Origin of the sequence: Streptomyces sp. WAC 06738 (genome assembly GCF_003945505.1) — a bacterium.
Taxonomy (GTDB): Bacteria; Actinomycetota; Actinomycetes; order Streptomycetales; family Streptomycetaceae; genus Streptomyces.
The window spans coordinates 6,945,060-7,002,730 of the sequence record NZ_CP029618.1 but is presented as its reverse complement, the minus strand read 5'-3'; the positions used below and the strand labels follow the sequence as shown (position 1 = coordinate 7,002,730).

Below are 57,671 nucleotides of genomic sequence, written 5' to 3'. Positions count from 1 at the left end.
CCCGCCTGCCGTCGAGGACCGTGGTCGCCACCCACGCCCGTCCGCCGCGCTCGACGCGCTGCTGGAGCGCGCGCTGCACCGCGTCCCGCGTCGCGGCCGGCGCGTCCCGTACGGCCGCGGGCAGATAGCGCACGCAGCACACGGCGGTCTGTACGTCGCCCGCGGGCTCGAAGCCGTCCGCGGCGGCCAGCCCGGCGGCGAGGTACCGGGTGAGGTCCAACTGCCGTTCCACGATCCGCCGGTAGCCGTCCCGGCCGAGGCCGGCGAGGGCGGCCCACAGCTTGAGCGCGTTGGCGCGCCGGGTGCCGAGCGGGCCCAGGCGGAAGAAGTCGAGAGGCCCGTCGTCCGGGGGGCCGTCCGGGGTGCCGTCCGCCGGCTCGCGGTCCCCGCCCCGCCGGTCGTCCAGGTACGCCGGATCGGTGTCGAAGGCGTCGCGCAGCACCCGCGCGCCGTCGCGGGTCAGCAGCGCGCCGCAGGAGAACGGCACGAACATCCACTTGTGCGGGTCCAGGGTCGCGGAGTCCGCCCGCGCCACGCCCCGCAGCAGTCCGCCGTGCCGCGCGGAGAACGCCAGCGCCCCGCCGTACGCCGCGTCGACGTGGAACCAGAGACCGTACTCCGCGGCCACGTCCGCGAGTTCGTCCAGCGGGTCGACGGCGCCGGAGGAGGTGGTGCCGGCCACGCCGACGACGCAGGCGGGCCGCAGCCCGGCGGCGAGGTCCCGCTCGACGGCGGCGCGCAGCTCGCCGACGCGGACGCGGAAGCGCGCGTCGGTGCCGACGCGGCGCAGGTTGTCCCGGCCGATCCCCAGCATGTCCACGCCCTTGACCAGCGAGAAGTGGGCCTGCTCCGAGGCGTACACGCGAAGCGGCGCGCCGCCGAGCCCGGCCGCGGCCGTGGTGCCGGCGGCCGCGTCCCGGGCGCACTTCAGCCCGATGAGGTTCGCCTCGGACCCGCCGCTGGTGAGCGTGCCGAACGCGCCGTCGCCGTAGCCGAGCAGGTCGCACAGCCAGCGCAGGACGCGCTCCTCCAGCGCGGTCGCGGTCGGCGACTGCCGCCACGCGGCGGCGTTCTGGTTGAGCGCGGAGCACACCGCGTCGGTCCAGACGGCGACGGGCAGCGGCGCGGGGTTGAAGAGGCCGAAGTAGCGCGGGCTGGAGATGTGCGTGGCGTCGGCGACGACGTCGCGGGCGAGCGCGTCGAGCAGTTCCAGCGCGTCCGTGCCCCGCTCGGGCAGCGGCCCGGCGAAGCGCTCGCGCAGGTGCGCCGCGGTGGCGCCGGAGCAGACGGGGAGGCCGTCCAGCGCCGCGGCGTACTCGGCGACCAGCCGCGTCGCGGCGGTGCCCAGGCGCCGGTGCTCGGCGGCGAGCGCCGCCGGGGTGAGGTCGTCGTCGTGCAGGGATACGTCCATGCAGCCGATCTTCACCTCGGACCCCACGACAGGGAAGGGGCGTCTTTCCGATGAGAAGACATAGGGTTTTCCTATGGCGCTCTCCCTGGAGGATCTGCGGGTGTTCCGGTCGGTGGCCACGGCGGGCAGCTTCGGCCGGGGCGCCGCGCGGCTGCGGCTGAGTCAGCCCGCCGTCAGCGAGCGGATGGCCCGCCTCGAACGCGACCTGGGCCGCCCGCTGTTCCTCCGCGGCGGCCGGGGCGTGCGGCTCACCCCGGCCGGGGAGCGGCTGCTGCCCTACGCCGAGCGGTGTCTCGCGCTCGCGGAGGAGGCGGTCGCGGTCGTACGGGCCGAGCCCGGCCGCCCGCGGGTGCGGGTCGCCCTGCACGCGACGTTCGCGCCGAGCGTGGTGCCGCGGGTGCTCGACGCGCTCGCGCCGCTGGACGTCGAGGTCGTGTGCACGGACGCGCACAGCGAGGAGGTGGTGCGCGGCCTGGCCGACCACACCGTGGACATCGGGTTCGTGGTGCCGGGACCGTACCCGCACACCCTGACCGTGGAGCCGTTCCTCACCGACCCGGTCGTCTGCGTCGCCCGCCCCGGGCACCCCCTGGACACCGGAGGACCGCTGCGGATCCGGGACCTGGCCGCGTATCCGGTGGCCTGTACGGCGTGGGGCGACGGGGCGGCGCGCTTCCTCGACCTGCTGCGCGCGGCCCCCGTGCCGGCCACCGGACTCCACCCCGTCTCCCCCGCCGAGACCGTCGCGGGCCTGGCCCGCCGCGGCAGCCACGCCGGGGTGCTGACCCGCTCCACGGTGGGTCCCGACCTGGCCGCCGGGTCGCTCGTCGAGCTGCCCGTCACCGACCTGCCGCGCTGGGAGCTGACCCTCGCCCTGGCCCACCGCGCGCAGGACGCCGCTACCGCCCCCGTACAGGCGCTGCGCGCGGCGCTGCTCGGCGGCTGAGGCCGAGGGGCGCCCGCGTCATCTGCGGCGCTGGAGCATCCACCCCACGATCATGCCGATCACCGCCACCGCCAGCAGCGCCAGCCACAGCGGCGTGGTGACCTCCCAGAACAGCAGTTGGATGCGGGTGCGGCGGGTGTTCTGGAAGATGAACGCCAGGCCGAGGGCGGCCAGCACGAGCGCGGCCACCCGGCGGGCCGTGAGCGCCTGCCGGGGGCCGCCGGTCCGTACCGAGGTGTGAGCCATGAGCCCAGCGTGCTCCCCGCATGCGGGATCGCGCCCGGCGGCCGGGCCCGTTCGGGCGAACGCCGGCGGCGGCTCAGGCGAGCCCCGGGGCGTCGAGGGTGAGGGTGCCCGCGTCCGCGTCGAGGACGGCGGGGAGGCCGAGCGGGACGGTGAGGGCGGGGACGCCGTGGCCGAAGTCCAGGCCCTCCAGCACCGGCACGCCGAGGTCGCCGAGCCGGTCGGCGAGCACGGCGCGGACGGCCTCGTACGGGCCGGAGTCCTCCCAGGTGCCGCAGACGACACCGGCGACGCCCGTCAGCCAGCCGCTGCGGCGGAGCTGGGTGAGGATGCGGTCGAGCCGGTAGTCCTCCTCCTCGACGTCCTCGATGAGCAGGATGCCGCCGGCGGCGCCGGCCCGGGCGCCGGGGGTGCCGAGACCGGCGGCGAGCAGGCTGACGCAGCCGCCGAGGGTGACGCCGCGGGCCCGGCCCGGGACGAGGGCGCGGGCGCCGGGGCTGGTCAGGCGCTGCACGGCGGCCGGCTCGAAGAGGGTGCGGCGCAGGTGCTCGCGGGTGGTGTCGTCCGCCGCGAACGGCGCCCAGGCGGGCATCGGCCCGTGCAGGGTGGCCACGCCGAGGTGTGTCGCGATCGCCTCGTGCAGGGCGGTGGCGTCGCTGAAGCCGACGTAGACCTTCGGTCCCGCGGCGCGCAGGGCGGCCCAGTCGACGTGGTCGAGCATGCGGTGGGCGCCGTAGCCGCCCCGGCCGGAGAAGACCGCGGCGACCTCCGGGTCGCACCAGGCGCGCTCGAAGTCGCGGGCGCGGGCGGCGTCGTCGGCGGCCAGGTAGGACAGCGTGTCGTGCTCGCCGTACGCGGTGGGGTGGACGACGACGTCCAGGCCCCAGCCGCGCAGCACCTCGACGCCGGCGTCCAGCTCCTTGCGCGGGAACCCGCCGCTGGGGGCGACGACCGCGACCCGGTCGCCGGTCCGCAGCCGGCGGGGGCGGACGAGCGCGGCGGCGGACCCGGTGCCCGGGGCGGCCGGGCGGGCGGTCGCGGCGGCGGGGGGCACGGGCGCGCCCAGGTCCACGGCCGGCACGTCCGGCGCCGCGAAGCCGAACGTCTGCGCGTACAGCGACAGCTCGGCCTCCAGCGCCCGGATCAGGGTGTCGGCGCGGCGGAAGCCGTGGCCCTCGCCGTCGAAGGTCAGGTACGCGTGCGGCACGCCCCGGCCGGCGAGCGCCGCCAGGAACCGCTCGGACTGCACCGGCGGGCAGATCACGTCGTCCAGCCCCTGGAGCAGCAGGAACGGCGCGGTGATCCGGTCGGCGTGGTGGACCGGGGAACGGTCGCGGTACCGCTCGGGCACCTCGGCGAGCGGGCCGACCAGCGACTCCAGATAGCGCGATTCGAAGTCGTGGGTCTCGTCGGTGGCCCAGCCGGCGAGATCGAGGATGGGGTAGACGATCGTGCCGCACGCGTACAGCCCCTCGGCCAGCGGCGAGGTGAGGGACGCGGCGGTGGTCCAGCCGCCCGCGCTGCCGCCGCGGATCGCCAGCCGGGCCGGGTCGGCGGTGCCCTCGTCGGCCAGCGCGCGGGCGACGGCGGCGCAGTCCTCGACGTCCACCACGCCCCACTGCTCGCGCAGCCGCTCGCGGTAGGCGCGGCCGTAGCCGGTGGAGCCGCCGTAGTTCACCTCGGCGACGCCGATGCCGCGCGAGGTGAAGTAGGCGATCTCCAGGTCGAGCACCAGCGGTACGTGCCCGGTGGGGCCGCCGTGCGCCCAGATCACGTACGGCGGCAGCTCGTCCTCGGGGCCGGTCAGCTCCGGGTGGTGCGGCGGGTAGACGTGGGCGTGCACCTCGCGGCCCCCGGGGCCCGCGAAGGTGCGGGACACGGGCCGCGGCAGGAAGTCCGGGCCGACGGCGTCGCGGTGGGCGTTGCCCGCGACGCGGGCGTAGCCGGTGGCGGTGTCCAGCTCCACGACCTCGTACCCGGTGACGGGGCTCGCGGCCAGGCCGAAGACCCGCTCCCCGGCGACGGCGAGGGCCGCGGCCCAGTTCGACCAGGGTCCCGGCACGTCGGCCAGCTCGCCGGTGGCGGGGTCGAGGACGCCGAGGCGGGTGCCGCCGGTGCCGTGCAGGGTGGCGACGAGGCCGCTGCCGAGGACGGCGAACCAGCGCAGCCCGACCTTCCAGAGCGCGTCGGCGAACTCCTCGGGCAGCGGGCAGAGTTCGGTGGTCACCGCGGTGGCGGGGTCGACCCGGTGCAGGTTCCACCAGCCGCTGCGGTCGGTGGCGGCCACCAGCGTGCCGTCCGGCAGCCACTCGGCCTGCGCGACGGACTCCGCCTCGGAGCCGGTCTGGGCGCCGAGGACCGTGGTGACCCCGGCCAGCCGGCCCTCCCCGGTGACGTCGGCGACGCGCAGCTCCGTGCCGTCCCACGGCATCTGCGGGTGGTCCCAGGCGATCCAGGCGGCCTGCCGGCCGTCCGGGGAGAGGCGGGGGCCGGTGACGAAGCGGTGCCGGTCGTCGGTGAGCTCGCGTACGGCCGACCGGTCGGCCGCCGCGGAGCCGTCCAGCGGCACGGCGGCGAGCACGCGGCGGACGTCGGTGGGCGCCTGGCCGGTGAACTCCTCCAGCACGCACCACACCTCGCCGCGCTCCGGCAGCACGACCGCGTCGCACCAGCGCAGCCCGCCGCCGACGGCGGAGACGGGGGTGAGCGGGCGCGGCTCGCCGCCGCCGTCCGGCTCGTACGCGTACAGCCGCTGGTCGGCGAAGTGGGTGAAGACGATCAGCGGGCCGCCGGTGGCGCGCGGAACGCCGGCCCAGGGCCGGCCGCCGTACTCGATGACCCGGTTGCGCACGTTCCACGGCGGGGGCAGCACCGACTCCTCGGTGCCGTCCGGGCGCAGCCGCACCAGCGCCCGCCGCCCGCCCTCGCGCGGCCGCGGGGCGGTCCACCACACCTCGTCGCCGACGGCGTCCAGATACTCCGGGCGGCCGTCGTGGGTCGCGGCGAGGGCGGCGGTCAGGGGGGAGGGCCAGGAGCCGTACGGGGCGGTGGTCACGGGCGGCGTCGTCTCTTTCCGCTGGTGGTCGAGGCGCCGCCGCTCGCGGCGGGCGCGCTCGCTGGTCGTGGGCCGCGTTCCCGCGCGGCCGCCGGGGGGAGGTGTGCCGTCAGGCCGATCTGAGGAAGTCGTCCAGCACCCGCACGCCGAAGTGCAGCGCGTCCACCGGCACCCGCTCGTCCACGCCGTGGAACAGCTCCTGGTAGTCGAATCCGGCGGGGAGCTTCAGCGGCGAGAAGCCGTAGCCGGTGATGCCCAGACGGGAGAACTGCTTGGCGTCGGTGCCGCCCGACATGCAGTAGGGCACGACGTGCGCGCCGGGGTCGAAGCGCTCCAGGGAGGCGCGCATCGCGGCGTAGAGGGGCGCGTCGACGGGGGCGGTGAGCGGGACCTCGCGGTGGCTGAACTCCCAGTCCACGTGCGGTCCGGTCAGCTCGTCGAGCGTGCGCGCGAACTCCTCCTCGCCGCCGGCCACCATCCGGCCGTCGATCTGGGCGGTGGCGCTGCCGGGGATGACGTTCACCTTGTAGCCGGCTTCGAGGACGGTGGGGTTGGAGCTGTTCCGCACGGTGGGGGCGACGAGGGCGGCGGCGGGGCCGAGCTTGCCGAGCAGCGCGTCCACGTCGAAGGCGGGGTCGTCCAGCTCCCCGGGGGCGACCTCGACGCCGTAGGCCGCGGCCGTCTCGACGAGCGCGGCGCGGACGGTGGGGGTGAGCCGGACGGGCCAGCGGTGCTCGCCGATGCGGCCGACGGCGGCGGCCAGCCGGGAGACGGCGTTGTCCGCGTTGACCTTCGAGCCGTGTCCCGCGCGGCCGCGGGCGGTGAGCCGCAGCCAGGCCGTGCCGCGCTCGCCGGCGGCGACGGGGTAGAGGCGCAGGCCGTTGCCGGCGTGGAAGGTGAAGGCGCCGGACTCGCTGATGCCCTCGGTGCAGCCGTCGAAGAGGGCGGCGTGCTCCTCGGCGAGATAGCCGGAGCCGTACTCGGCGCTGGCCTCCTCGTCGGCGGTGAAGGCGAGCACGATGTCGCGGCGGGGGCGGACGCCGGCGCGGGCCCAGGCCCGTACGACCGCGAGGACCATCGCGTCCATGTTCTTCATGTCGATGGCGCCGCGGCCCCAGACCACGCCGTCGCGGATCTCGCCGGAGAAGGGGTGGACGCTCCAGTCGGCGGGCTCGGCGGGCACCACGTCGAGATGGCCGTGGACGAGCAGCGCGTCGGCACCGGGGTCCGTGCCCTCGATGCGGGCCACGACGTTCGTCCGGTCGGGGGCCTTCTCCAGCAGGGCGGGCTCGATGCCCGCGCCGGCGAGGCGCTCCGCGACGTACTCCGCGGCCTGGCGCTCCACGCCGTCGCCGCCGCCGTGGTTCGTGGTGTCGATGCGGATGAGGTCGGAGGTGAAGCCCACGACCTCGTCCAGCGCCGCGGCGTCCGGGCCCGGGTGCGGGGCGGCGGGGGCATGCGGGGTCGCGTCAGCCATACTGCTCCTCCACCGCGGCCGAGACGAGCGTGGTGACCGCCTTGAAGCAGCGGATGCCCTCGTACATGGTCTCCGTCGTATACGCCACGCGCCGCTCGCCGGTCGGCGCCACGCCCGGCACCACCGTGGCCGCGCCGGCCAGATGCTCCGCGTCGAACTCCAGCTCCACCGTGAACGGGCCGCCGCGCACCGGCTCCGCCCGCACCGCGAGCGCCGCGCCCTCGGTGGCCGCGGCCCGGATGTCCGCCGCGGTACGCGCCGGGGTGCGGCAGACCGCGGCGTACCGCGAGACGTAGTCCTTGACGGCGACGCCGGGGGCCGCGGGCGCGTACCCCTTGGCGTCCTCGATCGTCTTGTCGTCGCCGGTGACGAGCACGACGGGGACGCCGAACTCGGCGACCACGTGCGCGTTCAGCAGGCCCTCGCTGGCCCGCACGCCGTTGAGCCAGACGCCCGTGATGGAGTTGGCCAGGTAGGTGTGCGCGAGGACCCCTTCGGCGCCCGCGCCCGTGTGATAGCCCACGAAGGCGATGCCGTCGACGTCGCCGTGCTGGACGCCCTCGACCATGGACAGCGACTTGTGCCGCCCGGTGAGCATCTGGGCGCGGTCGTCGATGCGCTCCAGCAGCAGATTGCGCATCGTCCAATGCGCCTCGTTGACCAGCACCTCGTCGGCGCCGCCGGCGAAGAAGCCCTCGATGGCGGCGTTGACGTCGGATGTGAACATGGGCCGGCAGCGCTCCCACTGCGGGCCGCCGGGAAGCACGTCGGCGGGCCACGTGACGCCGGTGGCCCCCTCCATGTCGGCGCTGATCAAGACCTTCATGCCGAGCCACGGTACGCGGTCGGACGAAGCGGTGAAACCCCTGTGGATACGTACAGAGGTCTAGACCGCCTCAACTCCCCCGGAACGCCCCGCGACCAGCCACTTCGACAACCGTCGCGGCCCTCCGCCAGCCGGAGGATGCACGCTCGCGACGACCGGCGCCGCACCCCGGCGCACGCGTCCCGGCGCGGGTCCTCCGCCCGGCCGGAGCGGCGGCTAGTCGCCGTGGCCGAGCTGGAGGTCGCGTTCCGTGCGGCCGCCGCCCTCCACGCGCAGCACCGTGGCCACCGGCGGGTACCCCGCGGCGATGACGGTGTACTCGCCCGCCGACAGGTCGACGAAGCGGAACGCGCCGTCCGGCCCCGTGGTGCCGGTGTCGACGACGTTGCCCGCGGCGTCCAGGAGCGTCACCCTGGCGTCCTCCACCGGCCGGCCGCCGTACGCCCGCACGGTGCCGCGGAGCACCGCGCCGCCGGCCAGCTCGACGTCCTGCCGGGTCTCCCGCGCCGCCTGCACCGAGACCGGCAGCGCCGCGGGCCGGAAGCCCGGCGCGGTGGCCGCCAGGGTGTACTCGCCCGCGACCAGTTCGCCGATCGCGTACGAGCCGTCGTGGCTGCTGCGCGCCGAGGCGACGACCTCCCCGCGCGCGTCGGTGAGCGTCACGACGACGTTTCCCAGCGGTGTGCCGTCGGCCGCCGCGACGGTGCCGCAGATGCGGCCCGCACCGCCGAGCACCAGGTCCAGTTCGACCGGCCGGTCCCCGACGGTGACCGTGACGGCCTGCGGCTGGTGTCCGCCGGCCGCGGCCACCAGGACGTACGAGCCGGCCCCCGGGGTCGGCAGCACGTACCGGCCGTCGTCGCGGCTGGCGTCGCGGCCCACCTGGCGGCCGGCGCCGTCGATGAGGGTGAGCGCCGCGCGCGGCACGGTGGTGCCGTCCTGGTGCTGCACGCTGCCGCACACCGGCACGCCGGCGCCCGCCGGGACGGTGCCGCGGGCCGCGGGCACGGTGGTGTCGACCCCCGGGTACTCGTCCGTGACGGGGCCGGGCCCCGAGTGGTTCTGGGACACCAGTGGTCTCTCCTTCAGCAGGAACGCGAACACCACGCCGAGGACGAGCACGGGCACCAGGTACAGGAAGATGCCCGGCATGGCCTCGGCGTAGGCGCGGATGTAGCCGTCGCGCAGCTCGGCGTCGAGCGCGTGGACAGCCTCGGGGGTGATCGACTCCGCCTCCGGCAGCGTGGCGCCAGGGGGCGGCGGGGGCAGGGTGCCGGCCAGTTCGTCGGCCAGGCGGTCGAAGAAGAGGGTGCCGAAGACGGCCGTGCCGACCGAGCCGCCGATCTGCCGGAAGTAGTTGTGCGCGCTGGTCGCGACGCCCAGGTCGGCGGGGCGCACCGCGTTCTGCACGGCGAGGATGAGCACGGGCAGGACGAGCCCGAGGCCGATGCCGAGGACGGCCATCCAGATGCTGTACGAGAGCTGCGAGGTGTCCTCGTCCAGCCGGGAGAGCAGCCACATGCCGACGGCGGCGACGGCGCAGCCGGCCACCGGGTAGGGGCGGTAGCGGCCGGTGCGGGTGATGAGCTGCCCGGAGGTGATGGAGGCGGCGACGGTGCCGATCATCATCGGCAGCATCAGCATTCCCGACTCGGTGGCGCTGGCGCCGTCGACCATCTGCAGGAAGGTCGGCAGGTAGCTGGCGGCGCCGAACATCGCCACCCCGGTCACCACCCCGACCAGGGAGGTGACGTTGAAGATGCTGTCGCGGAAGAGCCGCAGGGGCATGACGGGCTCGACGGCGAAGTGCTCGACGACGAGCAGCAGGACGGTGGCGGCGACGGCGCCCGCGCCGAGGCCGAGGATGACGTCGGAGGTCCAGTCGTACTCCAGGCCGCCCCAACTGGTGAGCAGCACCAGGCAGGTGGAGGCGGCGGCGAGGAAGAGCCCGCCCAGGACGTCGAGCCGGGGCCGGGCCGCCGGCTTGGGCAGCTTCAGCACCAGTCCGGTCACCACCAGGGTGACCAGGCCGAAGGGCACGTTGAAGTAGAAGCACCAGCGCCAGGAGAGCTCGTCGGTGAAGAACCCGCCGAGCAGCGGTCCCGCGACCGAGGCGAGCCCGAAGGAGGCGCCGATCAGGCCCATGTACCGGCCGCGTTCGCGGGACGGGACGATGTCCGCGATGATCGCCTGCACGCCGATCATGAGACCGCCGGCGCCCAGTCCCTGGACGGCGCGGAACGCGATGAGCTGGTCCATGCTGCGCGAGGCCCCGGCGAGGCCGGAGCCGACGACGAACACCACGATCGCGAACTGGAAGACGCCCTTGCGGCCGAAGAGGTCGCCGAGCTTGCCGTAGATCGGCAGGCTGATGGTGGACGTGAGCAGATAGGCGGTGATCGCCCAGGACATCTGGTCCAGGCCGTGCAGTTCGCCGACGATCTTCGGCAGCGCGGTGGCGACGATCATCTGCTCCAGCGCGGCGAGGAGCAGCGCGAGCATCAGGGCCGGGAACACCAGCCGGACGCGCCAGGGGCTCAGCTCGTCGCCGTCGCCGGCGCCGGGCGCGGCGCCGCTCCCGGCCGGCGGTCCGCCCTTTCCGGTACGTCCCGGCCGTTGCGCCGGCTCCGCCGTGCCCATCGCCGGGCCGGCCGCGGGCACGGTGACCGGCTCGTCGTTCACCAGGGTCGTCCCCACGTGCCAGCTCCCCATCGTCCGCCTGCGCCGGACCATTTTTCGCACCGTCCAAGATCCGGGGGCAAACGCGATTCACTCCCCCGTACGGCCCGGCGGAGCCGTGCCAACTCCGGTGCGCGGGGCGCCGGTCGGGCGCTCATCAGCGGCTTTCGCGAACGGGCCCGCGGAGCGGGGGGCGTACGGGCGCGCGGCGGGAATCCACCCGAACCGGCGAGCCGCCCGGCGGCCCTGGCGGAGCGGTGTTGACCGGGGTCACCCGATCGAGGACTCGACGCGAAGGGAACGTGTGTTCTATTCTCGGCGGCAGATCAACGGGAGGTGCCGATGCGCTGGGAGAATCTGACCGACGAGGCCGCCGACGGCGGCGCGGCCACGGGGGCCGGACCGCCCGCCCTCTTCGGCACGGCGGCCGTCGTGACCCGCACCTTCGACACCCCGGAGTTCCGCGGCATCACGTTCCACGAGGTGCGGGCCCGCTCGATCGTCAACAGGGTGCCGGGCGCGTCGCGGATGGCCTTCGACTGGACCGTGAACCCCTACCGGGGCTGCAGCCACGCCTGCGTCTACTGCTTCGCCAGGAAGACCCACGGCTACCTGGACCTCGACACCGGCCGCGGCTTCGACTCGCAGATCGTGGTGAAGATCAACGCCCCGGAGCTGCTCCGCCGCGAGCTGGCGAGCCGCCGGTGGCACGGCGAGCACATCGCCATGGGCACGAACGTCGACTGCTACCAGCGGGCCGAGGGGCGGTACCGGCTGATGCCCGGCATCCTCGCGGCGCTGCGGGACTTCGCCAATCCGTACTCGATCCTCACCAAGGGCACGCTGATCCTCCGCGACCTGCCGCTGCTCAAGCAGTCGGCCGAGGTCACGCAGGTCGGGGTCGCGGTCTCGGTGGGATTTCTGGACGAGGAGCTGTGGCGGACCGTGGAGCCGGGCACGCCCGCGCCGCAGCGCCGGCTCGACGTGGTGCGCACGCTCGCGGAGCACGGCATCGGCTGCGGGGTGCTGATGGCGCCGGTGATCCCGTTCCTCAGCGACTCCCCCCGGCAACTGCGCGCCACGGTGCGGGCGGTGGCGGAGGCGGGTGCCACGTCGGTGACGCCGCTGGTGCTGCATCTGCGGCCGGGCGCGCGGGAGTGGTTCATGGCCTGGCTGGAGCACCACCACCCGCATCTGGTCCGGCGCTACCGCACGATGTACGCGGGCGGGTCGTATGCGCCGAAGTGGTATCAGCGCCAGATCACCCGCCAGGTCCACGAGTACGCGGCGGAGCTGGGCATAGGCCCGTCGGCCCCGGGCATCGCGCGCCGCATCGAGCCCCAGGAGGGTCCCGGCGCGCCGCCGGAGGGCCCGGAGACCACGCAGTTGACGCTCCTCTGACGCCGCCCCGCGCCGCTACGCCGGCGGCCCGGCCGCTCCGGGCGCGCGCCGCCTTCACTGCGACGGGGTGCGCGGGCCTATGCGGGTGATCGCCGCCGTCGCCGCGCGCCACAACTGCGGGAAGCCGAGCGCCTCGGAGAGCGCCGGGATCGCGCGCGGGTCGCCCAGCTCGCCCAGCCCCTCCACGCAGGCGGTGGCGATCGGCCAGTGGTGCTGCGGCTCGCGCACCAGCCGCTGGAGCGTGCTGATCAGCGCGGGCGCCGACTCCGGCGCGCGCAGCCTGACCAGCAGCCGGATGGCGTGCAGCGCGTACGCGGTGCGCAGCGGGTTCGTCGCCAGGGCCGCCGCCGCCCGCGCGGTGCGCGGGTCGCCGAGCCGGGCCAGCGCGCACGCCGCGCTCTCCGCCCGTACCGGATCGCGGTAGTTGAGCAGCAGCACCAGCGTCTCGAACGCCCGCCGGTCCCCCGCCGTGCCCAGCGCGAAGGCCGCCAGCTCCCGGGCCCAGAGCGGCTCGCCCGGCTGTTCCAGCACGCGCGCCAGCTCCTCGTGGGCGGTGGTCGTGCGCTGCCGCGCGAGCGCGGTCATGTGCTCGAACCGCGCCCGCGCCGGCGGGTCCTCCAGCCTGCCGCGGATCCGTTCGGTGAGCGCCAGATACTCCTGGTCCATGCCTCGGCCCCCTGCCTCGCCGGCACTCAGGGTACGTACCCGCCACCGGTCGGTGACGGGCTGGTCGATCGGGGTTCACTCCATGTGTGCCCCGGCTGACGGGTACATTCCCTGATTCGCCCTCTGGCGCCCATGGTTACTCACGAGTTAAGCTCGGGGGACGAGCAGCACCCCTGCTCGGGCGGTCTGGTGACGCAGCCGCCGAGAGCTGAAGTCGGTTCGGCAACTGACAGCACGCGCGACGGGCGCCCCGGTGCCCGTGGCGAGGACGCCCGGCCCCGGGACAGGGCAGGCCGCGGATCTCGCCCCGCGCGCCCCGCCGCCCCGCGCGGTTCTAGCCGCGGGCTCCCGCGCCCCGGCCCGGACGCCGCGCGCGTGCGGCCCCGGACCCTCATCTCCCGCGTCACGACTGGAGTCCCGCGATGGACCGCAGCCCTGTCCCCGAGTCCCCCGAGTTCCCCCCGGTTCCCTTCCCCACCGTGGCCGTCGTCGGTCTCGGCACGATGGGCACCGGCCTCTGCGAGGTGCTGGCCCGCGCCGGCCGCGAGGTCGTCGGCATCGACGTGAGCCCGGCCGCCGCCCGCGGCTGCGTCGCCGCGCTGGAGCGCGCCACCGAGCGCGCCGTGGCCCGCGGCCGGCTCGCCGAGGGCGATCGCGCCGGCGTCCTGGCCCGGCTGCGCACGTTCCCCGACCTGCGCGCGGCCGCGGACGCGGACCTGGTCATCGAGGTGGTGCCCGAGTCGTACGAGATCAAGCAGCAGGTCATCGCGGAACTGGACGGCATCGTCCGCCCCGGCACCGTGCTCGCCACCGGCACCAACGCGCTCTCCGTCACCCGCCTCGCCGCCTCCTCCGCCCGCCCCGAGCGCGTCCTCGGCCTGCACTTCTTCACCCCGGTCCAGGCGATGCGGCTGGTGGAGGTGGTCTCCTCGGTGCTCACCGAGCCGGCCGCGGTGGCGCAGGTCACCGCGCTGGTGCGGGAGTTGGGCAAGGAGCCCGTCGCGGTCGGGGACCGGCCCGGGTTCATCGCCGACGGGCTGCTCTTCGGCTATCTCAACCAGGCCGCGGCGATGTACGAGTCGCGGTACGCCACCCGCGAGGACATCGACGCGGCGATGAAGCTCGGCTGCGGCCTGCCCATGGGCCCGCTGGAGCTGCTCGACCTCATCGGCGTCGACACCGCGCGTACGGTGCTGGAGGCCATGTACGCCGCGTCGCAGGACCGGCTGCACGCCCCCGCGCCCGTCCTCGGCCAGTTGACCGCCGCCGGGTTCACCGGCCGCAAGGCGGGCCGCGGCTTCTACGCCTACGACGCCCCCGGCAGCGGCACCGTCGTGCCGGACGCCGTGCCCGGGGCCGCGGCGCCGGGCGCGCCGCCGCGGCCCGTCGAGGAGATCGGTGTGGCCGGCTCGGGCACGATGGCGAGCGGCATCGCGGAGGTCTGCGCCCGGGCCGGGTACGCGGTCACCCTCGCCGCCCGCAACGCGGACAAGGCGGCGGCGGCCAGGGCCCGGGTCGCCGCGTCGCTGGACCGCTCCGTGGCCAGGGGCCGCCTCGACGCCGCCGGCCGCGACGCCGCGCTGGCCCGGATCTCCCCCGCCGGCGCCCTGGACGCGCTGGCCGGCGCCGGCCTGGTGGTGGAGGCCGTCGCCGAGGACCTGGCGGTCAAGCGGCAGGTGTTCGCCGCCCTGGACGAGGTGGCACGGCCCGGCGCCGTGCTGGCGACCACCACCTCCTCCCTGCCCGTCATCGCCTGCGCCGCCGCCACCTCGCGCCCCGAGGACGTGGTCGGCATGCACTTCTTCAACCCGGCGCAGGTGATGAAGCTCGTCGAGGTGGTGCGCACGGTCCGTACCGCGGACGACGCGCACGCCACCGTCCGCGCGGTCTGCGCCAGGCTGGGCAAGCACGCGGTGGACTGCGGCGACCGGGCCGGGTTCATCGTCAACGCGCTGCTCTTCCCGTATCTCAACAACGCGGTGAAGATGGTCCAGGAGCACTACGCCTCGCCCGACGACATCGACGCCGCGATGAAGCTCGGCGGCGGCTACCCCATGGGCCCCTTCGAGCTGCTGGACGTCGTCGGCCTGGACGTCTCGCTGGCCATCGAGCGCGTGCTGCACCGCGAGTTCCGCGACCCCGGCCTGGCGCCCGCACCGCTGCTGGAGCAGCTGGTCGCCGCCGGCTGCCTCGGCCGCAAGACGGGCCGCGGCTTCCGCGAGTACGCCGCCGCCCGGCGCTGACGGCGCCCAGGCAGGACGCCGCCGCCCGTCCCCGGATTGACGGAGATCCGGGGGCCACGCATGGAGTACGTTCCTTACATGTCCCAGCCTGCGAAGCCCAGCCGTTCGAACTCCAGCACCCAGCGCCTGAAGATGCGCCGCGACATCGCGGCCGCCGCCATGGAGCTGTTCGCGACCAAGGGCTACGAGGCGACGACAGTGGACGAGATCGCCGCCGCGGCGGGCGTGGCCCGGCGCACCTTCTTCCGCCACTTCCGCTCCAAAGAGGAGGCGATCTTCCCCGACCACGACGACACGCTCGAGCGCGTGAAGGCCGTCCTGGACGCCGCGCCGCCGCACGAGTACCCGCTGGACACCGTCTGCCGCGGCATCCGGGAGGTCATGCGGATGTACGCGGCCCAGCCCGCGGTCTCCGTCGAGCGCTACCGCCTGACCCGTGAGGTGCCCACGCTGCGCGAGCGGGAGATCGCCTCGGTCTCCCGCTACGAGCGGCTCTTCACCCGCTACCTGCTGGGCCACTTCGACGAGGGCGCCCACCAGGACGGCGACGACGGCCCGCTGCTCGCCGAGGTCGCCGCCTCCGCGGTGGTCACCGCGCACAACCACGTGCTGCGCCGCTGGCTGCGCGCGGGCGCGGAGGGCGACGTGGAGGGCCAGCTCGACCGCGCCTTCGCGGTGGTGCGGGCCAGGTTCACCGGCGTCGGCCAGCCGCACGGCCCCGCGCCCCTGGGCGGCGCGGAGGCGGGCGCGGCGGGCGCCCCGGCGGTCGTCGCGGGGGGCGGTGACAGCTCGGACGTGCTGGTCGCGGTGGCCCGTACGGACGCGCCGCTGAGCGAGGTCATGCGCACCATCGAGAAGGCGCTGAAGAAGAGCTGAAGATGAGCTGACCGGGGGGTTCACCCCCGCCCCCGGCTCCCCGGCCGCTTCCGGCCGGGGAGCCTTCGCATGCTCATCCGTGCACCGCCGCGAACACTTGAGAAAGATTTTTGGCACCGAGTGTCTTGCAGCTTGGCACGCCGTGCCATACGGTACGGGATATCCGGGTGACCGGCGTACGCGACCGCTGCGCGCGCCGGCTGTCCCCGCGAGCCCCCGGCTCGCGCACCCGGCCCGCGCCTCGTCACGGGCGCGGGGGCGCCACCGCGCCCGTACCGCGCACACCGGCACCGCCGGAGCCGAACCGCCTCGCGAACGCCGCACAGCTCTCACCCCCGACGTCCCTCAAGCGTCCCCGACACGCTTCGCCGGAGGCAGCACCATGAACGAGATACTCGCCGCGATTCAGGCACCCGACAGCACGGCCGCCGACTTCGCCTCCCTGCCCCTGCCCGAGTCCTACCGGGCCGTGACGGTGCACAAGGACGAGACGGAGATGTTCGCCGGGCTCACCACCCGCCAGAAGGACCCGCGCAAGTCGCTCCACCTGGACGAGGTGCCGGTGCCGGAACTCGGCCCCGGCGAGGCCCTGGTGGCGGTCATGGCCAGCTCCGTGAACTACAACTCGGTCTGGACGTCGATCTTCGAGCCGCTCTCCACCTTCGCCTTCCTGGAGCGCTACGGCCGCCTCTCCCCCCTCGCCAGGCGCCACGACCTGCCGTACCACGTCATCGGCTCCGACCTCGCCGGCGTGGTGCTGCGCACCGGACCCGGCGTCGTCGCCTGGCGTCCCGGCGACGAGGTGGTGGCGCACTGCCTGTCGGTGGAGCTGGAGAGCGCCGACGGCCACGACGACACGATGCTCGACCCCGAGCAGCGCATCTGGGGCTTCGAGACCAACTTCGGCGGCCTGGCGGAGATCGCGCTGGTGAAGTCCAACCAGCTCATGCCCAAGCCGGACCACCTGTCCTGGGAGGAGGCCGCCGCCCCCGGGCTGGTCAACTCCACCGCGTACCGCCAGCTCGTCTCCCGCAACGGCGCCGCCATGAAGCAGGGCGACAACGTGCTCATCTGGGGCGCGAGCGGCGGACTCGGCTCGTACGCCACGCAGTTCGCGCTCGCCGGCGGCGCCACGCCCATCTGCGTGGTCTCCAGCCCCGAGAAGGCGGAGATCTGCCGCCGGATGGGCGCCGAGGCGATCATCGACCGGCGCGGCGAGGACTACCGCTTCTGGCGCGACGAGCACGAGCAGGACCCGCGCGAGTGGAAGCGCTTCGGCGCGCGCATCCGCGAGCTGACCGGCGGCGAGGACGTCGACATCGTCTTCGAGCACCCCGGCAGGGAGACCTTCGGTGCCTCCGTCTACGTCACCCGCCGCGGCGGCACCATCGTCACCTGCGCGTCGACCTCCGGCTTCGTGCACGAGTACGACAACCGCTACCTGTGGATGTCGCTGAAGCGGATCATCGGCTCGCACTTCGCCAACTACCGCGAGGCGTGGGAGGCCAACCGCCTCGTCGACAAGGGCCGGATCCACCCCACCCTGTCGAGGACCTACCCGCTGGCCGAGACCGGCCAGGCGGCGTACGACGTCCACCGCAACCTGCACCAGGGCAAGGTCGGCGTGCTCTGCCTCGCCCCCGCCGAGGGCCTGGGCGTACGGGACGAGGAGAAGCGCGCCGCGCACATCGACGCGATCAACCTCTTCCGCGGCGACCCCCCGCCGGACAGGCGACCGGCCGCGGCACCCGGCCGCCCGGGTGTGCAGGAGCGGGCCGTCGAGCACGCCGGGAACGTGTGATGGCGGCCAAGGACCGGCCCTGGCTGATGCGCACCTACGCGGGCCACTCCACCGCCGAGGCGTCCAACGAGTTGTACCGGCGCAACCTCGCCAAGGGCCAGACCGGCCTGTCCGTCGCCTTCGACCTGCCGACCCAGACCGGCTACGACCCCGACCACGTGCTCGCCCGCGGCGAGGTCGGCCGCGTCGGCGTGCCCGTCTCGCACCTGGGCGACATGCGCCGCCTCTTCGCGGGCATCCCGCTGGAGCGCACGAACACCTCCATGACCATCAACGCCACCGCGATGTGGCTGCTGGCGCTCTACCTGGTGGTCGCGGAGGAGCAGGGCCTGGACGAGGCGGGCATCGCGAAGCTCGCGGGCACCACCCAGAACGACATCGTCAAGGAGTACCTCTCCCGCGGCACGTACGTCTTCCCGCCCGGCCCCTCGCTGCGGCTGACCACCGACACCATCGCGTACACCGTCGGGAAGATGCCGAAGTGGAACCCCATCAACATCTGCAGTTACCACCTCCAGGAGGCGGGCGCGACGCCCGTGCAGGAGATCGCGTACGCGTTGGCCACCGCGACCGCCGTCCTGGACGCCGTCCGCGACTCCGGCCAGGTGCCGCCGGAGAAGCTGGGCGACGTCGTGGGCCGGATCTCCTTCTTCGTCAACGCGGGGGTCCGCTTCGTCGAGGAGATGTGCAAGATGCGGGCGTTCACCCGCATCTGGGACACCCTCACCCGCGAGCGCTACGGCATCGAGGACCCCCGGCAGCGCCGCTTCCGCTACGGCGTGCAGGTCAACTCCCTCGGCCTGACCGAGGCGCAGCCGGAGAACAACGTGCAGCGCATCGTGCTGGAGATGCTGGCCGTGACGCTGTCGAAGGACGCCCGCGCCCGCGCCGTGCAGTTGCCCGCCTGGAACGAGGCGCTGGGCCTGCCGCGCCCGTGGGACCAGCAGTGGAGCCTGCGCATCCAGCAGGTGCTGGCGTACGAGAGCGACCTGCTGGAACACCCCGACCTCTTCGACGGCAGCCACGTGGTGGAGGCGCGGGTGGCCGAACTGGTCGAGGGCGCGACCGCCGAGATGGCGCACATCGAGCGGCTGGGCGGTGCCGTCGCGGCGGTGGAGTCCGGCTATCTCAAGGCGCGGCTCGTGGCCTCGCACGCCGAGCGGCGGGCCCGGATCGAGTCGGGCGAGGAGAAGATCGTCGGCGTCAACTGCCATACGGAGACCGAGCCCAGCCCGCTCACCGCGGACCTGGACGCCGCGATCATGACCGTCGACCCGGACGTGGAGGCGCGGGTCGTCGCCGCGATGCACGAGTGGCGGCTCTCCCGCGACGAGCCGCGCGTGCAGCGCGCGCTGACGGCGCTGAAGGCCGCCGCGGCGGGTACGGCCAACCTGATGCCCGCCTCCCTGGAGTGCGCCCGCGCCGGCGCCACCACCGGCGAGTGGGCCTGGGCGCTGCGCGACGTCTTCGGCGAGTTCCGCGCCCCCACGGGCGTCGGCGGCGCGCCGGTCGCCGTCCCGGCGGCGGAGACGGGCGGCGAGGCCGCGCTCACCGCCGTACGGGACCGGGCCGCGGCCACCGCGGCGGAGCTGGGCAGCGGCCGGCTGCGGCTGCTGGTCGGCAAGCCGGGCCTCGACGGGCACAGCAACGGCGCCGAGCAGATCGCCGTACGTGCGAGGGACGCCGGCTTCGAGGTCGTCTACCAGGGCATCCGGCTGACGCCGGAGCAGATCGCGGCCGCCGCGGTCGCCGAGGACGTGCACTGCGTCGGCCTGTCCATCCTCTCCGGCTCGCACGCGGCACTCGTCCCCGACGTCCTGGACCTGCTGCGCCGGGCGGGCGCGGGCGACGTGCCCGTGGTCGTCGGCGGCATCATCCCGGCCGCGGACGCCGAGGCGCTGCGCGCCGCGGGGGTGGCGGCCGTGTTCACCCCGAAGGACTTCGGAATCACCCAGATCATCGGCCGTATCGTCGACGAGATCAGACTGGCGAACAAGCTGGACCAGGAGGTCCCCGCATGAGCCCCGCCCCCACCCCGTCCGACCGGCTGCGGCCGCGGCGTTCCTGCCTCGCCGTTCCGGGGTCCAGCCCCCGGTTCCTGGAGAAGGCCCAGGGGCTCCCCGTCGACCAGGTCTTCCTGGACCTGGAGGACGCCTGCGCGCCGCTCGCGAAGCCCGACGCGCGGCACACCATCGTGAAGTTCCTCAACGAGGGCGACTGGAGCGGCAAGACACGGGTGGTGCGGGTCAACGACTGGACCACGCACTGGACGTACCGCGACGTCATCACCGTCGTCGAGGGCGCCGGGCCGAACCTGGACTGCCTCATGCTGCCGAAGGTCCAGGACGCCGAGCAGATCACCGCGCTCGACCTGCTGCTCACCCAGATCGAGAAGACGATGGGCTTCGAGGTCGGCCGCATCGGCATCGAGGCGCAGATCGAGAACGCCAGGGGGCTGGTGAACGTCGACGCCATCGCCGCCGCCTCGCCCCGGCTGGAGACCATCGTCTTCGGGCCCGCCGACTTCATGGCGTCGATCAACATGAAGTCCCTGGTCGTCGGCCGGCAGCCGCCCGGCTACCCGGCCGACGCCTACCACTACATCCTCATGCGCATCCTCATGGCCGCCCGCAGCCACGACCTCCAGGCCATCGACGGCCCGTACCTCCAGATCCGCGACCTCGACGGCTTCCGCGAGGTCGCGGGACGCGCCGCCGCGCTCGGCTTCGACGGCAAGTGGGTGCTGCACCCGGGCCAGGTCGAGGCCGCCAACGAGGTCTTCTCGCCGTCCCAGGAGGACTACGACCACGCCGAGCTGATCCTCGACGCGTACGAGTACCACACCTCGGACGAGGGCGGCAGGAAGGGCTCCGCGATGCTCGGCGACGAGATGATCGACGAGGCGAGCCGCAAGATGGCCCTCGTCATCTCGGGCAAGGGCCGCGCCGCCGGCATGACCCGCACCACCGCCTTCACCCCGCCGGAGGGCTGACATGCAGTTCGGACGGACCTACGAGGAGTTCGAGCCGGGCGCGGTGTACAAGCACTGGCCGGGCAAGACCGTCACCGAGTACGACGACCACCTCTTCTGCCTGCTGACCATGAACCACCACCCGCTGCACCTCGACGCGCACTACGCGGGCGAGGCCACCGACTTCGGCCGCAACGTCGTCGTCGGCAACTACGTGTACTCGCTGCTGCTCGGCATGTCCGTGCCGGACGTCTCCGGCAAGGCGATCGCCAACCTGGAGGTCGAGTCGCTCAAGCACGTGGCGCCCACCTTCCACGGGGACACGGTCTACGGCGAGACGACCGTGCTGGACAAGTGGCCGTCGAAGTCGAAGGACGACCGCGGCATCGTGCACGTCGAGACCCGCGGGCACAACCAGGACGGCACCCTGGTCTGCGTCTTCCGGCGCAAGGTGATGGTGCCCACGGAGGCGTACGTCCGGGAGCGCGGCGGCGAGCAGCCGGGCCGCCCGGAGCCGGCTGGGCGCGGCGGGGAGCGGTGATGGGACGGCTGGCGCAGACGGAGGGGCTGACGGAGGTCCAGCGCGAGATCGTCGCCACGGTCCGCGGCTTCGTCGACAAGGAGATCCTGCCGGTGGCCACCGGCCTGGAGCACCGCGACGAGTATCCCGCGCAGATCGTCGAGGGCCTGAAGGAACTGGGCATTTTCGGCCTCATGATCCCGGAGGAGTACGGCGGTCTCGGCGAGTCGCTCCTCACCTACGCGCTGTGCGTGGAGGAGATCGCCCGCGGCTGGATGAGCGTGTCGGGGATCATCAACACGCACTTCATCGTGGCCTACATGATCAAGCAGCACGGCACCCGGGAGCAGCGGGAGCACTTCCTGCCGCTGATGGCGGCCGGTGAGGTACGCGGCGCGTTCTCGATGTCGGAGCCCGGGCTCGGCTCCGACGTCGCGGCGATCGCGTCCAAGGGCGTACGGGACGGGGAAAGCGGTGACTACCTGCTCACAGGACAGAAGATGTGGCTCACCAACGGCGGCACGTCGTCGCTGGTCGCGGTCCTCTGCCGGACGGACGAGGGGCTGGGTCCCGAGGCACCCGCGCACCGGTCGATGACGACGTTCCTGGTGGAGAAGGAGCCGGGGTTCGGCACCGTGAAGCCGGGGCTGACCATCCCCGGCAAGATCGACAAGATGGGCTACAAGGGCGTCGACACCACCGAACTGATCATGGACGGGCTGCGCGTCCCCGCCGACCGGGTGCTCGGCGGCCCCGAGGGGGCGGGCCGGGGCTTCTACCAGATGATGGACGGGGTGGAGGTGGGCCGCGTGAACGTCGCGGCGCGCGGCTGCGGCGTCGCGCAGCGCGCCTTCGAGCTCGGCGTCGGCTACGCACAGCAGCGGCATGCCTTCGGCCGGCAGATCGCCCGCCACCAGGCGATCCAGTTCAAACTGGCCGAGATGGCTACCAAGGTCGAGGCGGCGCATGCGATGATGGTGCGAGCGGCACGCAAAAAGGACACCGGAGAACGTAACGACCTAGAGGCGGGAATGGCCAAATATCTCGCTTCCGAGTACTGCAAGGAAGTCGTGGAAGACGCGTTCCGCATCCACGGCGGCTACGGCTTCTCCAAGGAGTACGAGATCGAGCGCCTCTACCGGGAGGCGCCGATGCTTCTCATTGGCGAAGGCACCGCCGAGATCCAGAAAATGATCATTGGACGGCGACTGCTCGAGGAGTACGGGTCCCAGGGTTGAAGGATTGCTTCCGGGGCAGGCGGCAGGGATGACGTGGCAGCCGGTCACGGGCCCCCCGCGGGCGAAAGCTCGCTTCGGCTTGCCGAGTTGCCGGTGCCAACCGATAGCATCCCCGACAAGCCGCCGTCCCCCATCACCGCGGCCCCCTCCCGCTACGAAGGTCAAACATGCCCCACAGCCCAGATAACGTTCCGCGCCGCCGGATCCGCCTGGCGCGCGGCGCATCGCCGTGGCTCCTGCCGACCTTGGCCACCGCCGCCGTCACCGCCGTCCGCGCCCGCCGCAGCGGCCGCTGGCCCGACCGGCTGGCCGCCGTGCCCCCCGCCGCGCTGGCGGCGGGCATGCTGTGGTTCTTCCGCGACCCCGACCGCGAGATCGCCGAGGGCCGGGTCATCTCCCCCGCGGACGGCGTGGTGCAGAGCATCATGCCGTGGCCCGACGGCCGCACCCGGGTCGCGATCTTCATGAGCCCGCTGAACGTGCACGTGAACCGCGCGCCGCTGGCCGGCACCGTCCGCTCCGTGGAGCACGTCCCGGGCGGCTACGTCCCGGCGTTCAACAAGGAGAGCGAGAACAACGAGCGCGTCGTGTGGCACCTGGACACCGAACTCGGCGACGTCGAGATGGTCCAGATCGCCGGCGCGGTCGCCCGCCGCATCGTGCCGTACGTGACCGGCGGCACCAAGGTCGAGCAGGGCGAGCGGGTCGGGCTGATCCGCTTCGGCTCCCGCGTCGACGTGTACCTGCCGCAGGGCATCGCCCCCGGCGTGGACGTCGGCCAGGCCACCACGGCGGGGGTGACGCGCCTTGACCGTGATTGATCCGGAGACGAAGGCCGGCTGGGTCCCCGAGGTCGACGAGGACGACGACGACATGCCGCTGTCCACGCGGCTGTCGATCGCCGACACCCTCACCCTGGCCAACGCGACCTGCGGCTTCCTCGCCGTCTACTTCACCACCACCGGTGTGCTGGTCCCGCACCTGGCGGGCGAGGACGCCGGCGGCATCGCCCGGCACAGCGCCGCCACCGCCGTGATCCTCATGCTGCTCGCCTCGGTCTTCGACCTCTTCGACGGCCTGGTGGCACGCAAGCTGCGCAGCTCGGCGATGGGCGCGGAGCTGGACAACCTCTCCGACCTGATCAGCTTCGGGCTGGCGCCCGCGTACTTCGTGCTGGTCTACGGCATGGTCGCCGACGACGCGCACCAGCGGGTCTCCACGGTGGCCGCGGTCGCGGTGGTGCTGGCGGTGGTGCTGCGGCTTGCCCGGTTCTCCTGCGTCACCGTGCGGGACGGCGTCTTCCAGGGCATGCCGAGCCCCTTCGGGGCGCTGACGGTGATCTCGGTGGTGCTGCTGGAGCTGCCGTTCGTGCCGACCCTGCTGGCGATCGTCGGGGTGGCCTGGCTGATGGTGAGCCGCGTGGAGTATCCCAAGCCGCGCGGCCGGCTCGCGGTGGCCACGCTCGTGTGGATCTTCATCAGCATGACCTGCCTGGGCGCGTGGGCGTTCGACGCGCCGAACGGGCAGTTGCTGCTCCAGACCGGCTGCGCGCTGCAGATCGTGACGGCCGCGACCATCCCGCTCTTCGCCACCGCCCGCCGGGTGAACACCTTCCGCGTCGGCCGCCGCGAGGCGCGCGCCGCCGCGCAGGGCTGAGCAGGGCCGCACAGGGCGCGCCCGCGGGCCGCGGGCGCCCGTAGCGTACGAGAACGACCGCACCGCCGCGCCCGGGGGAATCGCTCCCCCGGGCGCGGCGGCTTTCCGGCCTGCCCGCCCTGGATCGGGGTCAGACGGGCTGCCAGAGCGCGGGGACGTTCGGCGGCTCCCAGCCGGGCAGGGCCGTGTGGGCCTGGAGGCAGCGGTAGCCACGGCCGCCGTACGTGACCGTGTCGCCGGCCCGGTAGGAGGTGCCGGCCGCCCAGGTGCCGGGTCCCGGGTCGGAGCCGACGGTCAGGGTGTACGTCACCGTGTGGGTGGTGCTGCCGGTGCCGGTCACCGTGATCGGGTACGTGCCGTCGGCGGTCCCGGCGGCGACGTCGAGCGTGAGCGTCGCGGAGTTGCCCGAGGTCACCGTCGCCGGGGAGAGGGACGCCGTGACGCCGGCGGGCGCGCCCGAGGCGGTGAGCGCGACGCTCTGCGGGTCGCCGCCGGTCGTCGTGGTGCTCACGGTGGCGGTGGCGGAGCCGCCGGCCTCGGTGCCGCCGGAGTCCGGCGACAGCGCGAGGGAGAAGTCCGGCGTCTGGCTGCCGCCGCAGTCGGCCTCGCCGGCCGCCGCGGGTACGGCGATCGCGCTCCAGGCGGCCTTGACGGCGTTGCACTCGGTGGCGCCGTAGGTGGCCTTGGCCGCGGTGATGGTCGCGGCGCGGGCGGCGCGGTGGTTCCAGCCGGAGGTCTTCAGCAGCAGCCCGCCCATGAAGATCTTCGCGGCCTTCTGCACGCCGACGCCGGTGACGGAGGAGGGGCCGCCGGCGCAGATCGGGCTGTTCGGCTTGGAGCCGCCGGGGCTGGAGCCCTCGGCGAGGAGGTAGAACCAGTGGTTCTGCGGGCCGGCCGCGGCGTGCACCTCGGTGCCGGAGCCGAGCTGGGTGTAGCAGTTGGGGTCGTTGTTCACCAGCGACGGGTTGTACATGTTGCGGATGGGGCGGGTGTCGCCGTAGAAGCGGGCCTTCTCGCCGACGGTGTAGTCGGGCGGATCGGCGGGGCTGTTGACGTACGCCTCGGTGATGGCGCCGAAGATGTCGCCGGTGGACTCGTTCATGCCGCCGTTCTCGCTGCCCGAGCCGCTCGATCCGGGGGTGCGGTCGAAGATCTCGTGCCCGTACTCGTGCGCGACGACGTCGATGGAGGTGAGCTGGTTGGTGCCGGTCTGGTTGCGGCCGTAGGTGGTCTTGGAGCCGTCGTAATAGGCGTTGACGACGCTCAGTCCGGCACGGGCGGGGACGAGGCCGCCGCGGCCGTTCTGGCCGTTGTAGCCCGTCCACTCCTTGAGCATGTCGAACTCCTGCTGGGCCGCGTACATGATGTCGACGCAGGCGGTCTCCAGGTCGTTCGCGCCGCCGTTGCCCCAGGGCGGGGTGGTGTACGGGGCGCCGTTCTGGCCGCCGCACTGGAAGCCGGTGCGCAGCGGGTCGGTCATGGAGGTCGCGGCGGTGTCGATCTCGACGGTGCCGTAGTGGTAGCCCTGCCCGGAGGCGTCGCGGACCCGCTCGCGGGTCTCGACGACCTTGCCGGTACGGGCGTCGACGTAGACCTCGCGCACGCTGGGGGCGCCCGCGGCGGTGGTGCCGGTGACGGTGGACTGCCAGGTCAGCACAGCTCTGCCGTCGTTGCCGCCCTTGAGCAGCACGCCGAGTTCGGGCGCCGTGGCCTTCTCCGGGTGCGCGACCCGCGCGGTGGCGGTCCGCTCGGCGGCGGCCGCGGAGACCCGGGCGCGCGGGGAGAGCGACAGCTCGGGCGCGGGCGCGGCGGCCACGTCCAGGACGCGGCCGCGGCTGTCGGCGAGCACGACGGCGTCGCCGCCGGTGACCGGCAGCCCGAGGTAGGTGCGTTCGTAGGCGGCGTAGTAGAGCCCGCCGTCCCAGGGGGTCACCGTGGTGCGGACGAGTTCCTCGCCGGGGCTGTGGCGCAGCCCGTCGAGCCCGCTCTCCGCGGCGCGGTCGGCGGCGGCGAGGGCGCGGGCCTTGCCGCCCTGCCGCTCGGGCGGCGGCGGTGCGGCGCCGGTGGTGCCGGTGAAGGCACCGGTCAGGCCGGCGGTCAAGGCGAGTGCCGCCACGACCGCGCCAAGTCTTGTGGACTTCACGTCTGTTGCTCCCCTCTAGGGAAACCGGTGACGCGAGTATCGGCATGGACATGGCCGTTCGGGGATATCCCACCCGCCCCCATACCCGGGTTATACGCTGCCGGAATGGAGCTGGAGTTACGGCACCTGCAGGCTGTCTGCCGGATCGCCGAGACCGGCAGCCTCGCGGGCGCCGCCCGCCTCCTCGGCGTCTCCCAGCCGGCGCTGTCGGCCCAGCTCCGCCGCATCGAGCGGGTGGCGGGCGGCGAGCTGTTCACGCGCACCCCGCGGGGCGTCCTGCCCACGCCGCTGGGCGAGTTCGTACTCTCCAAGGCGCACCGGGTGCTCGGCGAGATGGAAGCGCTCGCGGCCGGCGCCCGCGCCGCGGCGGCGGGGCCGCTGCGGCTGGGGAGCATCGTGCTGGTGATGCTCGGCGCGCTGGTCGCGGAGCTGGACGAGCTGCTGCCGGGGCGGCAGACGACGGTCGACAGCGAGGACTCGGTCACGGCGCTGATCCGGCTGCTGGGCTCCGGCCACTACGACGCGATCCTCTACGGCGAGGTCAACGACCACCGCACGCCGCTCCCGCCGGGCGTCACGGCCCGCACGCTGGTCGCGGGCGAGCCGTTCTGGATCGCCCTGTCGGCGCGGCACCGGCTCGCGGAGCGGGAGCGGGTGGAGCTGGGCGACCTGGCGGGCGAGCAGTGGATGGCGATGACGAGCCAGGACGACGGCGGTCCGGAAGCCCTCCACGCGGCCTGTACGACGGCGGGCTTCACGCCGTCGCTGCGCTACCGCATCGGCGACACGGCCCTCAACCGCCGCCTGATAGCGGCGGGCCGCGCGGTGGCGGTCTTCCAGCCCACGGCCCCGGCGACGGCGGGGGTGGTCCTGCGCCCCCTGACGGGAGACCCGATCAGGGGGCGCCTGACCCTGGCCTGGCAACGCCGCGCCGTCCCGGCGGAAGAGGCGGGGGCGCTCTACCGGGCGGCGGCGCGGGCGTATGTGGCGGGCCTGCCGAACAACCCGCGCTACGGGGCGTGGTGGCAGGAGCACCCGGAGGTCCACCCGGAGCGGACGTGAGGGGCGGGCGGCGGCGCGGGCCGGTACCGGGCTACGTCATCGCCCGGGTGCCGGCAACCGCGAGCAGGCTCAGCTTGTCCGCGGCGTCGGTGCCCGGGGCGGCGGTGTGGATGACGACATGGAGGTCGCTGCCGGGCGCGTCGAGGACGTCGCAGTCGAGGACGAGCGGGCCGACATCGGGGTGGTGGACGGTCTTGGTGTCCATGGTGTGAGCGCCCACCGCTTGGGAGTCCCAGAGCCGGGCGAAGCGGTCGCCGGCGCGGCGGAGGTCGGCTATGAGGGTGCGCAGGGGCCGGTCGGCGGGGTAACGGGCGGCCGCGGAGCGGAGGTCGGCGACCGCGGCGGTTTCGAAGCGGGCTTGTTGTTCGCGGGTGTGGGTCACGCGGTCGCCGCGTCCCGTGAAGTGGCGCCAGAGGACGTTGCGCTCGCGCTCCGTGCACCCGGAGGGGTCGCCGTGCAGCGCGGCGTACATCCGGTTCCAGGCGGTGAGGGTCCACGCCGCGTCGTACACCCCGACGGGGGTGGCCCGCATCCGGTCGAGCATCCGCTGGACGCCGGGGGTGAGGTGGGACGGGACGCGGTCGGTGGCGGGGGCGGGCCGGCCCGCGAGAAGGAACAGGTGGCGGCGTTCCGGTTCCGACAGCCGCAGGGCCCGGGCGAGGGCGGTGAGGATCTGGGGGGACGGGGAGCTGGCGCGGCCTTGCTCGAGACGGATGACGTAGTCGACGGACATCCCGGCGAGCTGGGCCAGTTCCTGGCGCCGCAGCCCCGGCGCGCGGCGCACGCGGCCGGCCGGCAGGCCGGCCGTCGCCGGGTCCAGCCGGTCGCGCCAGCGGCGCAGCGCGCCGGCGAGGTCGACGGTCGCGTCGTCGCCGGGGTAGCCGTCGTTCCCGTCTTCCTTCCCCGTGTCACGCATGGGTTCAGTATCCGGCCGGGGCGGCCGGCCTCGCGCGCCCAGCCTGGTACCGCTTTTACCAGGAAGAGCTTTGTACTCCCTCTTTCCCCGCGCGGCGCCGACACTGACCGCATGCGCACGACACTCGTCACCGGTGCGACCAGGGGGCTCGGCCTGGAGACGGCCCGGCGGCTGGCCGGGGCCGGGCACACCGTCTATCTCGGGGCGCGGGACGCCCGGCGGGGTGAGGAGGCCGCGCGGCGGATCGGGGCCCGCCCGCTGCGGCTCGACGTGACCAGTGAGGATTCGGTACGGGCCGCCGCGAAGCTCGTCCAGGAGGAGGCGGGCCGGCTCGACGTGCTGGTCAACAACGCCGGAATCAGCGGCCCTGCCACCTCCGCCGCGGCCACCACCGCCGACGACCTGCTGACGGTCTACGACACCAATGTCTTCGGCGCCGTACGGGTCACCCACGCCTTCTTGCCGCTGCTCGAGGCGGGCGAGGCGCCCGTCGTCGTGAACGTCAGCAGCGGGCTGGGGTCACTGGCCGTCGCCGCGGACCCGCCCGCCCACGCCTCGTCCGTACCCGTGTGGCTCCCTGCGCTGTCGTACGGCTCCTCCAAGGCCGCGCTGAACATGGTCACCGTGCAGTACGCCCGTGCCCTCCCGCACCTCCGGATCAACGCCGTCGACCCCGGCCTGACCGCGACCGACTTCAACGGCCACGCCGGAAACCGGACGGTCGCCGAGGGCGCCGAGATCATCGTGCGCATGGCCACCGCCGGACCCGGCGGCCCCACCGGCGGCTACTTCTCGGCCGCCGGCCCGCTCCCCTGGTGACCGACCCGAAAGGACCGGCAATGCCCAGCCGAGTACACCGCGCCGAGATCGCTCTGGACCTTGCCTGCGTCCGTTGCTACCTCGGCTTCACCCGCCTCACCCGGGCCGCCCGCCACCATCGCGCCCGCGGCGACGGCGGGGTCGACATCGTCATTCGTCCCTTCCAGGCCGAGCCCGGGGCGCCCTCCGCAGGTGAGCCGCTCTTCGAGGTGTGGAGACGGACCCGGGGCGAGGCGTTCGTGCGGCAGGTCGCGTCGGACACCTCGTTCGGCGTGGCGGACGGCCTGGATCTCCGCTTCTCCCGTGCCCTGTTCACCAACACCTTCGAGGCGCACCGGCTGGTCGCCCGCGCGGCCGGGCAGGGGCGCGGCGAGCGGATGGCGGAGCGGCTGTTCCGGGCGTACTTCACCGACGGGCTGCTGATCTCCGACCCCACCACCTTGGCCCGGCTCTCCGCCGAGGCCGGCGTGGTGGCGGCCGCCGGCACCGACGGCACCGCCGACGCCGACGAGTTGCGCGCGGAACTCGGCCGTGTCCGCGCGCTCGGCGTCCATGTCGACTCTCTGCCCCATGTCCGCTTCGGGGACGGGACGGTCCTCGAAGGCGCGCAGCCGGAGGATGCCTACCGCGCGGCGCTGGCCGCGCTCACGCCGGCCGGATGACGTTCCGGGGGGCGCAGCCCCGGGTCCGGGAAGGGGCGGGTGCGGGGAGTCACCCCGCTTCCACGTAGTCGCGGGCCAGGGTCTCCGCCACCGACTCCAGCAGCGGGCCCGCGTTGCGCATCGAGCGGTCCACGTCCGGTTCCACCGCCGAGAGCGCGTACGCCCGCTCGATCCCCGCCCCCCGCAGCGCCGCATCGTCGATCGACAGGCCCCCGCAGACCGCCACCACCCGCTTCCCCGCCGCGCGCGCCGCCGCCGCCACGCCCGCCGGGGCCTTGCCGTGCAGCGTCTGGCGGTCCAGCGAGCCCTCCCCCGTGATCACGAGGTCCGCCCGCGCGAGCGCCGCCTCGAAGCCCAGGACGTCGAGCAGCACCTCGATCCCGGGCCGGAAGACCGCGCCGAGGCCGATCAGCGCCCCGTACCCGATGCCTCCCGCCGCCCCCGCGCCCGGCTCCCGCGCCAGCGCGGCGGCCCGCGGCCCCGCGGCCTCCTCCAGCACCCGCACGTAGTGCGTCAGCGCCGCGTCCAGTGCTTCGACGTCCGCCGCGCTCGCGCCCTTCTGCGGGCCGTAGACCGCCGGTGCGCCGGTCGGGCCGGTGAGCGGGTTGTCGACGTCGCTGGCGAGGATCAGCTCCACGGACGCGAACCGCGGGTCGATCCCGCTCAGGTCCGCCCGGGCGAGATCCGCCAGCGGCCCGCCCCCGGGGGCCACCGGCTTCCCCTCCGCGTCGAGGAAGACCCCGCCCAGCGCTGCGAGCATGCCCGCGCCGCCGTCCGTGGTCGCGCTGCCGCCGACGCCGAAGACGATGCTCCGCGCCCCGGCGTCGAGCGCCGCGCGGAGGAGTTCGCCGCTGCCGTACGTGGTGGCGGTGCGCGGCGCGAAGTGGCCGGGCGGCAGCAGTTGCAGCCCGGACGCCTCGGCCATCTCGACCACGGCGGTGCCGTCGCGCAGCGCGTACGCCGCGGTGACGGGTTCGCCGAGCGGTCCGGTGACCCGCGCCTCGCGGCGCTCGAAGCCGGCCGCCAGCGCCGCGGCCACGGTGCCGTCGCCGCCGTCCGCGACGGGCAGGGCCTCGACGGCGAGGCCGGGCGCGACCTTCCGCAGTCCCGCGGTCACCCGCTGGGCGACTTCTTCCGCGGTGAGGGAGCCCTTGAACTTGTCGGCCGCGATCAGCACCCGGGTCACCGATCCGTGCGTCACTTGCCACCCCTCGCTCTGGTCCTGGTCACGCCGGTGCGACCCTATCCGCAAGCCCCCCGGGTTGCCCATCGGGCCCGGGGCCGGCGACAGCGCCGGCCCCGGGCCCGTACGGCAACGGCCGCGTCCGCGGCGGCAGGGGTCTCAGCCCTCCCGCCGCTCCAGCGCAAGCAACTGCTTCTTGCGGTCGATCCCGCCGCCGTATCCGGTGAGGCTGCCGTTGGCGCCGACGACGCGGTGGCAGGGGACGATGATCCCGACCGGGTTGCGCCCGTTGGCCATGCCGACGGCGCGGGAGGCGGCGGGGTTGCCGACGCGCTCGGCGAGTTCGCCGTAGGAGATCGTCTCGCCGTACGGGATCTGCCGCAGTTGCTCCCACACCCGCTGCTGGAACGGCGTGCCGGCCAGGTGCAACGGCAGGTCGAAGTCGGTGCGCTCGCCCGCGAAGTACGCCGTGAGCTGCGCGGCCGCCGCCGCGAACGGCGGGTCGCCGGGGTCGGCGGGGGTGCCGAAGGTCTCCTCGGCGGGGCGGTGGCGCTGGTCGGTCATGTAGAGCCCGGTGAGGCTGTCGTCCTCGGCGACGAGGGTGAGGGGTCCTACGGGGCTGTCGAGGGTGGTGTGGGTTCGCATGTCCTTCACTCCGTGGGCATCAGGTTGATCGGGTGGTCGCCGGCGGGCGGCGCCGCCCAGAGGTACTGCACGGCGTACGCCCGCCAGGGCCGCCAGGCGGCCGAGTGCCGGACGAGGGCCGCGGGGCTGCCGGGCAGGCCGAGTCCCGCGGCGGCCTTGCGGACGCCGAGGTCGGTGGCCGGGAAGGCGTCGGGGTCGCCGAGGGCCCGCATGGCGACGACCTCGACGGTCCAGGGGCCGATGCCGGGCAGCTCGGCGAGCCGGTGGCGGGCCTGCTCCCAGTCGCTGCCGCCGCCGAGGTCGAGATCGCCGGCGGCCAGGGCGGCGACGAGCGCGGTGAGGGTGGTGCGCCGGGACCGCGGCATGGCCAGGGCGGCCGGGTCGAGTCCCGCGAGGGCGCCGGGCTCGGGGAAGAGGTGGGTGAGGCCGCCTTCCGCGTCCTCGATCTCCGTCCCGTACGCGGTGACCAGCCGGCCCGCGTGGGTGCGGGCGGCGGCGGTGGAGACCTGCTGGCCGAGGACGGCCCGTACCGCGAACTCGGCGCCGTCCGTGGTGCGCGGCACGCGCCGTCCGGGCGCCTTGGCGATCAGCTCGGCGAGCTGGGGGTCGCGGGCGAGCTGCTCGTCGACGGCGACGGGGTCGGCGTCGAGGTCGAGTAGCCGGCGGCAGCGGCTGATGGCGATGGCCAGGTCGCGCTGGTCGGTGAGGGCGAGGCGCGCGGCGATGTGGTCGGGCCCGGGCGTGAGCGAGGAGATGCCGTGCCCGTACGGGAGCCGCAGCGTGCGCCGGTACGCGCCGCCGCGCCACTCCTCCACGCCGGGGACGGCGGTGGCGACGAGGTGGCCGAAGAGGTTGTCGGGGGTGAGCGGCTGCCGGAAGGGCAGCCGGAGGCTGATGACGCCGGGGGCGCTGCCGCCGGTGCCGTTCGTGCCGGCTGTGCCGCCCGTGCCGGCGCGGCTGCGGGCGGCGCGGCGGCGCAGCTCGGTGGGGGCGAGGGCGAAGACCTCCTGGACGGTGTCGTTGAAGGTGCGGATGGAGGAGAAGCCCGCGGCGAAGGCGATGTCGCCCATGGGCAGCGGGGAGGTCTCGATGAGGACGCGGGCGGTCTGGGCGCGCTGGGCGCGGGCGAGCGCGAGCGGTCCCGCGCCCAGCTCGGCGCGGAGCTGGCGCTCGATCTGCCGGGCGCTGTAGCCCAGCCGGGCGGCGAGCCCCTCGACGCCGTCGCGGTCGACGACGCCGTCGGCGATGAGCCGCATGGCGCGGGCGGTGAGGTCGGCCCGGTGGTTCCACTCGGGGGAGCCGGGGCTGGTGTCGGGGCGGCACCGCTTGCAGGCGCGGAAGCCGGCCTGCTGGGCGGCGGCGGCGCTGGGGTAGAACCGCATGTTCTGCGGCTTGGGCGGCACGACGGGGCAACTGGGCCGGCAGTAGATGCCGGTGGTCAGCACCCCGGTGAAGAACCAGCCGTCGAAGCGGGCGTCCTTGGACTGGACGGCCCGTACACAGCGCTCCGTATCGGTGAACATGTCTCCAGCGTCGTCCACCGCGAGGGCGAAAGCTAGCGAGAATCCGACATGACGGTGCGGTGCCGGTACGGCCCCGCCGGCCCGGGAGCGCCGCCCGTCAGCGGGACCGCGTCAGCGTGCGGAAGACCGCGCGGGCCGCGTTGTGGCCGCCCATCCCGTGCACGCCGGGCCCCGGGTACGTGGACGAGGAGCACAGGAAGACGCGGGGGTGGACCGTCGCCCACGGCACCCGGGCGAGCCGCGGGCGCATGAGGGTCTGCATGCCGGAGAACGCGCCGGAGGCGATGTCGCCGCCGACGTAGTTGGCGTTGCGCGCGGCCAGTTGCGGCGGTCCCGCGGTGGCGCGGGCCAGCACCAGGTCGCGGAAGCCGGGCGCGAAGCGCTCCAACTGCCGCTCGATGGCCTCGGTGGCGTCGCCCTCCCAGCCGTTGGGCACGTGCCCGTAGACCCAGAAGGTGTGCTTGCCCTCGGGCGCCCGGGTGGGGTCGGCGATGGTGGGCTGGCAGGTGATGAGGAAGGGCACGGCGGGCGCGACGCCGTTCACGGCGGCGTCGAGGGCCGCGCCGATCTCGCCCTCGGTGGGTCCGACGTGCACCGTCGTGGCGCGCCGCGCCTCCTCGGAGGTCCACGGCATCGGCCCGTCCAGGGCGTAGTCGATCTTGAACACGGACGGTCCGTAGCGGAAGCCGTCGTACGCGCCGCCGAGCCCGGCGATGCGTGCCAGCGCGGTCGGCGAGGTGTCGAAGACGTACGCGCGCGCCGGCGGCAGCTCGTCCAGCCGCTTCACCTCGATCCCGGTGTGGATCTCGCCGCCCAGCTCGCGCAGGTACGCCGCGAGCGCGTCGGAGATGGCCTGTGAGCCGCCGCGGGCCACCGGCCAGCCGACGGCGTGCCCGGCGAGCGCGAAGGTCAGCGCCATGGCCGCGGTGATCGGCGTGTTCAGGGGCGCGATCGCGTGCGCGGCGAGGCCGGCGATCATGCCGCGGGCGTGCGCGCCCTGGAAGCGGCGGTTCAGCAGCGAGGCGGGCATGGCGAGCTGGCCGAGCCGCAGCAGGGTGACCGGGTCGCGGGGCACGGAGCGCAGCGAGGCGGTGAAGAAGTCCCACGACAGGGTGGACCACTTGCCGAGGAACGGCTCGACCAGCCGCCGGTAGACACCGGCGTCGCGGGTGCCGAGCGACATCGCCGTCTCGCCCACGGAGCGGGAGAGCACGGCCGCGGAGCCGTCGGGGAACGGGTGCGCCATGGCCAGGTCACTGTGCACCCACGCCAGGCCGTGCTCTGCCAGCGGCAGTTCGCCGAAGACGGGCGAGCCGATGCCGAAGGGGTGGGCGGCGGAGCAGGGGTCGTGCCGGAAGCCCGGCAGGGTGAGCTCGGCGGTGCTCGCCCCGCCGCCGATGGTGTCGCGGGCCTCGAAGACCTCGACCGTGAAGCCGCGTCGGGCGAGTTCGACGGCGGCGGTCAGCCCGTTGGGCCCCGCGCCTACGACCACCACGTCGACCAGCGTCGTCATCCGCCTCGCCACTCCCGTCGTCGCTGACTGGGGTCAGGGCTCTTCCCGTGGAACGAACCCGGGCCGTGCCGCCCCGTGCCGGCCTGGTCCGGCAGCAGGACCCTAGGGCGCCGCCCCCGGCACGCCTCGCCCGGGTCCGGCCAGCAGGGCCAGGATATGACGTGCCGTTTCCGCGTCCCGCGCCGCGGTGAACGGAAGCGCGTTGCCGCCGGCCACGCGGAACGGCTCCCCCGCGACCGTACCGCTGGCACCGCCCGCCTCGGCGACGAGCAGCAGGCCCGCGGCGTGGTCCCAGGGCTTCTCCCAGGAGAACGCCACGGCGTCGATCTCGCCGCGGGCCACGGACAGGTAGTCGTGGCCGGCGGAGCCGCAGGGCCTGGCCCGTACCCCGGGAACGTCGAGGCGGGCGAGCGCCCGCTTCTCGGCGTCGGTGGTGAAGTCGTGGTGCGAGACCGCGACGTACAGCTCCTGCCCGGGCTCGGGCACACCGGAGCGCAGTTCCCCGCCACCGACGAGGTGCGCGCCGCCGCCGCGGCGGGCGACGGCCATGAGGTCCTTCGCCGGCAGGTACGTCCAGGAGGCCAGCACCTCGCCGCGGTGGGCGAGGGCGACGAGCATGCAGAAGCCGGGCTCGCCGCGGACGAACTGCCGGGTGCCGTCGACCGGATCCACGATCCACACCGGCGCGTCCTCGCGCAGCGCGGCGAGCCGCCCGGGGTCGGCGTGCGTCCCCTCCTCCCCGACGAGCACGGACCCGGGCAGCAGGGCGGTGAGGCTGCGCTCCAGGTGCAGCTCGGCGTTCCGGTCGGCGACGGTGACCAGGTCGTGGGGCCCGTCCTTCTGCACGATCTCGTCGGCGCGGAGCTGCCGGAAGCGGGGCATGACCTCCTCGGCCGCCGCCTTGCGCAGGGCGTCCTCGACGCGGTCTAGGGCGTCGGCGGAGGCCAGGAAGTCATCGATCATATGTCCATCGAACCATGCGGTGGACCCGGACACGGAATGGGGAGAGGGTGCGTGATTCCGTAGATTCCTGGAGAATCTTGCTGAAAAGGGCCGGAGCCACCCTCACCGGCCGGGGGCCCGCCCGGGCGGGGATGAGGGACAGCGTCCCGTTCGGGCGGTCATCGAGCCCGAATCGGGCCGGGGCGGCTTCGCGAACGAGGAAAAGCCGTGGCGCGACCGGGGGCGGGCGCCCCTACCCTGTCCGCATGTCTGCGACGACGGAGAGCACGGGGCGGCGCCCCCTGGTGGCGATCCTCAGCGGCGCCGGCATCTCCACGGACTCCGGCATCCCCGACTACCGCGGCCCGAACGGGGTCTGGCGCCGGGACCCGGAGGCGCAGAAGCTCGTCACGTACGACTACTACATGGCGGACCCGGAGATCCGGCGGCGCTCCTGGCAGATGCGGCGCGCCAACCGCACGCTCCTCGCCGAGCCCAACGCGGCGCATCTGGCGATCGCGGATCTGGAGCGCGCCGGTGTGCCGGTGCGGGTCCTCACGCAGAACGTGGACGGACTGCACCAGCGCGCCGGGATGCCGGACCGCAAGGTCCTGGAACTGCACGGCTCCGCCCGGAGCTTCGTGTGCACGAACTGCGCCGCCCGCGGGCCGATGGCGGACGCCCTGGCCCGCGTCGAGGCCGGCGAGGCCGACCCGCCGTGCCTGGAGTGCGGCGGCATCCTCAAGTCCGCCACCGTGATGTTCGGCGAACGGCTCGACCCCGCCGTCCTGGGCGAGGCCGCGGCCATCGCCGAGGCGTGCGAGGTCTTCCTCGCCGTCGGCACCAGCCTCCAGGTCCAGCCCGCCGCCGGCCTGGCCGGACTCGCCGCCGACCACGGCGCCCGCCTGATCGTCGTCAACGCCGAGCCGACCCCGTACGACACCCGCGCGGCGGAGGTCGTCCGCGAGCCGATCAGCGAGGCCCTGCCACCCCTGCTGGCGCGGCTGACGGCGGAGAGCGCGTAGGGGCCCGCCCGGTTCGGCCGAGGGCGGGCCGCCACGGGGCGGCTTGGCTAGGTTGAGCGCATGACGAGCCTCACGCATCCGCGGCTGTCCGGACTGGGCCGGAATCCGGCGGCCCCGCAGGACGTTCTGGTGCGCCTGGCCGCACACTCGGCGGGCCGGCACGGGATAAGACTGCGCCGCGGAATGCTGGCGGACGCCGTCGTCGAAGCACTGCTGACGTACGGCGACGAGAACAGCGCCGTGGGCCTGCACGGGGACCGGGTCTCTCCGGCGATGCGCCGGAGGATTGCGGAGCATCCCGATCCGGCGATCCGGGATGCGTACGTGAACTTCGTCCGCGACATGGTGGATCGCGGGGTGGCGCTCGGCATCGACGATCTCGAAGAGGCTTACGGCAGGCCGCGGACCGCACTTGCCGGCGCGCCGGACGCAAGGCTACGCGCCGTGGTGGCGGAGGCGTGGCACGACCGGCCGCTCGCCGTACAGGTGAGGCTGCTCGCCGACCCGGATCCGGCGGTCCGCGCCGCCGCCACCCTGCGGGAGCGGCCGGGCGTACCGCCGGAATGGCGGGACCGCTGCCTCGCCGACCCCGCCGTGCGCGTCAACGCGGCGCGCCACGTCCCGCTCACGCCGGACTGGTTCGCGCGGCTCATGCGGAGCGGGGACGAGGAGGTCTTCGCGGCTGTCGCCAAGAACCCGCATCTCTCGGCGGAGATGGTTGCGCAACTCCTGGAGGTCGACGACCTGCACGTGCGGGTCGCGGTGACCCGGAGCCGTCACGTCGACGAGGAAACCCGGGCCCGGATCTACGCGCTCGTGGAAGCCAAGGACCTGAAGGGAAGCATCGAGGTCCGCATGATGCTGGACTGGGGCCTCGCCGACCCGGACTGGCTGCGGGAAGCACCCGTCGGCGAACGGATGCGCTACCTGGAAAGCCCGCACACCCCGTTCCGGCGCGTCCTGGCGTCCTGCCGTGACCTCCCCGCCGAGGCATGGCAGCGGCTGGACAACGACCCGGACCTCTCGGTCCGTCGCGCTGCCGCCCGGCGACCGGATACACCGCCGGAGGTGCTGGAACGGCTCGTCCGCACCGACGGTGACCCCTTCCACCTCCGGCCGTTACACGTCGACCACCCCAACTACCCCCGTCGCACACTGCGGTCGCTCGCCGACGAAGAGAACCCGCACGTCCGTTGCGTGGCCTTGCAGGACCCCGAGTTGCCCGTGGCACCCCTTCGACGACTCGCCTCGGCCGACGAGTCCTTCCTGCGCCGTGGTGTCGCCGCTCACCCCAACGTCCCAGACGTGCTGCTGGCGCAACTGCTCTCCGACCCGGAAGCCGGGGTCGCCGAGGAAGCCGCTGCCAATCCCGTGCTCCGGGTGTCCCGGATGAGCCGGATTCTCGCGGCTGCCGGTCTGTGAGCGTGGAGGGTCAGCGCGGGGCGGCTGTCGCCGGTGGTGCGGCGACCGGCTTTTCGCGGGTGCGCGCCATCAGCAGGGTGTAGAGGACCAGCGACGCGCCCAGGCCCACCGCCCAGCCGTAGTCCGCCAGGGGTTTCAGGAAGGGGATCAGGCCGTCCTCCGGGTACGGGCCCGAGGCGCCCGCGTCGGTGTGGGAGCCGCCTACCGCCAGGAGGGCGCCGACCGCGAAGGCCAGGAGGCCGCGCCAGTTCCAGCCGCCCCTGTACCAGTACGCGCCGTCGCGGCGGTACAGGTCCGGGAGGGCGAGGACGGTGCGGCGGACCAGCCAGTAGTCGGCGATCAGGACGCCGGCGACCGCGCCCAGGAGGCCGCCGTAGGTGCCGAGCCAGACGAAGATGTAGATGTCCGGGTTGGCGATCAGCTCCCAGGGGAACATCAGCATGCCCGCCGCGCACGCGATCAGCGAGCCGGTGCGGAAGCTGATCGCCTTCGGCGCCAGGTTGGACAGGTCGTACGCCGGACTGACCAGGTTGGCCGCGACGTTCGTCGTCAGGGTGGCGAGGAGGATGACGAACAGGGCGAAGGCGATGCCCAGTTTGGTGTCCATCCGGGCGGCCAGCTCCGCCGGCTCCCAGATCGGCTTGCCGTAGACCGCCTGCGAGCCCGACGTGACCAGCACGGACAGCAGCGCGAACGCGGCCATCGTGGTGGGCAGTCCGAGCGACTGGCCCCAGATCTGCGCGCGCTGTCCCGCGCCGAAGCGGGTGAAGTCCGGGATGTTCAGGGACAGCGTCGACCAGAAGCCGATCATGCCCATGAGCGCGGGGAAGAACACTTTCCAGAACTCGGTGCCCCAGCCCAGCTCCGACGGCTCGTCGAGCAGCGGGCCGAAGCCGCCGGCCTGGTCGGCTATCCATATCAGCAGCGCGGCCGCGCCCGCGAGCATCAGCGGCGCGGCCCAGTTCTCCAGCTTCTTCACCCCCTCCATGCCGAAGAGGATGATGCCGATCTCGATGAACCAGAAGAGCACGAAGCAGAGCCACTGCGGCCACGGATAGCCGCCCCACGAGCCGGCCTCGACCCACCAGCTCCCGGCCCCGATGATCTTCCCGGCCAGGAAGTAGATCGCCTGGCCGCCGATCCACGTCTGGATGCCGAACCAGGCGCAGGCGACGACGCCGCGCAGGAGCGCCGGCAGGTTGGCGCCGACGACGCCGAACGACGAGCGGGCCAGGACCGGGAAGGGGATGCCGTACTTGGGGCCCGCGTGGCCGGTCAGCAGCATCGGCAGCAGCACGATGACGTTCGCCAGGGCGATGGTGAGGACCGCCTGCTTCCAGTCCATGCCCAGCGCGATGAGGCCCGCGGCCAGCGTCCAGGTCGGTACGTTGACCGCCATGCCGACCCACAGCGCGGCGAAGTTGTACGTGGTCCAGGTGCGCTGCTCGGCGGGGACGGGCAGCAGATCGGCGTTGGCGTAGCGGCTGCCGGCGAGGTCGTCGGCGGGGGCCGCCAGGCCGTCGGCCGGCGGCTGCGGGTAGGACGGTGACGCGGCGTCCGCGGTCATGGCGCCCCCTCAGGCCAGCGCCGGGATGACGTACTTCCCGTACGCGTCGATGGTGGACTCCTTCGCGTCGTGCATCGCGTAGATCGCGAACTGGTGCACGCCCAGCTCCCGCAGCCGGCGGAGCTTCTCCAGGTGCGCCTCGACGGGGCCGAGGACGCAGAAGCGGTCCACGATGTCGTCCGGGACGAAGTCGGTGGAGGGGTTACCGGCGCGGCCGTGGTGGGAGTAGTCGTAGCCCTGGCGCTGCTTGACGTACGCCGTGAGCGCCTCGGGGACGACGTCGGAGTGCTCGCCGTAGCGGTCGACGAGGTCGGCGACGTGGTTGCCGACCATGCCGCCGAACCAGCGGCACTGCTCGCGCGCGTGCGCCAGCGCCTCGGGGGTGCCGTCCGTGACGTACGCGGGGGCGGCGACGCAGATCGTCAGGTCGTCCGGGTCGCGGCCCGCCTGGGCGGCGGCGGTGCGGACGGCCTTGACCATGAACTCGGTGAGGTAGACGTCCGAGAGCTGGAGGATGAAGCCGTCCGCGACCTGCCCGGCGAGCGCCAGCGCCTTCGGCCCGTACGCCGCCATCCACACCGGGAGCCGGCCGTTCTCGACCCACGGCAGCCGCAGCGTCGTGCCGGACTCGCGGTCGACGACGGCCTCGCGGCCCTCGGCGAGGTCGCGGATGACGCGGATGGCGTCGCCGAGGCGGGCCAGGGTGTTGGGCGGGCGGCCGGCGACGCGCATGGCGGAGTCGCCGCGGCCGATGCCGCAGACGGTGCGGTTGCCGTACATCTCGTTGAGGGTGGCGAAGGCGGAGGCGGTGACCTCCCAGGTACGGGTGCCCGGGTTGGTGACCATGGGGCCGACGGTGAGCCGGTCGGTGTGCTCGAGGATGCGGCTGTAGATGACGTACGGCTCCTGCCACAGGACGGTGGAGTCGAACGTCCAGCCGTAGCGGAAGCCGTTGTTCTCCGCGCGGCGCATGAGGCCGACGACGGCGGATGCGGGCGGATCTGTCTGCAGCACGAGTCCGAAATCCACTTCGGCCCCCTTGGGTCGCGATGCCGGAGGTGTGGGTCTGGTGGCTGGTTCTACAGGAACTGGCAGGTGCCGCGCGGGATGTCACTGGCCGTGTCCTGCGTGGCCGGTGAACTCCCGCCCGTCGGGGAGGCACCATCGTGGACTTCTTCCCGGGGGTTGGCAAGAGGTGTTCTACGCGCGTCCAGCCTTCGTCGCCGGGACCGGCGGGCGACCGCCGCTGCCGCGGGTGCGCCGGGGGGCCGCGCCCGGCCGTCCGATCGGCAGCGCCACCGGCCAGAGATGTCGAGTTCACGACAAGTCGTAAAGTCGTCAATCGCTTGTGCTGGCGAGATATCACCCTTGGCCGACGGACGGTCCGGGCGTGCTCCCGGCGACGTACGCCCAGGTGGAGACGCCGGCTGTGAGTGGGCTTCGCGGGCCGGGGCGCGCCCCGGCGGTCCGGCCGCGGCGCAAATCGCCCCCTGTCGGGCCGGGGCCGCCCTTCCGCATCATCATTCGCGTCTCATCCCGCCACTGCGGCCCCCCACCTGTGCCCGCACCACGGAGCACGGGCGGCTTGAGCGTCGGTACGAACCCGCTCTCACCCAAGGAGAGTTCGTGTCTAGACGAAGTTGGATACGACGAGGTCTCACCGTTCTCCTCGCCGCACTACCACTGACGCTGAGCGCACTGCCCGCACAGGCCCGGCCGGCCGACCCCGTGCCGTCGAGCCCCTACCGGGCGAAGGCCGAGAGCAAGCTGATCGGACAGCTCGCCGCCCGGAGCACCGGGCACGACCGGGGCAAAGTCGCCTTCTGGGTCGTGCTCAAGGACTCCGCCGACCTCGGTGACGTAGGCAAGGCCGAGGGCCGGACGGCCAAGGCCCGTGAACTGCGGGCCGTCAAGACCGAGTTCGCCGAGAAGTCCCAGGCCCCGTTGATCGACCTGATCGAGGATGCCGGTGCCGCGCACACGTCGTTCTGGATCTCCAACCAGATCAAGGTGACAGGCACCAAGGCCCTCGCCGAGAAGCTCGCCGCCCGCTCCGACGTGGCCGCGCTGGAAGCGGATGACCCGGTCAAGATCCCCGACCCGCTGCCCGGCACCGGCGAGCCGAAGACAGACGCCGTGGAGTGGAACGTCGACCGGATCAACGCTCCCCGGGTCTGGAACGAGCTGGGCGGGCGCGGCGAGGATGTCGTCATCGCCAACATCGACACCGGCGTCCAGTACGACCACCCGGCGCTCAAGTCCCAGTACCGGGGACTGAAGCCGGACGGCACGTACGACCACGACTACAACTGGTTCGACCCGGCGAAGGTGTGCACCGGCAACGCCCCCTGCGACAACAACGGCCACGGCACCCACACCATGGGCACCATGGCCGGCGACGACAAGGGCGCCAACCAGGTCGGCGTCGCCCCCGGCGCGCGGTGGATCGCCGCCAAGGGGTGCGAGTCCGGCTCCTGCTCCCGCGGGTCACTGCTCGCCTCGGGCCAGTGGATCGTCGCCCCGACGGACCAGACGGGTGCCAACCCACGTCCCGATCTCGCCCCCGACGTGGTCAACAACTCCTGGGGCGCCAACGTGATCGACACCTGGTACAAGGACACCGTCCAGTCCTGGCGCGCGGCGGGCATCTTCCCGGCGTTCTCCAACGGCAACGCCGGCCCGTCCTGCAACACGTCGGGGTCCCCGGGCGCGTACGACAACTCGTACTCGTCGGGCGCCTTCGACATCAACAACACCATCGCCTCCTTCTCCTCGCGCGGCACCGGCGAGAACGGCATCATCAAGCCGAACCTCGCCGCTCCGGGTGTCAACATCCGTTCCGCCTGGGCAGGCGGCGGATACAACGCGATCTCCGGTACGTCGATGGCCTCGCCGCACACCGCGGCGACCGTGGCCCTGATGTGGTCGGCCGCGCCCGCGATCCGCGGGGACATCGCGGCGACGGAGGAGATCCTCGACGAGACCGCGGTCGACGTGGACAACACGACGTGCGGCGGCACGGCAGCCAGGAACAACGTGTTCGGTGAGGGCCGTCTCGATGCGTTCGCGGCGGTCAACGCCACCCCGCGCGGCGCGCTCGGCGCCCTGCGGGGCACGGTGACCTCGGGCGGCAGCCCGCTCGCCGACGCCACCGTCACCCTCGACGGGCCGATGAAGGCGACCCGTACGACGGCCGCCGACGGCACGTACACGCTGCCGAAAGGCATGGTCGGTGACTACAGGATCACCGTGTCGAAGTACGGCTACCTGCCGGCCACGACCACCGCGACCATCGTCGAGAACGAGACGGTCACCAAGGACGTCTCCGTCGACGAGGCGCCGACGGCGGTCCTCAAGGGCGTCGTCTCGACCGAGACGGGCGCCGAGGCGGGCGCCTCGATCGTCGTCCAGGGCACGCCCGCCAGGACGACCTCGGCGGCCGACGGCAGTTACGAGCTGACGCTGCCCGTCGGCACGTACGACCTGGCCGTCACTCCGGCCAGCCGCTGCGCCGCCGTCTCCAGCATCGGAGTGGAGCTGACCGCGGACACCACGAAGAACCTCGAACTGGCCTCCCGAGCAGACACGTTCGGCACGACCTGCCGGCTGGTCGGCGGCGGCTTCCCGACCGGCGACACCAAACTCACCGTGTCCAGCAACACGACGGGCACGGCGCCGGTCGCGCTGCCCTTCCCCGTCTCCTTCTACGGCAAGACGTACCGCAACCTGACGGCCAACACCGAGGGCTCGCTCTACTTCGGCCCGAGTTCGACGTCGTCGCTCAACGGCACCCTGCCGACGACCTCGACGCCGAACGGTGCCCTCTACCCCTTCTGGGACAACCTCCAGCTCGACGCCGACTCCGGCATCTACACGTCGACGCAGGGCACCGCACCGCACCGCACGGTGACCGTCGAGTGGCGTGACGTGGTGATCACGTCGGGGTCCACGCAGCGCATCTCCTTCTCCGTGGTCGCGGGCGAGGACGGCTCGTTCTCGTACCACTACAAGGACATCGGCACCGGCTCGTACGAGAACGGTTCCAGCGCCACCATCGGCGTCGAGAACCCGACCGGCACCGACGCCCTCCTCTACTCCTTCAACCAGGGGGTCGTCTCCGACGGCCTCGCCATCGGTTTCCGCACCAGCAAGTCGGGCCTCCTGTCCGGCACTGTCACGGACGCCAACGACAACAAGGCCGTCGCCGACGCCACCGTCACGGTCGCCAAGGACGGCAGCGAGGTCGCCACCGGAACCAGCAGCACCGACGGCACCTACCTCGTCTCGGTCCCGGCGGGCACCGACGCCACGGACTACGACATCACGATCACCGGCACGCACTACTCGACGGCCACAGCCGGGCGCTCGGTGAAGGCCGCCGGCATCGAGGTGGCCGACGCGACGCTGACGACGGCCCTGGTCACCGCAGCCAGCCCGGCGTACGAGCTGGTGGTGCCCGCCGGGCAGTCCCGCACCCGCACGCTGGAGATCGCCAACTCCGGTACGGCGACGGGCTATACGGTGGCCGAGAAGGACGGCGCCGACTGGGTCACCCCGTCCACCGCCTCCGGCACTCTCGAAGCCGGCGACAGCGAGAAGCTCGGGCTCACCTTCGACACGACGGGCGCCACCCCTGGTTCGGTGCTCACCGGCACGCTACTGCTCGACTCCGAGTCGGGCCGCAGGCCGGTGATCGAGATCCCCCTGAAGGTCGTCGTGCCCGCCTACCAGGCGGCGCTCGACTCCGGCGCGTCCGCGAAGGCCGTGGACGCGCTGGGTGACACCTGGGGCCCGGACCAGGAGTACACGTCCGGTTCCTTCGGGTATCTCGGTACGACGTCGAAGGCGTCCACCAAGCAGACCATCGCGGGCACCAACGAGCAGGCCCTGTACTCCACCGCCCGCGAGGGCGCGTACGAGTACCGCTTCGACGGCCTGCCCGACGGGGTCTACGAGGTCGACCTCGGCTTCGCCGAGCTGGGCCCCAAGGACCCGGCGAGGCGGGTCTTCGACGTGATGGCCGAGGGCGGCGTCAAGGTCGACAACCTGGACATCGCACTGGAGGCCGGCATCTACACCGCCGAAGACCGCACCGTCACGGTGACGGTCACCGACGGGCAGCTCAACCTGCGTCTGGTCGCGGGTACGGGCAAGACGCTGATCAACAAGATCCGCGTCTCGCACCGCCCGGATCTCAGCTAGACCGCGCGGGGCGGGGGAGGGCCCTGCGCGGCCCTCCCCCGGCTACCGCCGCGGGGTGCCCGGCGGACTACGCGTACTGCGTCAGCCCCCGTGCCAGATAGGCCCCGTGCCCGGCCCGGCCCACGAACGTCCGCCGGTCGATGACGAGTTCACCGCGCGACAGGACCGTCTCGACCTGTCCGGTCACCCGCTTGCCCTCATATGCCGAGTAGTCCACGTTCATGTGATGCGTCTCGGCGCTGATCGTCTGCTCGGCGGCCGGGTCGTACACCACGAGATCGGCATCCGCGCCCGGTGCGATCGTGCCCTTGCGCCCGTACAGGCCGAACATCCGGGCCGGCGCCGCGCACGCGATCTCGATCCAGCGGCGCCGCGAGATGTGCCCGTCGACGACTGCCTGGTGCAGCAGGTCCATCCGGTTCTCCACGCCCGGCATCCCGTTCGGGATCTTCGAGAAGTCCCCGCGCCCGAGGTCCTTCTGCCCGGTGAAGCAGAACGGGCAGTGGTCCGTCGACACGACCTGGAGGTCGTTCGTGCGCAGGCCCCGCCAGAGCGCCGACTGATGCTCCTTCGGCCGCAGCGGCGTCGAGCACACGTACTTCGCGCCCCCGAAGTCCGGCTCGGCGAGGTTGTCGGTGGAGAGGAAGAGGTACTGCGGGCAGGTCTCGCCGAAGACCGGCAGGCCGGCGTCGCGGGCCTGCGCCAGCTCGGCGACGGCCTCCTCGGCGGAGACGTGCACGACGTACAGCGGGCTGCCGGCGACGCGGGCGAGCTGGATGGCGCGGTGCGTGGCCTCGGCCTCCAGCAGCACCTTGCGCACCTCGCCGTGGTAACGCGGGTCGGTCTTCCCGGCCTTGAGGGCCTGTTCGACGAGGACGTCGATGGCGATGCCGTTCTCGGCGTGCATCATGATCAGCCCGCCGTTGCCCGCGGCGCGCTGCATGGCGCGCAGGATCTGGCCGTCGTCGCTGTAGAAGACGCCGGGGTAGGCCATGAAGAGCTTGAAGGAGGTCACGCCCTCCTCGACCAGGCGGTCCATCTCCTTGAGCGTGTGCTCGTTGACGTCGGAGAGGATCATGTGGAAGGCGTAGTCGATGCTGCACTGGGCGTCGGCCTTGGCGTGCCAGGCGTCCAGCCCCTCGCGCAGCGCGCTGCCCTGCTTCTGTACGGCGAAGTCCACGATGGTCGTCGTGCCGCCCCAGGCGGCGGCGCCGGTGCCCGTCTCGAAGGTGTCCGAGGCGAACGTGCCGCCGAAGGGCAGTTCCATGTGCGTGTGGGCGTCCACCCCGCCCGGGATGACGTACTTCCCGGTGGCGTCGATCACGGCGGCGCCCTCGCGCCAGCCGGCGGCGGCGTCGCTGCCGTGTGCGGCGAGTGCGGTGACGCGGCCGTCCTCGACGAGCACGTCGGCGTGGATCTCGTCGGCGGCGGTGATGACAAGACCGCCGGTGATGACTGTACGGCTCACGGCCTCTGCTCCCTTCCGGCGACGCGACGTCACCAGGGGTCTACACCCGTAGAGTCGAGCTGCGTGCGAAGACCGTAGAAGCATGGCACCGCGCTCGGCAATACCGCGGCAGCCGCCCGTCGCCACCGCGTGGCGCGCGCCGCACGCTCCGGCCGTGCCCGCCGCACGCCGTACCCGTGCGTTCTGCACGCCTTCTTCGTGACAGCCGTGACTACTGCCGGCGCCCGCCCGGCTGAAATCCTTCACGGGCGCAGTCAAGGAGACGGCCCTGGGGGGAAATGGACAAGCGATACGAGGCGTTCTGCCTGGCCGACGAGTATTTCTACGAAACTCCGGACCGATTGGCCGGCGGCGCCGGCGCCTCGGTCGCGCTCTTCTCCGTCGCCCGCCGGGACACCCCGGAAGGGTGGGTCGACGCCTGGTCGGGAGACTGGCGCCAGTTGCAGCCGCTGGCCGATCGCGACTGGCCGGAGCAGGGCTGGAAGGTGCACGTCTCGGCCCGCCTCGACAACGCCGACCGGATCGGCACGCGCATCTGGGATTACTGCGTGCCCCGGGCCATTCCGTTCAAATTCGTGCCGGGAAAGCAACTCCTCTATCTCCGGAACTCCAAATACGCGAGCCGCACGATCAGCGGCAAGTTCGCCACGATCTATCCGCGCGACGACGCCATGCTGCACACGCTCCTGCGCGAACTCGGCGAGCAACTGAGCGCGGAGGACGGCCCGTACATCCTCACGGACCTGCGCTGGCGGGGCGGCCCGCTGCACGTGCGCTACGGGGGCTTCGCCCCGCGCTACTGCGTCGGCGCCGACGGGGCGCTGGTCCCGGCCGTCGAGGGGCCCGACGGCACGCTCGTCCCCGACCGCAAGGACCCGGCGTTCAGCGTGCCCGACTGGGTGACGCTGCCCGGCTTCCTGGCGCCCGAGCTGGCCGCGCGCAACGCCACGACCACCTCGGACCTGCCGTACCGCATCGAGCGCGCCCTGCACTTCTCCAACGGCGGCGGCGTCTACGCGGGCACCGACCTGCGCGACGGTACGCAGGTCGTGCTGAAGGAGGCCCGGCCGCACGCCGGCCTCGCCGCCGACGGTGCCGACGCGGTGGCCCGGCTGGAGCGGGAACGGGCCGCGCTGGAGCGGCTGGCAGGTCTCGGCGTCGCGCCGGGCGTCCGCGACTGGTTCGAGCTGGGCGGGCACCGCTTCCTGGTCATGGACTTCCTGCCGGGCCGTACCCTCAACTCCTTCTTCGCGGAGCGCCACCCGCTGCTGGCCGCGGACCCGGATCCGGCGGAGGTGGCGTCGTACACCCGCTGGGCGGTGCGGGTGCACGGGGCGGTGGAGCGGGCCGTCGCGGCGGTGCACGGGCGCGGTCTCGTCTTCAACGACCTGCACATGTTCAACATCATGGTCGCGCCGGAGGCGGACGCCGCGGCGGGCGGGGCGGACGCGGGCGGGGCGGACGCGGCCGAGCCGTCGGTGGCACTGGTCGACTTCGAGGCGGCGGCGCCGGTGGCGGACGGGCCGCGGCAGATCGTCGCGCATCCGGGGTACGTGGCACCGGCGGACCGCGAGGGCTTCGCGATCGACCGCTACGCGCTGGCCTGCCTGCGGATCGCGCTGTTCCTGCCGATGACGACGCTGCTGGCCGTCGACCGGCGCAAGGCTGCGCATCTGGCGCGGGTGGCGGCGGAGGAGTTCCCGGAGCTGCCGGAGGAGTTCCTGCGGGAGGCGGTCGAGGAGATCACCGGGGATACGGGGGCGGGGGCGCGTACGGCGGGGGCCGTGCCCGGGGCCGTCGCCGCCGGCGGCACGGGGGGCCCACCTGCTTCTCCGTCGGCCCCGGTGGCGGCGAGACCCGGCGCGGCGGCGGGCGGGGAGCCGCTGCTGCCGGTCGAGCCCGGCGACTGGCCGCGCAGCCGCGCGGCCATGGCCCGGGCGCTGGCCGCCTCCGCGACCCCCGAACGCGACGACCGCGTCTTCCCCGGTGACGTCGCCCAGTTCAACGACGGCGGCGGCCTCGGGATCTCGTTCGGCGCCGCGGGCGTGCTGTACGCGCTCGCCGAGGCCGGCGCGCCGCGGAACGAGGCCGGTGAGGAGTGGCTGCTGAAGCGGACCGCCGCGCCGCCCCGCGGTACGCCGTTCGGGCTGTACGACGGGCTGCTCGGGGTGGCGTACGTGCTGGAGCGGCTCGGGCACGGCAAGCGGGCGCTCGACCTCGTCGAGCAGGTGCTCGCCGAGAACTGGCAGGCGCTCGCCTCCCCTCTGCACGGCGGGCTCGCCGGCGCCGGGCTGGTGCTCGACCACCTCGCGACCGCCTGCGGCGAGCCGTCCCTCCACGACCACGCCCTGCGCGCGGCCACGCTGCTGACCGGCCGGCTCGCAGCGGCGGGCCCGGCGTACGACGGCGGCGCGGCCCGTACCCCCGCGGCCCGCGGCGGCGAGCGCGCCGGGCTGCTGCGCGGCTGGACCGGGCCCGCGCTCTTCTTCCTCCGGCTGTACGAGCGCACCGGCGACCCCGCGCTGCTGGACGCCGCCGCCACCGCGCTCCGCCGCGACCTTGCCCGCTGCCGCACCGACCGCACCGGCGGCCTCGTCGTCGACGAGGGCCACCGCACCATGCCGTACCTCGGCGACGGCAGCGCGGGCATCGCGGCCGTGCTCGACGACTACCTCGCGCACCGCGGCGACGAGGACTTCGCCGCGGCGCGCGCGGCGGTCCTGCCCGCCGTGCGGATGCGCTACTACGCCCAACCCGGCCTGTTCCAGGGGCGGGCCGGGATGCTGCTGCACCTCGGCCGCACCGCGACCCCCGGCGTCCGCGCCGCGGACCCCGCCGCCCAGGCCGCCGCGCTCTCCTGGTACGCCCTGCCGTACGGCGGCGGGCTCGCCTTCCCCGGCGACCAGATGATGCGGCTGTCCATGGACCTGGCCACCGGCACCGCCGGCTGCCTGCTCGCGCTCGCCGCGGCGCAGCCCGGGAGCGACGCCGGCCTGCCCTTCCTGCCGCCCGCGCACCGGCGCGGACGGCGGGCGGACCGGCCCCACGACGGGGCCGGAGTACCAGCACCATCCGGCAAGTCCCGGCAGTAACCGAGTGAACCAAGGAGACATCATGGCGCTTCTCGACCTTCAGGCCCTCGAGGCTTCCGAGCAGACCGGCGGCGGCGACAGCAGCCTGAGCCTGCTGTGCGGCAAGCACAGCTCGCACAGCGTGCTGCTCTGCCTGTGACCCTCCCGCACCGAAGAGGCCCCGGGCGCACACGACGGCGCCCGGGGCCGCGCGGTCCCCTCGCCGGGGCGGCGGGCGGGGAACGGCGGCAGGCGGCACGGGCAAGCAGCGGGCGGAGAAGCAGGGGCCGGGGACACCGGAGCGCGCAGGGGCCGTACGGACGAGGCCGCGGCGACCGGAGTCCGGCGGGGAAGGGACGGTTTGCGTGGACGGTTCCCGGGCGGTCCAGGGCCCGCCGGACGGCGCCGGCGGCCGGGGAGCGGATCCGCCGGCCGGCGGGCCGGAGGAGACCGGGGACGGGACGCGGCGGCTGCTGCTGCGGGCCGGGCGGCACAGCGCCGCGTACACCGCCGCGCTCTGCCTGGTCACCACCGCCGCCGCGGGCGCGGCGCTCGCCCTGCCCGCGATGCTCGGCGTCGCCCTGGACCGGCTGCTCGCCGACTCCCCCGGCGCCCCCCGCGCCCTCGCCCTGTGCGCGGCCCTCACCGCCGCGACCATCCTCCTCGACGCCGCCGAGACCGTGCTCAACGGCGTCACCACCGCCCGTACCACCGCCTGGCTGCGCCGCCGCCTGCTCGGCGCCGCGCTGGCCGCCGAGCCGCACCGCGCCGCCCGCTGGGCCACCGGCGACCTCGTCACCCGCGCCACCGGCAACGCCGCCCACGCCGGCGCCGCCCCCGCCGCTGCCGCCTCCACCCTGGGCTCTCTGCTCACCCCGGTCGGCGCGCTCGTCGCGCTGGCGGTCATCGACCCCTGGCTCGCCGTCGTCCTCGGCGTCGGCACCCCCGTACTCGTCCTCCTGCTGCGCGCGTTCGTCCGCAGCGCGGGCGACTGCGTGACGCGCTACCAGGAGGCGCAGGCCGCCATCGCGGCGCGGCTGGCCGAGGCCCTGGCCGGGGCGCGGACCATCGCCGCCGCCGGCACCGCCGGCCGCGAACGGGGCCGCGTGCTGGGCCCGTTGCCGGAGCTGCGCCGGCACGGCCACCGGATGTGGCAGGTGCAGGGCCGCGCCACCGCGCAGGCGGCCGTCGTCGTGCCGCTGCTCCAGCTCGCCGTCGTGGCCGTCGCCGGGCTGCGGCTCGGCGCCGGCCGGCTGAGCGTGGGCGAGCTGCTGGCGGCGGGCCGGTACGCGATGCTCGCCGGCGGTATCGGCGTCCTCGTCGGGCACGTCAACACCCTCGTACGCAGCCGGGCGGCGGCGCAGCGGCTGACGCCGGTGCTGGGGCTGCCCCCGGTCCCGTACGGGCCCGACGCCGCACCCGCCGACGGCGGCGGCCGGCTGGAGCTGCGCGGGGTCACGGTGCGCCGCGGCGGGCGGACGGTGCTGCGCGAGTTGCACCTGACGGTGCCGGCGGGGGCGACGGTCGCGGTGGTGGGGCGCTCGGGCGCCGGCAAGTCGCTGCTCGCCGCGGTGGCGGGACGGCTCGCCGACCCGGACGCGGGCGACGTACGGCTCGACGGCGTGCCGCTGCCCGCGCTGGCGCGCACGGAGCTGCGGGCGGCGGTGGCCTACGCCTTCGCGCGCCCCGCGCTGCTCGGCGGCACGGTCGCGGAGGCCCTCGCGTACGCCGACGCCCGCACCCCGGTCACGGCCGGCCGCGTGGCCGCGGCGGCGCGGGCGGCCGACGCCGACGCCTTCGTCCGCGCGCTCCCCGCCGGCTACGCCACCCCCGCGGCGGACGCGCCGCTGTCCGGGGGCGAGCTGCAACGCCTGGGTCTCGCCCGCGCGTTCGCCCGCGAGGCCCGGCTGCTGATCATGGATGACGCGCTCTCCGGGCTCGACGCGGCCACGGAGCTCCGCATCGAGCGGGCGCTGCTGGCGCCGCCCGGGGCGGACGAGCGGCCCGGCGGGGGCGGTGCGGGGGGCGGTGCCCAGGGGGGTGGCGCCGCCCTCCGCACCGGCACGGGGCGCAGCCGGCTGATCGTGGCGCACCGGGTGGCCACCGCGGCGCGCGCCGACCTCGTCGCGTGGCTCGACGGCGGCCGGGTCCGCGCGCTGCGCCCGCACGCGGAGTTGTGCGCCGACCCCGCGTACCGCGCCCTGTGGTCGCAGGAGCCGCCCGATGCGTGACCGGGGCGCCCGCGCGTGCCGCGCGCGGCAGTACGAGGAGCCCGCCGATGCGTGACCGCGACGCCGAGCAGCGCCCCGCGGGCCGGGGCGCCGCCGCCCCGCGGACCGGACCGGCCGGCCCCGCTCCCGGGCTGCGGGTCCTCGTCCCCGCAGGGCTGCGGTTCCTGCGCCGCAGGCGGCGGGTCGTCGGGGCGGTGGCCGGGTGGTCCGCCGTCGAGGCGCTCCAGACCTTCCTGCTCGGGCACGCCCTCGCGCGGGCCGTCGACCGGGGGTTCCTGGCCGACCGCCCCGGGGTGGGGCTCGCCTGGCTCGCCGCCGCGGCGGTGGGCGTCGCGGTCGGCGCCTTCGGCACGCTGCGGGTGTACGGGGCCGTCGCCCGGCTCACCGAGGACCTGCGGGACACCCTCGTGCGGCGCGTCGTCACCGGGGCGCTGGAGCGCGCCGCGGCCCGCGCGCGGGCGGAGGGGCCGGCGGCGGTGTCGCGGCTGACGCACCAGGTGGAGATCGCCCGCGACGGCTTCGCGGGGCTCGTGATGGTGACCCGGTCCTTCGTCGTCACCGCCGCCGCCGCGCTGCTGGGGCTGCTGACGCTGGCGCCGCCGCTGCTGCTCGTGGTGCTGCCGCCGCTGGTGGCGGGGCTGGCGGTCTTCGGCTGGTCGCTGCGTCCGCTCTCCCGCCGCCAGCGGGACTTCCTCGCCGCCGACGAGGCGCTGGCCGACGGGCTCGGGTCGGTCGTGGACGGCCTGCGCGACGTGGTCGCCTGCGGCGGCGAGCGGCGCGCGGAGTACGCCGTACGGGCCCGGGTGGACGCCGAGCTGGCCGCCTCGACGGCGCTGGCGCGCTGGGGCACGATGCGGGACGTCGCCGTGGGCGTCGGCGGCAGGCTGCCGGTGCTGGCCCTGCTGCTGGCCGCGCCATGGCTGCTGGCCCGCGGGGTGACGGCGGGCGCGCTGGTGGGCGCGCTGGCGTACCTCACGCAGGCGCTGCTCCCGGCGCTGCAGTCGCTGGTCTTCGGCCTCGGCGGCACGGGCACCCGGCTGACGGTGGTGGCGGGCAGGCTGTACGCCGCGGGCCCCCCGCGCCCGGCCCCCGGGGACGGCGGCGACGAGGGCACCCGGGACGGCGACGGGGCCGGGCTCCCCCGCCCCCGTACCGGCGCGGCACCCGGCGCCCCGCCCGGCACCCCCCGCCCCCTCGCTCCCGGCGCCGTGCTCGAACTGCGGCGGGTCTCCTTCCGGTACGGGCCCCGCTCCGGCGCCGTCATCCGCGGGCTCGACCTCGTCGTACGGGACGGGGAGCACCTGGCCGTCGTGGGACCCAGCGGCATCGGGAAGTCGACGCTGGCGAGTCTGGCGGCCGGGCTCGTGCTGCCCGGGGACGGCGAGGTGCGCCGGTCCTGCCGCCCGGTGCTGCTGCCGCAGGAGGCGTACGTGTTCGGCGGCAGCCTCCGCGACAACCTCGCCTATCTGTGCCCCTCCCCCGTGCGGGACGCGGAACTCCACCACTCCGTGCACGCCGTCGGCGCGGCGCCCCTCGTGGCCCGGCTCGGCGGGCTGGACGCGCCGCTGCGGCCCGCGGAGCTGTCCGCCGGGGAGCGGCAGCTCCTCGCGCTCGCCCGCGCGCACCTGGCGCCGCCGCGGCTCGCGCTGCTCGACGAGGCGACGTGCCACCTCGACCCGGCCGCGGAGGCGGTCGCGGAGCGGGCGTTCGCGCAGCGGCCCGGGGGGACGCTCGTGGTCGTCGCGCACCGCGTGGCGTCGGCGGCGCGGGCGGACCGGGTGCTGGTCCTGGACGGCCGGTCGGCGCTGGCGGGCACGCACGAAGACCTGCTGGAACGCTCGCCCTTCTACCGCGAGCTGACCGGCGCCCCCGGGCTCGTGCCCACGCCCCCCGGAAGCTGACCTTCCCGTCCGCCCGTGTCGCTGCCCCGGGCGGACGGGAAGGCTGTCAGAGCCAGCCCGCGCTGTCCGCGATGCGGATGGCGTCGACCCGGTTGCGCGCGCCCGTCTTGCGGATCGCCGCGGCGAGGTAGTTGCGGACGGTGCCGCCCGCCAGGTGCAGGGCCGACGCGATCTCCGCGACCGGCGCCCCCTCCGCCGCGGCCGCGAGCACCGCCAGTTCCCTGCGGGTGAGCGGCATGTCCGCCGCCCTGAGGAAGTCGCAGACCAGGGCCTCGTCGACGTACCGCTCGCCGGTCGCCACCCGCCGGATGCCGGCGATCAGCCGCTCCGGCGCCGAGTCCTTGCTGACGAAGCCCCGCACGTCGGCCTGCGAGGCCCGGCGCAGCAGCCCCGGCCGGCCCGTCTCGGTGAGGATCACCACCTTCTCCGCGGTGGTGTCCGGCAGCCCGGACCACGCGCCGTCGCCGTCCACCACGCACACCTGCGCCTGCCAGTCCCCCGCCTGTCTTCGCTCGTGGCGGCACGCCGCCGTGAGTACGTCGAGATCCTGTTCTCCTCCCAGCAGGGCGGCCAGCGCCGACCTGATGAGCATCGTGTCGTGTACCAGCAGCACGCGGATCACTGAGCGCCCCCCTCGTCACCCGGAAACGAGCCCGACGGGGTCACGGTCGGGTCGCTTATGAATACACGGAGTCGGCGCCGTTTTGTGCGCGTAGTTCCGGACATCACGGTGCGAGAAGGGCGCACAACCCGGCGGGCGGACCGACTGCGCGCCCCCCTCCGGGCCCTTGACAGCCGTCGGCCCGTGAAACCCGGGAACCGGGGCCCGCAAGCCGAAGGCCGGCCGCGCGCTCCCGCGCCACGGCCGGCCCTCGTGCGTGCGAACTCCGCGTCAGCCGCCGGTTTCCGCGTCGGCGGCGTGCAGGGCCCGTTCGAGTACGGCCGCGCCCTCCTCCGCCTCCGCGACGGTGAGGGAGAGCGGCGGCGCGATGCGCAGCGTCTCGCCGGCCTTGCCCCGGCCGACGAGCAGGCCGCCCGCGCGGGCGTGCTCCAGCACCGCCGCGGCGTGCCCGGGGGTGGCCAGCTCGATGCCGATCATCAGGCCCCGGCCGCGTACCTCGCGCACCGAGGCGAGGCCCGCCGCGGCGGCCCGCAGCCGCTCGATGAGCAGGCCGCCGACGCGGCGGGCGTTGCCCTGGAGGTCGTGCTCCAGGACGTAGCCGAGGTTGGCCAGGCCCGCGGCCATGGTGACCGGGCTGCCGCCGAACGTGGAGAGGGAGTTGGCGTCCAGGCAGTTCATGATCTCGGCGCGGGCGACGACGCCGCCGATGGAGGTGCCGTTGCCGATCCCCTTGGCGAAGGTGAGCATGTCCGGCGGGCCGTTGCCCGCGTGCGCCTGCCAGCCCCAGAAGTGGTCGCCGGTACGGCCCCAGCCGGACTGCACCTCGTCGGTGATCCACAGGATCCCCTCCTCGGCGAGCACTTCGCGGAACGCCGCGTACAGACCGTCGGGCGGGGAGGTGAAGCCGCCGACGCCCTGGACGGGTTCGGCGATGAGGGCGGCGACGCCGCGGGTCTGGGAGAGCATGTCGCGCAGGTCGGCGACACAGGCGTCGATGAACGCGGCGTCGTCGAGGTCGGCGAAGGGGCCCGCGGTGCGGATGCCGCCGTGGACGTAGAGGGTCTGCAGCGGGGAGAGGCTGGTGGGCGACCAGGCGCGGTTGCCGGTGATGCCGACCGCGGTGAAGGAGCGGCCGTGGTAGCTGTTGCGCATGGCCAGCACCTGGTTGGAGCCGCGGTACGTGCTCGCCAGCAGCAGCGCCGTGTCGGTGGCCTCGGTGCCCGAGGTGGTGAAGAACACCCGCGCGTCGGGGATGCCGGACAACTGCGCGATGCGCTCGGCCAGCTCCACCATGGGGCGGTTGAGGTAGAGGGTGGAGGTGTGCAGGATGCGGCCGGCCTGCTCGGCGACCGCCTTGGTGACCTCCGGGAGGGCGTGGGCGGTCATGGTGGTGAGGATGCCGCCGAAGAAGTCGAGGTAGCGGTTGCCCTCGGCGTCCCAGACGTGCCGGCCCTCGCCGTGGGTGATCTCGATGGGCTCGGCGTAGTAGAGCGCCATCCAGTCGGGCAGGACGGCCCGGTGCCGGGCGAGCAGATCGCGGTGTACGCCGCCGCCGTTCGCCGCGCTCACGGCTGCACCAGGTCCCCGTAGGCGTCCGGGCGGCGGTCCCGGTAGAAGGCCCACTGCCGGCGGACCTCCTCGATCATGCCGAAGTCCAGGTCGCGCACCACCAGTTCCTCCTCCTTGTCGCTCGCGACGTCGCCGACGAACTGGCCGCGGGGGTCGACGAAGTAGCTCGTGCCGTAGAAGTCGTTGTCGCCGTACTCCTCGACGCCGACGCGGTTGATGGCGGCGATGAAGTACTCGTTGGCGACGGCCGCCGCGGGCTGCTCCAGTTGCCACAGGTACGCCGACAGGCCGCGCGAGGTCGCCGACGGGTTGTAGACGAGCTGGGCGCCGGCGAGGCCGAGGGCGCGCCAGCCCTCGGGGAAGTGCCGGTCGTAGCAGATGTAGACGCCGACCCTGCCGACGGCGGTGTCGAAGACCGGCCACCCGGCGTTGCCCGGCTTGAAGTAGTACTTCTCCCAGAAGCCCTTGACCTGCGGGATGTGGTGCTTGCGGTATTTACCGAGGACCGTGCCGTCGGCGTCGATGACGACCGCGGTGTTGTAGTAGAAGCCCTCCTGCTCGATCTCGAAGACCGGGACGACCACGACCATGCCGGTCTCGCGGGCGAGCGCCCGCATCCGTACGACGGTGGGCCCGTCGGGTACGGGCTCGGCCCAGCGGTAGTGCTCGGGCTCCTGCACCTGGCAGAAATAAGGGGCGTTGAAGACCTCCTGGAAGCCGATGATGCGGGCGCCGCCGGCGGCGGCGGCTCTCGCGTGCTCCTCGTGCTTCGCGATCATCGACTCGGTGTCGCCGGTCCACGTCGCCTGGACGAGTGCGGCGCGTACAACGTTGGCCATGGCTGCTCCTCGGACGGGACGCCGGAGGCTCTACGCACGTAGAGGCCGGGCGGATCTCTGAACGTAAGTCGCCGCGGTGGCGCTGGCAAGAGCGGCGCACCGAACGCCGGCCGGGCGGAACGGCCCGGTTCAGGCGGATTCGGGCGCACCCGGCAGGCCCGCGGAGCGCATCGCAAGGGCGAGCCGGCGGTGGCGCTGGGCGGGCCCGCGGCGGGCGGCGCGCAGCAACTGCGGCACGAGCCGGCCGGGATCGGCCCCGGCCAGCTCGACGGCCTCGTCGGTGCCGCGGGAGGCGGCGAAGGCGTCGAGCAGTTCCTCCGACTCCCGGTCGCGGCCCGCGCGGTGGAGGGCGGAGAGGATCGCGGCCAGCTCGGGTACGGGCCGGGCGGCGGCGTACCGGACGAGCTGCAGCGCCTCGCGCGCACGGCCGGCCGCGGCGAACGCGTCCGCGGCCCCGGTCAGCCCCTCGGGGGGCAGCGCGGCGGCCTCCCACAGCAGGGTCGCCACCTCGGCGGTGCCGGCGGTGCGCTCCAGCTCGGCGGCGAGGTCGGGCAGCACCTCCGGCGGGCCCGCCGCGGCGGCGCTGAGCCGGCCGTACGCCTCGCCGGTACGGCCCGCGTCGCGCAGGGCGGCCACGGCGGCGGCGGTCTCGCCGGCGAGCCGGCGCGCGGCGGCGCGCCGGGCGGCGGCGCGGTCGGCCTCCGCGGCGTCCTTCCGGCGCCGCCCGCCGCCCCCGGACCCGGCGCCGGCGAACCGGGCGCCGCTGGGCGGCGGTACGGACGGCACGGCGGCCGGCTCCGGGGTCCCGGCCGCGGGCGGACCGCCGGCCCCCTCGGTACCGGGGCCCGGGAACCGGGCGCCCCGGGGCGGGGGCGGCTCGGCGGCGCCGGCCTCGGCGGCGTCCGGCGGCACGCCCTCGTACGCGCCGCCCACGGCGGGCAGCACCGGCGGCGGCGCCGAGGCGGCTCCCGCGAACCGGGCGCCCCGGAGTGCCGCCGGGGGCGGGGGCGCGGGCTCCCGGCCCGCCGCCTGCCGCGCCAGCGCCTCGATCCGGCCGCGCAGTTCCGCACAGCGGGCGGCCGCGCGGGCGGCGTCGTCGCGCACCCACGCCAGCTCGTACTCCAGTTGCTCCGCCGTCCAGGGGTTGCGCTCCACCGCCAGCCGGTCGCGCAGCCGCTCGACGTCCTCCTCCGCCGTGCGGTGCTCCGCGAGCCGGGCGCGGAGCACCGCGGTCAGGGCGGCGGGGTCGGGGCTGCGGGCGTCGTGGGCGGCGACGGCGGCGCGGTGCAGATCGCGGGCGCGCGGCAGCGCCGCGTCCGCCGTACGCCGTCCGGCGT

Annotated in this window: 42 protein-coding genes (2 of these 42 cut by a window edge); 21 read left to right on the top strand and 21 right to left on the bottom strand. The window is 74.4% G+C overall.

The window, feature by feature from the left end; genetic code table 11:
• Positions 1–1,411: the 5' portion of a pyridoxal-dependent decarboxylase gene (locus tag DMB38_RS30545; protein ID WP_125937854.1), read on the bottom strand. Its footprint begins 116 nt before the window's first position; only the first 1,411 of its 1,527 coding nucleotides appear in the window; it begins with the start codon at positions 1,409–1,411; the stop codon falls past the left edge of the window.
• A 73-nt stretch (positions 1,412–1,484) separates the two neighbouring features.
• Here DMB38_RS30545 and DMB38_RS30540 point away from each other — a divergent pair, with 73 nt between their 5' ends.
• Positions 1,485–2,357, top strand: a complete 873-nt coding sequence (locus DMB38_RS30540) for a LysR family transcriptional regulator (RefSeq protein ID WP_125937853.1) — start codon at positions 1,485–1,487, stop codon at positions 2,355–2,357.
• Positions 2,358–2,375: 18 nt separating this feature from the next.
• Here DMB38_RS30540 and DMB38_RS30535 read toward each other — a convergent pair whose 3' ends face one another.
• The 5 genes from DMB38_RS30535 to DMB38_RS30515 form a co-directional block, all read right to left on the bottom strand.
• Positions 2,376–2,603 carry a LapA family protein gene (locus DMB38_RS30535; protein ID WP_125937852.1) on the bottom strand — a complete coding sequence of 76 codons (228 nt, stop codon included), beginning with the start codon at positions 2,601–2,603 and terminating at the stop codon, positions 2,376–2,378.
• A gap of 73 nt (positions 2,604–2,676) precedes the next feature.
• Complete coding sequence (locus tag DMB38_RS30530) at positions 2,677–5,655, bottom strand: prolyl oligopeptidase family serine peptidase (protein WP_125937851.1); 2,979 nt, start codon at positions 5,653–5,655, stop codon at positions 2,677–2,679.
• Positions 5,656–5,764: 109 nt separating this feature from the next.
• Positions 5,765–7,132 (bottom strand): M20/M25/M40 family metallo-hydrolase, encoded by a 1,368-nt coding sequence (locus DMB38_RS30525; protein ID WP_125937850.1) that lies wholly within the window; start codon positions 7,130–7,132, stop codon positions 5,765–5,767.
• The gene (locus DMB38_RS30520) at positions 7,125–7,958 is read right to left on the bottom strand and encodes a M55 family metallopeptidase (protein WP_101420685.1); all 834 of its coding nucleotides are present in this window, start codon (positions 7,956–7,958) and stop codon (positions 7,125–7,127) included. Before DMB38_RS30520 ends, DMB38_RS30525 begins: the two co-directional genes overlap by 8 nt.
• A 216-nt stretch (positions 7,959–8,174) precedes the next feature.
• Positions 8,175–10,670, bottom strand: coding sequence for an MFS transporter (locus tag DMB38_RS30515; RefSeq protein ID WP_125939384.1), 2,496 nt, complete (start codon positions 10,668–10,670; stop codon positions 8,175–8,177).
• Between the two features lie 309 nt (positions 10,671–10,979).
• Here DMB38_RS30515 and DMB38_RS30510 point away from each other — a divergent pair, with 309 nt between their 5' ends.
• A complete protein-coding gene (locus tag DMB38_RS30510) occupies positions 10,980–12,038 on the top strand; it encodes an Rv2578c family radical SAM protein (protein ID WP_125937849.1) in 1,059 nt (352 codons plus the stop codon).
• 54 nt (positions 12,039–12,092) lie between these two features.
• On the opposite strand, the gene DMB38_RS30505 is transcribed toward DMB38_RS30510, so the two are convergent.
• A complete protein-coding gene (locus DMB38_RS30505) occupies positions 12,093–12,704 on the bottom strand; it encodes a HEAT repeat domain-containing protein (RefSeq protein WP_047018790.1) in 612 nt (203 codons plus the stop codon).
• Between the two features lie 422 nt (positions 12,705–13,126).
• On the opposite strand from DMB38_RS30505, the gene DMB38_RS30500 reads away from it, so the two are divergent.
• The 9 genes from DMB38_RS30500 to pssA all read left to right on the top strand — a co-directional run bounded on the left by DMB38_RS30500 (position 13,127) and on the right by pssA (position 24,009).
• Positions 13,127–14,947 carry a 3-hydroxyacyl-CoA dehydrogenase gene (locus DMB38_RS30500; RefSeq protein WP_125937848.1) on the top strand — a complete coding sequence of 607 codons (1,821 nt, stop codon included), beginning with the start codon at positions 13,127–13,129 and terminating at the stop codon, positions 14,945–14,947.
• 78 nt (positions 14,948–15,025) lie between these two features.
• The gene (locus DMB38_RS30495; RefSeq protein WP_125937847.1) at positions 15,026–15,823 is read left to right on the top strand and encodes a TetR family transcriptional regulator; all 798 of its coding nucleotides are present in this window, start codon (positions 15,026–15,028) and stop codon (positions 15,821–15,823) included.
• Between the two features lie 382 nt (positions 15,824–16,205).
• A complete protein-coding gene (ccrA, locus tag DMB38_RS30490; protein WP_125937846.1) occupies positions 16,206–17,624 on the top strand; it encodes a crotonyl-CoA carboxylase/reductase in 1,419 nt (472 codons plus the stop codon).
• Positions 17,624–19,645 (top strand): protein meaA, encoded by a 2,022-nt coding sequence (locus DMB38_RS30485; RefSeq protein ID WP_125937845.1) that lies wholly within the window; start codon positions 17,624–17,626, stop codon positions 19,643–19,645. Before ccrA ends, DMB38_RS30485 begins: the two co-directional genes overlap by 1 nt.
• Positions 19,642–20,616 carry a CoA ester lyase gene (locus DMB38_RS30480; RefSeq protein ID WP_125937844.1) on the top strand — a complete coding sequence of 325 codons (975 nt, stop codon included), beginning with the start codon at positions 19,642–19,644 and terminating at the stop codon, positions 20,614–20,616. The genes DMB38_RS30485 and DMB38_RS30480 overlap by 4 nt, the downstream gene beginning before the upstream one ends.
• A gap of 1 nt (position 20,617) precedes the next feature.
• Positions 20,618–21,136 carry a MaoC family dehydratase gene (locus DMB38_RS30475; protein ID WP_125937843.1) on the top strand — a complete coding sequence of 173 codons (519 nt, stop codon included), beginning with the start codon at positions 20,618–20,620 and terminating at the stop codon, positions 21,134–21,136.
• Entirely contained in the window at positions 21,136–22,353 is a 1,218-nt protein-coding gene (locus DMB38_RS30470) for an acyl-CoA dehydrogenase family protein (protein WP_125937842.1), read from the top strand. Before DMB38_RS30475 ends, DMB38_RS30470 begins: the two co-directional genes overlap by 1 nt.
• A 167-nt stretch (positions 22,354–22,520) precedes the next feature.
• The gene (locus DMB38_RS30465; protein ID WP_047018782.1) at positions 22,521–23,174 is read left to right on the top strand and encodes a phosphatidylserine decarboxylase; all 654 of its coding nucleotides are present in this window, start codon (positions 22,521–22,523) and stop codon (positions 23,172–23,174) included.
• Positions 23,161–24,009, top strand: coding sequence for a CDP-diacylglycerol--serine O-phosphatidyltransferase (gene pssA, locus DMB38_RS30460; protein WP_078898493.1), 849 nt, complete (start codon positions 23,161–23,163; stop codon positions 24,007–24,009). Before DMB38_RS30465 ends, pssA begins: the two co-directional genes overlap by 14 nt.
• Positions 24,010–24,139: 130 nt before the next feature.
• On the opposite strand, the gene DMB38_RS30455 is transcribed toward pssA, so the two are convergent.
• Entirely contained in the window at positions 24,140–26,152 is a 2,013-nt protein-coding gene (locus DMB38_RS30455) for a M4 family metallopeptidase (RefSeq protein ID WP_240662551.1), read from the bottom strand.
• A 105-nt stretch (positions 26,153–26,257) separates the two neighbouring features.
• Between DMB38_RS30455 and DMB38_RS30450 the strand changes: the two genes are divergently transcribed.
• Complete coding sequence (locus DMB38_RS30450) at positions 26,258–27,214, top strand: LysR family transcriptional regulator (RefSeq protein ID WP_125937841.1); 957 nt, start codon at positions 26,258–26,260, stop codon at positions 27,212–27,214.
• 31 nt (positions 27,215–27,245) lie between these two features.
• On the opposite strand, the gene DMB38_RS30445 is transcribed toward DMB38_RS30450, so the two are convergent.
• On the bottom strand, positions 27,246–28,130 hold the full coding sequence (locus DMB38_RS30445) for a helix-turn-helix transcriptional regulator (RefSeq protein WP_125937840.1): 885 nt from the start codon (positions 28,128–28,130) through the stop codon (positions 27,246–27,248).
• A gap of 111 nt (positions 28,131–28,241) precedes the next feature.
• Here DMB38_RS30445 and DMB38_RS30440 point away from each other — a divergent pair, with 111 nt between their 5' ends.
• Positions 28,242–28,949: an SDR family NAD(P)-dependent oxidoreductase gene (locus tag DMB38_RS30440; protein WP_125937839.1), complete on the top strand. Its 708-nt coding sequence runs from the start codon at positions 28,242–28,244 to the stop codon at positions 28,947–28,949.
• Between the two features lie 20 nt (positions 28,950–28,969).
• The gene (locus DMB38_RS30435; RefSeq protein WP_125937838.1) at positions 28,970–29,611 is read left to right on the top strand and encodes a DsbA family protein; all 642 of its coding nucleotides are present in this window, start codon (positions 28,970–28,972) and stop codon (positions 29,609–29,611) included.
• Between the two features lie 49 nt (positions 29,612–29,660).
• Here DMB38_RS30435 and DMB38_RS30430 read toward each other — a convergent pair whose 3' ends face one another.
• From DMB38_RS30430 to DMB38_RS30410, 5 genes are all read right to left on the bottom strand, one after another.
• Positions 29,661–30,797, bottom strand: coding sequence for a glycerate kinase (locus DMB38_RS30430; protein WP_125939383.1), 1,137 nt, complete (start codon positions 30,795–30,797; stop codon positions 29,661–29,663).
• Between the two features lie 156 nt (positions 30,798–30,953).
• The gene (locus tag DMB38_RS30425) at positions 30,954–31,439 is read right to left on the bottom strand and encodes a methylated-DNA--[protein]-cysteine S-methyltransferase (protein ID WP_047018781.1); all 486 of its coding nucleotides are present in this window, start codon (positions 31,437–31,439) and stop codon (positions 30,954–30,956) included.
• 5 nt (positions 31,440–31,444) lie between these two features.
• Positions 31,445–32,962: an AlkA N-terminal domain-containing protein gene (locus DMB38_RS30420; protein WP_125937837.1), complete on the bottom strand. Its 1,518-nt coding sequence runs from the start codon at positions 32,960–32,962 to the stop codon at positions 31,445–31,447.
• 97 nt (positions 32,963–33,059) lie between these two features.
• Positions 33,060–34,475, bottom strand: coding sequence for an NAD(P)/FAD-dependent oxidoreductase (locus DMB38_RS30415; protein ID WP_125937836.1), 1,416 nt, complete (start codon positions 34,473–34,475; stop codon positions 33,060–33,062).
• Positions 34,476–34,577: 102 nt separating this feature from the next.
• Positions 34,578–35,438, bottom strand: coding sequence for an inositol monophosphatase family protein (locus tag DMB38_RS30410; protein WP_125937835.1), 861 nt, complete (start codon positions 35,436–35,438; stop codon positions 34,578–34,580).
• Positions 35,439–35,683: 245 nt separating this feature from the next.
• Here DMB38_RS30410 and DMB38_RS30405 point away from each other — a divergent pair, with 245 nt between their 5' ends.
• Positions 35,684–36,442, top strand: a complete 759-nt coding sequence (locus DMB38_RS30405; protein ID WP_125937834.1) for a Sir2 family NAD-dependent protein deacetylase — start codon at positions 35,684–35,686, stop codon at positions 36,440–36,442.
• A gap of 60 nt (positions 36,443–36,502) precedes the next feature.
• Positions 36,503–37,864: a hypothetical protein gene (locus DMB38_RS30400; RefSeq protein WP_125937833.1), complete on the top strand. Its 1,362-nt coding sequence runs from the start codon at positions 36,503–36,505 to the stop codon at positions 37,862–37,864.
• 10 nt (positions 37,865–37,874) lie between these two features.
• On the opposite strand, the gene DMB38_RS30395 is transcribed toward DMB38_RS30400, so the two are convergent.
• A complete protein-coding gene (locus DMB38_RS30395) occupies positions 37,875–39,431 on the bottom strand; it encodes an NCS1 family nucleobase:cation symporter-1 (RefSeq protein ID WP_125937832.1) in 1,557 nt (518 codons plus the stop codon).
• Between the two features lie 9 nt (positions 39,432–39,440).
• Positions 39,441–40,460 (bottom strand): TIGR03842 family LLM class F420-dependent oxidoreductase, encoded by a 1,020-nt coding sequence (locus DMB38_RS30390; RefSeq protein WP_125937831.1) that lies wholly within the window; start codon positions 40,458–40,460, stop codon positions 39,441–39,443.
• Between the two features lie 597 nt (positions 40,461–41,057).
• On the opposite strand from DMB38_RS30390, the gene DMB38_RS30385 reads away from it, so the two are divergent.
• Positions 41,058–44,633, top strand: coding sequence for a S8 family serine peptidase (locus DMB38_RS30385; RefSeq protein WP_240662550.1), 3,576 nt, complete (start codon positions 41,058–41,060; stop codon positions 44,631–44,633).
• A gap of 67 nt (positions 44,634–44,700) precedes the next feature.
• On the opposite strand, the gene hydA is transcribed toward DMB38_RS30385, so the two are convergent.
• Positions 44,701–46,101: a dihydropyrimidinase gene (gene hydA / locus DMB38_RS30380; RefSeq protein ID WP_125937829.1), complete on the bottom strand. Its 1,401-nt coding sequence runs from the start codon at positions 46,099–46,101 to the stop codon at positions 44,701–44,703.
• Positions 46,102–46,379: 278 nt separating this feature from the next.
• Here hydA and lanKC point away from each other — a divergent pair, with 278 nt between their 5' ends.
• The 4 genes from lanKC (at position 46,380) to DMB38_RS30360 (ending at position 53,304) form a co-directional block, all read left to right on the top strand.
• Positions 46,380–49,193 (top strand): class III lanthionine synthetase LanKC, encoded by a 2,814-nt coding sequence (gene lanKC / locus DMB38_RS30375; RefSeq protein ID WP_125937828.1) that lies wholly within the window; start codon positions 46,380–46,382, stop codon positions 49,191–49,193.
• Positions 49,194–49,215: 22 nt separating this feature from the next.
• Complete coding sequence (locus tag DMB38_RS30370; RefSeq protein ID WP_018837057.1) at positions 49,216–49,332, top strand: SapB/AmfS family lanthipeptide; 117 nt, start codon at positions 49,216–49,218, stop codon at positions 49,330–49,332.
• 205 nt (positions 49,333–49,537) lie between these two features.
• Entirely contained in the window at positions 49,538–51,403 is a 1,866-nt protein-coding gene (locus DMB38_RS30365) for an ABC transporter ATP-binding protein (RefSeq protein WP_125937827.1), read from the top strand.
• Between the two features lie 47 nt (positions 51,404–51,450).
• Positions 51,451–53,304 carry an ABC transporter ATP-binding protein gene (locus DMB38_RS30360; RefSeq protein ID WP_125937826.1) on the top strand — a complete coding sequence of 618 codons (1,854 nt, stop codon included), beginning with the start codon at positions 51,451–51,453 and terminating at the stop codon, positions 53,302–53,304.
• A gap of 46 nt (positions 53,305–53,350) precedes the next feature.
• Here DMB38_RS30360 and DMB38_RS30355 read toward each other — a convergent pair whose 3' ends face one another.
• The 4 genes from DMB38_RS30355 to DMB38_RS30340 form a co-directional block, all read right to left on the bottom strand.
• Positions 53,351–53,917: a response regulator transcription factor gene (locus DMB38_RS30355; RefSeq protein ID WP_346429529.1), complete on the bottom strand. Its 567-nt coding sequence runs from the start codon at positions 53,915–53,917 to the stop codon at positions 53,351–53,353.
• Positions 53,918–54,196: 279 nt separating this feature from the next.
• Positions 54,197–55,423 (bottom strand): aspartate aminotransferase family protein, encoded by a 1,227-nt coding sequence (locus DMB38_RS30350; RefSeq protein WP_125939381.1) that lies wholly within the window; start codon positions 55,421–55,423, stop codon positions 54,197–54,199.
• 68 nt (positions 55,424–55,491) lie between these two features.
• The gene (locus DMB38_RS30345; protein ID WP_125937825.1) at positions 55,492–56,334 is read right to left on the bottom strand and encodes a nitrilase-related carbon-nitrogen hydrolase; all 843 of its coding nucleotides are present in this window, start codon (positions 56,332–56,334) and stop codon (positions 55,492–55,494) included.
• A gap of 129 nt (positions 56,335–56,463) precedes the next feature.
• Positions 56,464–57,671: the 3' portion of a hypothetical protein gene (locus tag DMB38_RS30340; RefSeq protein ID WP_240662549.1), read on the bottom strand. It continues 52 nt past the right edge of the window; 1,208 of the gene's 1,260 nt are visible here — the last part of the coding sequence; its start codon lies off the right edge, out of view; its stop codon occupies positions 56,464–56,466.

Coding starts and splice junctions, on each gene's coding strand:
- DMB38_RS30450 (WP_125937841.1), top strand. CDS start 26,258: ATGGAGCTGGAGTTACGGCACCTGCAGGCTGTCTGCCGGATCGCCGAG.
- DMB38_RS30520 (WP_101420685.1), bottom strand. CDS start 7,958: ATGAAGGTCTTGATCAGCGCCGACATGGAGGGGGCCACCGGCGTCACG.
- DMB38_RS30540 (WP_125937853.1), top strand. CDS start 1,485: ATGGCGCTCTCCCTGGAGGATCTGCGGGTGTTCCGGTCGGTGGCCACG.
- DMB38_RS30350 (WP_125939381.1), bottom strand. CDS start 55,423: ATGGCGCTCTACTACGCCGAGCCCATCGAGATCACCCACGGCGAGGGC.
- DMB38_RS30445 (WP_125937840.1), bottom strand. CDS start 28,130: ATGCGTGACACGGGGAAGGAAGACGGGAACGACGGCTACCCCGGCGAC.
- DMB38_RS30525 (WP_125937850.1), bottom strand. CDS start 7,132: ATGGCTGACGCGACCCCGCATGCCCCCGCCGCCCCGCACCCGGGCCCG.
- DMB38_RS30440 (WP_125937839.1), top strand. CDS start 28,242: ATGCGCACGACACTCGTCACCGGTGCGACCAGGGGGCTCGGCCTGGAG.
- DMB38_RS30500 (WP_125937848.1), top strand. CDS start 13,127: ATGGACCGCAGCCCTGTCCCCGAGTCCCCCGAGTTCCCCCCGGTTCCC.
- DMB38_RS30370 (WP_018837057.1), top strand. CDS start 49,216: ATGGCGCTTCTCGACCTTCAGGCCCTCGAGGCTTCCGAGCAGACCGGC.
- DMB38_RS30400 (WP_125937833.1), top strand. CDS start 36,503: ATGACGAGCCTCACGCATCCGCGGCTGTCCGGACTGGGCCGGAATCCG.
- DMB38_RS30510 (WP_125937849.1), top strand. CDS start 10,980: ATGCGCTGGGAGAATCTGACCGACGAGGCCGCCGACGGCGGCGCGGCC.
- DMB38_RS30535 (WP_125937852.1), bottom strand. CDS start 2,603: ATGGCTCACACCTCGGTACGGACCGGCGGCCCCCGGCAGGCGCTCACG.
- DMB38_RS30420 (WP_125937837.1), bottom strand. CDS start 32,962: ATGTTCACCGATACGGAGCGCTGTGTACGGGCCGTCCAGTCCAAGGAC.
- DMB38_RS30505 (WP_047018790.1), bottom strand. CDS start 12,704: ATGGACCAGGAGTATCTGGCGCTCACCGAACGGATCCGCGGCAGGCTG.
- DMB38_RS30395 (WP_125937832.1), bottom strand. CDS start 39,431: ATGACCGCGGACGCCGCGTCACCGTCCTACCCGCAGCCGCCGGCCGAC.
- DMB38_RS30345 (WP_125937825.1), bottom strand. CDS start 56,334: ATGGCCAACGTTGTACGCGCCGCACTCGTCCAGGCGACGTGGACCGGC.
- DMB38_RS30425 (WP_047018781.1), bottom strand. CDS start 31,439: ATGCGAACCCACACCACCCTCGACAGCCCCGTAGGACCCCTCACCCTC.
- DMB38_RS30435 (WP_125937838.1), top strand. CDS start 28,970: ATGCCCAGCCGAGTACACCGCGCCGAGATCGCTCTGGACCTTGCCTGC.
- DMB38_RS30405 (WP_125937834.1), top strand. CDS start 35,684: ATGTCTGCGACGACGGAGAGCACGGGGCGGCGCCCCCTGGTGGCGATC.
- DMB38_RS30485 (WP_125937845.1), top strand. CDS start 17,624: ATGGCGGCCAAGGACCGGCCCTGGCTGATGCGCACCTACGCGGGCCAC.
- lanKC (WP_125937828.1), top strand. CDS start 46,380: ATGGACAAGCGATACGAGGCGTTCTGCCTGGCCGACGAGTATTTCTAC.
- DMB38_RS30465 (WP_047018782.1), top strand. CDS start 22,521: ATGCCCCACAGCCCAGATAACGTTCCGCGCCGCCGGATCCGCCTGGCG.
- ccrA (WP_125937846.1), top strand. CDS start 16,206: ATGAACGAGATACTCGCCGCGATTCAGGCACCCGACAGCACGGCCGCC.
- DMB38_RS30470 (WP_125937842.1), top strand. CDS start 21,136: ATGGGACGGCTGGCGCAGACGGAGGGGCTGACGGAGGTCCAGCGCGAG.
- DMB38_RS30480 (WP_125937844.1), top strand. CDS start 19,642: ATGAGCCCCGCCCCCACCCCGTCCGACCGGCTGCGGCCGCGGCGTTCC.
- DMB38_RS30495 (WP_125937847.1), top strand. CDS start 15,026: ATGTCCCAGCCTGCGAAGCCCAGCCGTTCGAACTCCAGCACCCAGCGC.
- DMB38_RS30360 (WP_125937826.1), top strand. CDS start 51,451: ATGCGTGACCGCGACGCCGAGCAGCGCCCCGCGGGCCGGGGCGCCGCC.
- DMB38_RS30515 (WP_125939384.1), bottom strand. CDS start 10,670: ATGGGGAGCTGGCACGTGGGGACGACCCTGGTGAACGACGAGCCGGTC.
- DMB38_RS30415 (WP_125937836.1), bottom strand. CDS start 34,475: ATGACGACGCTGGTCGACGTGGTGGTCGTAGGCGCGGGGCCCAACGGG.
- DMB38_RS30410 (WP_125937835.1), bottom strand. CDS start 35,438: ATGATCGATGACTTCCTGGCCTCCGCCGACGCCCTAGACCGCGTCGAG.
- DMB38_RS30475 (WP_125937843.1), top strand. CDS start 20,618: ATGCAGTTCGGACGGACCTACGAGGAGTTCGAGCCGGGCGCGGTGTAC.